53 protein-coding genes (1 of these 53 running past the window's edge) are annotated in these 56,393 nt (G+C 73.6%); 7 read left to right on the top strand and 46 right to left on the bottom strand.

What is annotated here, in order from left to right; all coding sequences use genetic code 11:
* Positions 1-148 precede the first annotated feature (148 nt).
* Positions 149-2,089 (bottom strand): DNA primase, encoded by a 1,941-nt coding sequence (dnaG, locus tag BDZ31_RS21915; protein WP_183345177.1) that lies wholly within the window; start codon positions 2,087-2,089, stop codon positions 149-151.
* Complete coding sequence (locus tag BDZ31_RS21920; RefSeq protein ID WP_183345179.1) at positions 2,086-3,135, bottom strand: deoxyguanosinetriphosphate triphosphohydrolase; 1,050 nt, start codon at positions 3,133-3,135, stop codon at positions 2,086-2,088. Before BDZ31_RS21920 ends, dnaG begins: the two co-directional genes overlap by 4 nt.
* On the opposite strand from BDZ31_RS21920, the gene BDZ31_RS21925 reads away from it, so the two are divergent.
* On the top strand, positions 3,122-3,862 hold the full coding sequence (locus BDZ31_RS21925) for a hypothetical protein (RefSeq protein ID WP_183345182.1): 741 nt from the start codon (positions 3,122-3,124) through the stop codon (positions 3,860-3,862). The two genes, BDZ31_RS21920 and BDZ31_RS21925, sit on opposite strands and share 14 nt — an antisense overlap.
* A gap of 67 nt (positions 3,863-3,929) precedes the next feature.
* Here the strand turns inward: BDZ31_RS21925 and ppdK are convergent, their stop codons facing one another.
* Both ppdK and recO read right to left on the bottom strand, forming a co-directional pair.
* A complete protein-coding gene (gene ppdK / locus BDZ31_RS21930) occupies positions 3,930-6,638 on the bottom strand; it encodes a pyruvate, phosphate dikinase (RefSeq protein ID WP_183345184.1) in 2,709 nt (902 codons plus the stop codon).
* Entirely contained in the window at positions 6,635-7,399 is a 765-nt protein-coding gene (gene recO, locus BDZ31_RS21935; protein WP_183345185.1) for a DNA repair protein RecO, read from the bottom strand. Before recO ends, ppdK begins: the two co-directional genes overlap by 4 nt.
* A 108-nt stretch (positions 7,400-7,507) precedes the next feature.
* On the opposite strand from recO, the gene grxC reads away from it, so the two are divergent.
* Positions 7,508-7,762, top strand: coding sequence for a glutaredoxin 3 (gene grxC, locus BDZ31_RS21940; protein WP_183345187.1), 255 nt, complete (start codon positions 7,508-7,510; stop codon positions 7,760-7,762).
* 27 nt (positions 7,763-7,789) lie between these two features.
* Here the strand turns inward: grxC and BDZ31_RS21945 are convergent, their stop codons facing one another.
* The 21 genes from BDZ31_RS21945 to BDZ31_RS22045 form a co-directional block, all read right to left on the bottom strand.
* Entirely contained in the window at positions 7,790-8,539 is a 750-nt protein-coding gene (locus tag BDZ31_RS21945; protein ID WP_343075669.1) for an amino acid ABC transporter ATP-binding protein, read from the bottom strand.
* On the bottom strand, positions 8,536-9,396 hold the full coding sequence (locus tag BDZ31_RS21950; protein ID WP_183345189.1) for an amino acid ABC transporter permease: 861 nt from the start codon (positions 9,394-9,396) through the stop codon (positions 8,536-8,538). The genes BDZ31_RS21945 and BDZ31_RS21950 overlap by 4 nt, the downstream gene beginning before the upstream one ends.
* Positions 9,397-9,441: 45 nt before the next feature.
* On the bottom strand, positions 9,442-10,329 hold the full coding sequence (locus BDZ31_RS21955) for an ABC transporter substrate-binding protein (protein ID WP_183345191.1): 888 nt from the start codon (positions 10,327-10,329) through the stop codon (positions 9,442-9,444).
* Positions 10,330-10,412: 83 nt separating this feature from the next.
* On the bottom strand, positions 10,413-10,979 hold the full coding sequence (locus BDZ31_RS21960) for a methylated-DNA--[protein]-cysteine S-methyltransferase (RefSeq protein ID WP_183345193.1): 567 nt from the start codon (positions 10,977-10,979) through the stop codon (positions 10,413-10,415).
* Between the two features lie 111 nt (positions 10,980-11,090).
* Positions 11,091-11,945 (bottom strand): bifunctional DNA-formamidopyrimidine glycosylase/DNA-(apurinic or apyrimidinic site) lyase, encoded by an 855-nt coding sequence (gene mutM, locus BDZ31_RS21965; RefSeq protein ID WP_183345194.1) that lies wholly within the window; start codon positions 11,943-11,945, stop codon positions 11,091-11,093.
* 70 nt (positions 11,946-12,015) lie between these two features.
* Positions 12,016-12,513 (bottom strand): hypothetical protein, encoded by a 498-nt coding sequence (locus BDZ31_RS21970; protein WP_183345196.1) that lies wholly within the window; start codon positions 12,511-12,513, stop codon positions 12,016-12,018.
* Positions 12,514-12,552: 39 nt separating this feature from the next.
* Positions 12,553-13,254 (bottom strand): hypothetical protein, encoded by a 702-nt coding sequence (locus tag BDZ31_RS21975; protein ID WP_183345198.1) that lies wholly within the window; start codon positions 13,252-13,254, stop codon positions 12,553-12,555.
* Positions 13,255-13,304: 50 nt separating this feature from the next.
* On the bottom strand, positions 13,305-13,619 hold the full coding sequence (locus tag BDZ31_RS21980) for a hypothetical protein (protein ID WP_183345200.1): 315 nt from the start codon (positions 13,617-13,619) through the stop codon (positions 13,305-13,307).
* Between the two features lie 9 nt (positions 13,620-13,628).
* Positions 13,629-13,787 carry a hypothetical protein gene (locus tag BDZ31_RS21985; RefSeq protein WP_183345202.1) on the bottom strand — a complete coding sequence of 53 codons (159 nt, stop codon included), beginning with the start codon at positions 13,785-13,787 and terminating at the stop codon, positions 13,629-13,631.
* A gap of 86 nt (positions 13,788-13,873) precedes the next feature.
* Positions 13,874-15,043 (bottom strand): phosphopentomutase, encoded by a 1,170-nt coding sequence (locus BDZ31_RS21990; protein WP_183345204.1) that lies wholly within the window; start codon positions 15,041-15,043, stop codon positions 13,874-13,876.
* On the bottom strand, positions 15,040-16,002 hold the full coding sequence (gene xerD, locus BDZ31_RS21995) for a site-specific tyrosine recombinase XerD (protein ID WP_183345206.1): 963 nt from the start codon (positions 16,000-16,002) through the stop codon (positions 15,040-15,042). The genes BDZ31_RS21990 and xerD overlap by 4 nt, the downstream gene beginning before the upstream one ends.
* Before the next feature lie 90 nt (positions 16,003-16,092).
* Positions 16,093-16,629, bottom strand: a complete 537-nt coding sequence (locus BDZ31_RS22000) for an NUDIX hydrolase (protein WP_183345208.1) — start codon at positions 16,627-16,629, stop codon at positions 16,093-16,095.
* The gene (locus BDZ31_RS22005) at positions 16,626-17,657 is read right to left on the bottom strand and encodes a DUF3866 family protein (protein WP_183345210.1); all 1,032 of its coding nucleotides are present in this window, start codon (positions 17,655-17,657) and stop codon (positions 16,626-16,628) included. The genes BDZ31_RS22000 and BDZ31_RS22005 overlap by 4 nt, the downstream gene beginning before the upstream one ends.
* Positions 17,651-18,805 carry a M20/M25/M40 family metallo-hydrolase gene (locus BDZ31_RS22010; RefSeq protein ID WP_183345213.1) on the bottom strand — a complete coding sequence of 385 codons (1,155 nt, stop codon included), beginning with the start codon at positions 18,803-18,805 and terminating at the stop codon, positions 17,651-17,653. The genes BDZ31_RS22005 and BDZ31_RS22010 overlap by 7 nt, the downstream gene beginning before the upstream one ends.
* Positions 18,802-20,523: a CTP synthase gene (gene pyrG / locus BDZ31_RS22015; RefSeq protein ID WP_246345789.1), complete on the bottom strand. Its 1,722-nt coding sequence runs from the start codon at positions 20,521-20,523 to the stop codon at positions 18,802-18,804. The genes BDZ31_RS22010 and pyrG overlap by 4 nt, the downstream gene beginning before the upstream one ends.
* Positions 20,516-21,346, bottom strand: a complete 831-nt coding sequence (locus tag BDZ31_RS22020) for a hypothetical protein (RefSeq protein WP_183345214.1) — start codon at positions 21,344-21,346, stop codon at positions 20,516-20,518. Before BDZ31_RS22020 ends, pyrG begins: the two co-directional genes overlap by 8 nt.
* Before the next feature lie 50 nt (positions 21,347-21,396).
* Positions 21,397-22,254 carry a copper transporter gene (locus BDZ31_RS22025; RefSeq protein ID WP_183345216.1) on the bottom strand — a complete coding sequence of 286 codons (858 nt, stop codon included), beginning with the start codon at positions 22,252-22,254 and terminating at the stop codon, positions 21,397-21,399.
* 62 nt (positions 22,255-22,316) lie between these two features.
* A complete protein-coding gene (steA, locus tag BDZ31_RS22030) occupies positions 22,317-23,489 on the bottom strand; it encodes a putative cytokinetic ring protein SteA (RefSeq protein WP_343075670.1) in 1,173 nt (390 codons plus the stop codon).
* Positions 23,490-23,584: 95 nt separating this feature from the next.
* Positions 23,585-25,255, bottom strand: a complete 1,671-nt coding sequence (gene recN / locus BDZ31_RS22035; protein WP_183345218.1) for a DNA repair protein RecN — start codon at positions 25,253-25,255, stop codon at positions 23,585-23,587.
* 57 nt (positions 25,256-25,312) lie between these two features.
* Positions 25,313-26,176: an NAD(+)/NADH kinase gene (locus BDZ31_RS22040; RefSeq protein WP_183345220.1), complete on the bottom strand. Its 864-nt coding sequence runs from the start codon at positions 26,174-26,176 to the stop codon at positions 25,313-25,315.
* Positions 26,173-26,967: a TlyA family RNA methyltransferase gene (locus tag BDZ31_RS22045; RefSeq protein ID WP_343075671.1), complete on the bottom strand. Its 795-nt coding sequence runs from the start codon at positions 26,965-26,967 to the stop codon at positions 26,173-26,175. The genes BDZ31_RS22040 and BDZ31_RS22045 overlap by 4 nt, the downstream gene beginning before the upstream one ends.
* A gap of 181 nt (positions 26,968-27,148) precedes the next feature.
* On the opposite strand from BDZ31_RS22045, the gene BDZ31_RS22050 reads away from it, so the two are divergent.
* The 3 genes from BDZ31_RS22050 (at position 27,149) to BDZ31_RS22060 (ending at position 30,690) form a co-directional block, all read left to right on the top strand.
* A complete protein-coding gene (locus BDZ31_RS22050) occupies positions 27,149-27,490 on the top strand; it encodes a hypothetical protein (RefSeq protein ID WP_183345222.1) in 342 nt (113 codons plus the stop codon).
* 197 nt (positions 27,491-27,687) lie between these two features.
* A complete protein-coding gene (locus BDZ31_RS22055; RefSeq protein WP_183345224.1) occupies positions 27,688-29,103 on the top strand; it encodes a glycoside hydrolase family 6 protein in 1,416 nt (471 codons plus the stop codon).
* 195 nt (positions 29,104-29,298) lie between these two features.
* Positions 29,299-30,690, top strand: a complete 1,392-nt coding sequence (locus BDZ31_RS22060; protein ID WP_183345226.1) for a glycoside hydrolase family 6 protein — start codon at positions 29,299-29,301, stop codon at positions 30,688-30,690.
* 100 nt (positions 30,691-30,790) lie between these two features.
* Here the strand turns inward: BDZ31_RS22060 and BDZ31_RS22065 are convergent, their stop codons facing one another.
* From BDZ31_RS22065 to efp, 6 genes are all read right to left on the bottom strand, one after another.
* Complete coding sequence (locus BDZ31_RS22065) at positions 30,791-33,949, bottom strand: DUF11 domain-containing protein (protein ID WP_183345228.1); 3,159 nt, start codon at positions 33,947-33,949, stop codon at positions 30,791-30,793.
* Between the two features lie 258 nt (positions 33,950-34,207).
* Complete coding sequence (gene dxs, locus BDZ31_RS22070) at positions 34,208-36,163, bottom strand: 1-deoxy-D-xylulose-5-phosphate synthase (RefSeq protein ID WP_183345230.1); 1,956 nt, start codon at positions 36,161-36,163, stop codon at positions 34,208-34,210.
* A complete protein-coding gene (locus BDZ31_RS22075; protein WP_246345791.1) occupies positions 36,160-37,083 on the bottom strand; it encodes a polyprenyl synthetase family protein in 924 nt (307 codons plus the stop codon). Before BDZ31_RS22075 ends, dxs begins: the two co-directional genes overlap by 4 nt.
* A 14-nt stretch (positions 37,084-37,097) precedes the next feature.
* The gene (locus BDZ31_RS22080) at positions 37,098-37,316 is read right to left on the bottom strand and encodes a hypothetical protein (protein ID WP_183345232.1); all 219 of its coding nucleotides are present in this window, start codon (positions 37,314-37,316) and stop codon (positions 37,098-37,100) included.
* On the bottom strand, positions 37,313-37,771 hold the full coding sequence (gene nusB / locus BDZ31_RS22085) for a transcription antitermination factor NusB (RefSeq protein WP_183345234.1): 459 nt from the start codon (positions 37,769-37,771) through the stop codon (positions 37,313-37,315). The genes BDZ31_RS22080 and nusB overlap by 4 nt, the downstream gene beginning before the upstream one ends.
* A 9-nt stretch (positions 37,772-37,780) precedes the next feature.
* The gene (gene efp / locus BDZ31_RS22090) at positions 37,781-38,341 is read right to left on the bottom strand and encodes an elongation factor P (protein WP_183345236.1); all 561 of its coding nucleotides are present in this window, start codon (positions 38,339-38,341) and stop codon (positions 37,781-37,783) included.
* A gap of 161 nt (positions 38,342-38,502) precedes the next feature.
* Here efp and BDZ31_RS22095 point away from each other — a divergent pair, with 161 nt between their 5' ends.
* Positions 38,503-39,396 carry a phosphatase PAP2 family protein gene (locus BDZ31_RS22095; protein WP_183345237.1) on the top strand — a complete coding sequence of 298 codons (894 nt, stop codon included), beginning with the start codon at positions 38,503-38,505 and terminating at the stop codon, positions 39,394-39,396.
* A gap of 65 nt (positions 39,397-39,461) precedes the next feature.
* Positions 39,462-40,736, top strand: coding sequence for an MFS transporter (locus BDZ31_RS22100; protein ID WP_183345238.1), 1,275 nt, complete (start codon positions 39,462-39,464; stop codon positions 40,734-40,736).
* On the opposite strand, the gene BDZ31_RS22105 is transcribed toward BDZ31_RS22100, so the two are convergent.
* The 15 genes from BDZ31_RS22105 to BDZ31_RS22175 form a co-directional block, all read right to left on the bottom strand.
* Entirely contained in the window at positions 40,726-41,817 is a 1,092-nt protein-coding gene (locus BDZ31_RS22105) for a M24 family metallopeptidase (RefSeq protein ID WP_183345239.1), read from the bottom strand. The genes BDZ31_RS22100 and BDZ31_RS22105 overlap by 11 nt on opposite strands.
* Entirely contained in the window at positions 41,814-42,284 is a 471-nt protein-coding gene (locus BDZ31_RS22110) for a type II 3-dehydroquinate dehydratase (protein WP_183345240.1), read from the bottom strand. Before BDZ31_RS22110 ends, BDZ31_RS22105 begins: the two co-directional genes overlap by 4 nt.
* Positions 42,281-43,858 carry a bifunctional shikimate kinase/3-dehydroquinate synthase gene (locus BDZ31_RS22115; protein WP_343075672.1) on the bottom strand — a complete coding sequence of 526 codons (1,578 nt, stop codon included), beginning with the start codon at positions 43,856-43,858 and terminating at the stop codon, positions 42,281-42,283. The genes BDZ31_RS22110 and BDZ31_RS22115 overlap by 4 nt, the downstream gene beginning before the upstream one ends.
* Complete coding sequence (gene aroC / locus BDZ31_RS22120) at positions 43,855-45,021, bottom strand: chorismate synthase (RefSeq protein ID WP_183345241.1); 1,167 nt, start codon at positions 45,019-45,021, stop codon at positions 43,855-43,857. The genes BDZ31_RS22115 and aroC overlap by 4 nt, the downstream gene beginning before the upstream one ends.
* Positions 45,022-45,076: 55 nt before the next feature.
* Entirely contained in the window at positions 45,077-46,465 is a 1,389-nt protein-coding gene (locus BDZ31_RS22125) for an FAD-binding oxidoreductase (RefSeq protein ID WP_183345243.1), read from the bottom strand.
* The gene (locus BDZ31_RS22130; RefSeq protein WP_183345245.1) at positions 46,462-47,334 is read right to left on the bottom strand and encodes a FadR/GntR family transcriptional regulator; all 873 of its coding nucleotides are present in this window, start codon (positions 47,332-47,334) and stop codon (positions 46,462-46,464) included. Before BDZ31_RS22130 ends, BDZ31_RS22125 begins: the two co-directional genes overlap by 4 nt.
* Before the next feature lie 112 nt (positions 47,335-47,446).
* Positions 47,447-48,034 (bottom strand): prepilin peptidase, encoded by a 588-nt coding sequence (locus tag BDZ31_RS22135; protein ID WP_183345247.1) that lies wholly within the window; start codon positions 48,032-48,034, stop codon positions 47,447-47,449.
* Positions 48,035-48,198: 164 nt separating this feature from the next.
* The gene (locus BDZ31_RS22140) at positions 48,199-49,503 is read right to left on the bottom strand and encodes a Glu/Leu/Phe/Val dehydrogenase dimerization domain-containing protein (protein ID WP_221243264.1); all 1,305 of its coding nucleotides are present in this window, start codon (positions 49,501-49,503) and stop codon (positions 48,199-48,201) included.
* Positions 49,500-50,333 (bottom strand): sugar phosphate isomerase/epimerase family protein, encoded by an 834-nt coding sequence (locus tag BDZ31_RS22145; RefSeq protein WP_183345249.1) that lies wholly within the window; start codon positions 50,331-50,333, stop codon positions 49,500-49,502. Before BDZ31_RS22145 ends, BDZ31_RS22140 begins: the two co-directional genes overlap by 4 nt.
* On the bottom strand, positions 50,323-51,435 hold the full coding sequence (locus tag BDZ31_RS26135; protein WP_183345251.1) for a Gfo/Idh/MocA family oxidoreductase: 1,113 nt from the start codon (positions 51,433-51,435) through the stop codon (positions 50,323-50,325). The genes BDZ31_RS22145 and BDZ31_RS26135 overlap by 11 nt, the downstream gene beginning before the upstream one ends.
* Positions 51,432-52,958 (bottom strand): hypothetical protein, encoded by a 1,527-nt coding sequence (locus tag BDZ31_RS22155; protein ID WP_183345253.1) that lies wholly within the window; start codon positions 52,956-52,958, stop codon positions 51,432-51,434. The genes BDZ31_RS26135 and BDZ31_RS22155 overlap by 4 nt, the downstream gene beginning before the upstream one ends.
* Positions 52,955-53,731 (bottom strand): ATP-binding cassette domain-containing protein, encoded by a 777-nt coding sequence (locus BDZ31_RS22160; protein ID WP_183345256.1) that lies wholly within the window; start codon positions 53,729-53,731, stop codon positions 52,955-52,957. Before BDZ31_RS22160 ends, BDZ31_RS22155 begins: the two co-directional genes overlap by 4 nt.
* Positions 53,728-54,738 (bottom strand): ABC transporter permease, encoded by a 1,011-nt coding sequence (locus BDZ31_RS22165; RefSeq protein ID WP_183345258.1) that lies wholly within the window; start codon positions 54,736-54,738, stop codon positions 53,728-53,730. The genes BDZ31_RS22160 and BDZ31_RS22165 overlap by 4 nt, the downstream gene beginning before the upstream one ends.
* A 24-nt stretch (positions 54,739-54,762) precedes the next feature.
* Entirely contained in the window at positions 54,763-55,908 is a 1,146-nt protein-coding gene (locus BDZ31_RS22170; RefSeq protein ID WP_183345260.1) for a sugar ABC transporter substrate-binding protein, read from the bottom strand.
* Between the two features lie 53 nt (positions 55,909-55,961).
* Positions 55,962-56,393, bottom strand: partial view of an enolase C-terminal domain-like protein gene (locus BDZ31_RS22175; protein ID WP_183345262.1) — the 3' end only. Its footprint extends 780 nt past the window's final position; only the last 432 of its 1,212 coding nucleotides appear in the window; its start codon lies off the right edge, out of view — the gene reads right to left on this strand; it ends in the stop codon at positions 55,962-55,964.

The following is a 56,393-nucleotide window of genomic DNA, read 5'->3' on the forward strand; positions in this document are numbered from 1 at the left end:
CTTGTCCTGGCCCGCTGGCCCCGCCGCCGACCACGAGAACCTCACAAATAGAAAGCCCCGCCCGAGGCCGCCGCGCACTTTGCGCGACAGCCTCGCTTGCGGGCCTTTCGTCGTTCCGGGAGGCCGCCGGGGCGGGCGACGGCGGCGCTCAGCCGCTGGCCTGGATCTGCTCGCTGAGCGCGGCGAGCTGCCTGCGCACGTCGCCCTCGGCCCGCTTCAGCTCGGTGATCCCGCCGGTCCCCTCGGCGCGCGCGACGGCGACGGCGCGGGCGAGCCGTCCCAGCTCGAGCACGAGCCGCGCGTGTTCGAGGCTCGGCGAGGTCGCGCCGCTGTCGTTCGCCTCCTTCACCAGCTCGAAGACGAACTGCTCGACGTCGCCGTCGGGGACGTCGTCCATCGGCGCCTCCAGCCGCCCGGGGGCGCGCAGGTGCTCGGCGCAGCGGCGGGCTATCGCGCTGGTGAGGTGCTGCTCGGGGTCGATCCATGCGAGCGCCTGCGCCCCCTCGCGCGGCAGCGCGACGCAGAGCGCGAGAAAGTCCCGCTCGGCCCGCGCGCTGGCGGCCGGCGCGCTCGCGACCGAGGTCGCCGTCGGCGCCGGCGCGCCGCGCTCGGGTCCCGGGTCGGCATCGGCGAGCGAGGCCCAGTAGGCGCTCTCGTCGTCGGCGCCCGGGCCCTCCCACGACGGCTCGTGCCGGCCGGACTCGCCGGACCAGCGGTCGTCCCAGCCGCCGTCGCCCGCGGCTGGCGCCGAGGCCGTACGCGCGGGGGCCGCGGCGGCCGGCGCGGCCTGCTGCTCCAGCAGGGTCGCGGCGAGCTGGTCGGAGAGGCCGAGGCGCGCGGCGATGCGGGCGATCAGCTCCTCGCGCAGCACGCTCGGCGGCACCGGCGCGATCACCGGGCGCAGCTCGGCGAGCGCGCGGTCCTTGCCCTCGGCGTCACCGAGGTCGGCGCTGGCGAGCACCTTGTCGACGTGGAAGGAGACGAACGGGACCGACCTGCCGACCCGCTCTCGGACCGCCTCCGCCCCGTCGCGCTGGATCAGGTCGGCCGGGTCCATCCCCTGCGGCAGCGAGACGACGCGCAGCTCCAGTCTGCGCCCGGCCGCGATCCGCGACGCGCGCACCATCGCCTCCTGGCCGGCGCCGTCGGCGTCGAGCGCGAGCACGAGCGTTCTGGCGGTCCGCTCCAGCTCGCGCGCCTGCTCGTCGGTCAGCGAGGTGCCCATCACGCCGACGGCGTTCTCGATGCCGGCCTGGTGGAGCGCGAGGACGTCGGTGTAGCCCTCCGCCAGGACGATCGACCCGGCGCGCGAGGCGGGGCGCCGCGCGATGTCGATGCCGAACAGCTGGCTGCCCTTGTGGAAGACCTCGCCCTCGCTCGTGTTGAGGTACTTCGGCGGCTGGTTGTCGCGCATCGCGCGGGCGCCGAAGCCGACGACGCGGCCGCGCGAGTCGGCGAGCGGGAACATGATCCGCTCGCGGAAGCGGTCGTAGAGCGATCCGCGGCGCTGCCTCGAGCGCTGCGCCAGCCCGGTCGCCAGCAGCTCGTCCTCGCTGAAGCCGGCCTGGCGCGAGCCGAGCAGCATCTTGTCCCACGCGCTCGGCGCGTAGCCGACGCGGAACGTTCTCAGCGTGCTCTCGTTCAGCCCGCGCGCGGCGAGGTAGTCGCGCGCCCGCGCCGCCTCGTTCGACTCCCACAGGTAGCGGGCGTAGTAGGCGGCGGCGCGGTCGAGCAGCGAGTGGAGCCGCTCGCGGCGCTCCCGGCGCGCTCGCGCCTGCGGATCCTCGTCCTCCAGCTCGAGCGCGACGCCGAACCGCTGCGCGAGCGACTCCAGCGCGCCTCTGAAGTCGAGCCCCTCGGTCTGCATCACGAAGTCGAACGGGTCTCCCGACTCCTGGCAGCCGAAGCAGTGGTAGTGCTTCTCCTCCGGGCGGACGTGGAAGGAGCCGGTGCGCTCGTCGTGGAACGGGCAGCGGCCGAAGTACGAGTTGTGCCCGGCCCGGCGCAGCTCGGTGCGCGTCGAGACGAGCGCGATCATGTCGACGGCGTCGCGGACGCGGTCCTTGGAGTCGGCGGTGTAGCGGCTCACGGGTCGAAGGCGTTCGGGACCGCGAGCGACTGGAACTGGCGGATGCAGTAGCGGTCGGTCATCCCCGCGAGGTAGTCGGTGACGCGCGCGGCGAGGTCGTCGTCGTGCTCGGGCAGCAGCGACGGCAGCTGCTCGGGATGGGCCGTGTAGTGGTCGAAGAGGGAGCGCAGCACGAGCTCTATCTTCCCGTGTTCGGCGCGCGCGGCCGGTCCGAGGTAGACGCGCTCGAACATGAAGCTGCGCAGCGCCGCCATCGCCGCCCCGGCCTCCTCGCCCTGCGCGATGTCGCCGGCGCGGGCCGACTGCTCGACGACGTCGTGGACGAGCGCGTCGATCCGCTTCGGCCCGGTCGCGCCGAGCACGGCGATCGGCTCGCGCGGGAGGTCGGCCTCGGCGAGCACGCCGGCGCGGACGGCGTCGTCGATGTCGTGGTTGATGTAGGCGACCCGGTCGAGCAGGCGGACGATCCTCCCCTCGGGGGTCGCGGGCATCGGCGCGCGTCCGGAGTGGCCGGCGATCCCGTCGCGGACCTGCTCGGTGAGGTTGAGGCCGGCGCCGTCGCGCTCCAGCCGCTCGACGATCCGCAGCGAGTGCTCGTGGTGGCGGAAGCGCCTCCCGAAGCGCTGCTTGACGCAGCGGTCGATCACGTCCTCGCCGATGTGGCCGAACGGCGGGTGGCCGAGGTCGTGGCCGAGCCCGATCGCCTCGGTCAGGTCCTCGTTGAGCCCGAGCGCGCGGGCGACGGTCCGCGAGACCTGGGTCACCTCCAGCGTGTGCGTGAGCCGGGTGCGGTAGTGGTCGCCCTCCGGCGCCACGAACACCTGCGTCTTGTGCTTCAGCCGCCGGAACGCCTTGCTGTGGACGATCCGGTCGCGGTCGCGCTGGAACGGCGTCCTCAGCCCGCACGTCTCCTCCTGCCGCTCGCGCAGCGCCGGGTACGAGCGGGTCGCCTGCGGCGCCAGCGTCGCCTCCTCGATCTCGCGGACGCGCGCCTCGAACGCGTCCGCGACGGGGCCGGTCGGGTGAGTGCGCGTGAGCGACGACATCGCACCACTGATTCTGGCACTGCGCGAGGCGTCGAGCCGACGCGTTCGGCTGCGCGGTACACGCCTGTTTGCAGTTGCGCGCCGATACGCCACTTTCCCTTACAGTGCCCGCCACCCAAACCAGGAGGGAACATCGATGAAGCGATTCGTGCGCATCGGGGTCATCGCGGGACTCGTGCTCGCCGTCGCGCTCGCCGGCTCCGCGACCGCCGCGAAGCTGATCACCGGCAAGGACATCAAGGACGGGTCGATCGGCCTCGCCGACCTCAGCAAGTCGGCGAAGAAGGGGCTCAGAGGCAAGGCCGGCAAGCGGGGCCCTGCGGGGCAGGCCGGGCCCGCCGGCGCGCCCGGACCGGCCGGGCCGGCGGGGCCGGCCGGACCTGCCGGACCGCCCGGGGCGCAGTCGATCGCGACGGTCGTGAGAGCAGTGACGGTCACGGCGCCGCCGGATGACGCCGCCCGGGGCGAGGCCAGGTGCCCCGCCGGAATGGTCGCGGTCGGCGGCAGTGTCAACCACTGGGCGATGTATCCGGGCGTCGACGAGCCGAGCGCGGACGGGACCGGCTGGGTTGGCGTCGTCTACAACCCGGCTTCGACGGCGGAGACGTTCGACGTGACGGTCATCTGCGCGACCGGTACCGCGACCGTGCCGGCGGCGGCTGCGGCCGGCCTGGCGAGCCCGCGTGCGGCGAAGGCGGCGCTGCGCGAGCGCTTCGCGGGCCGCTGAGGGTCCGATGTGAGCGGAGCGGCGGCGGATGGGGCATTCGCCGCCGCTCGCGTGTCGTCTGGCGGCCTTACGCTCGCGCCGCCACCCGCTCGGCCGCCGCCGCGCGCGCCGCGGCGACGCGGGCGATCGGGACGCGGAACGGGGAGCAGGAGACGTAGTCGATGCCCGAGTGGTGGAAGAAGTCGATCGAGTCGGGGTCGCCGCCGTGCTCGCCGCAGACGCCGAGCTTCAGCGCGTGCTTCGTCTTGCGGCCCAGCCAGGCGGCCATCCGGACCATCTGGCCGACGCCGGGGGTGTCGAGCGTCTCGAACGGGGAGCGGTCGATGATCTTGCGCTCCAGGTAGACGCCCATGAACTTCGACTCGACGTCGTCGCGCGAGAAGCCGAGCGCGGTCTGGGTCAGGTCGTTGGTGCCGAAGGAGAAGAAGTCGGCGTGCTCGGCGATGCTGTCGGCGAGGAAGCAGGCGCGCGGCAGCTCGATCATCGTGCCGACGAGGAAGTCCTCGCCGACCTCGAGGCCGCGCTCGTGCGCCGCGTCGCAGACCAGCCGGCGCAGCGTCTCCAGCTCGATCTCGTAGTCGACCAGCGGGATCATCACCTCCAGCAGCGGCGCTCTGCCGGTCCGCTCGCGCACCGCCGCGGCGGCCGCGAAGATCGCAACCGCCTGCATCTCGTAGATCTCCGGGTAGAGGATCCCCAGCCGGCAGCCGCGCGTGCCGAGCATCGGGTTGACCTCCTCCAGCGCCTTCACGCGCACGAGCGTCCGCTCCAGCTCGGCGACCTTGCCGCCGCCCGCGCCGCCGAGCGCCGCGCCCTCGTCGCGCAGGCGCTCCAGCTCGTGCTCGATCTCGTGGCGCTGCGGCAGGAACTCGTGCAGTGGCGGGTCGAGCAGGCGGATGCAGACCGGCGCGCCGGCCATCGCGTCGAAGAGGCCCTCGAAGTCGGCCTGCTGCAGCGGCAGCAGCTCGGCCAGCGCGGCCCGGCGCCGCTCCTCGTCCTCGGCCATGATCATCGCCTGCATCTTCGGCTGGCGGTCGGCGGCCATGAACATGTGCTCGGTGCGGCAGAGGCCGATCCCCTCGGCGCCGAATCTGCGCGCCCGCTGGGCGTCCTGGGGCGTGTCGGCGTTGGCGCGCACGCCGAGCGTGCGCAGCTCGTCGCTCCACTCCAGCACCTGCTCGAACTGCGGGCTCCACTCGGCGGCGACGAGCGGGACGTCGTCGGTGGTGATCAGGCCGGTCGAGCCGTTGATCGCGATCTGCTCGCCGGCGCGGACCACGACGCCGCCCGGCGCCCGTATCTCGCCGCCGTCGACGTCGATCTCCAGCGAGGAGGCGCCGCAGACGCACGGCCGCCCCATCCCGCGCGCGACCAGCGCCGCGTGCGAGGCCTTGCCGCCCTCGCTCGTCAAGATCCCTCTGGCGGCGTGGAAGCCGGCGACGTCGTCGGCCTCGGTGAACGGCCGCACGAGGATCACCGCTCTCCCCTCCTCCGCGGCGGCGACGGCGTCGTCGGCGGTGAAGACGACCGCGCCCTTCGCCGCGCCCGGCGAGGCGGCGACGCCGCGCGCTATCGCACGGACCTCGGCGTTCGGGTCGAAGGTCGGATGCAGGAGCGCGTCGAGCTTGGCGACGTCGACCGTCAGCAGCGCCTGCTCCTTGCTGAGCAGCCCCTCCTCGACCGCGTCGACGGCGAAGCGCACGGCGGCCTGCGCCGGCCGCTTCGCGTTGCGCGTCTGGAGCATGTAGAGATGCCCCTCCTCGATCGTGAACTCGACGTCCTGCATGTCGCCGTAGTGCGACTCGAGCGTTCTGAGGATCTCCATCAGCTCGGCATGGGCGTCGGGCATGATCTCGGCCAGCTCGGCGATCTCGCGCGTGTTGCGGACGCCCGAGACGACGTCCTCGCCCTGGGCGTTCTGGAGGAAGTCGCCGGAGGGCTCGGGCGCGCCGGTCACCTCGTCGCGGCTGAAGGCGACGCCCGAGCCGGACGTGTCGCCCTTGTTGCCGAAGACCATCTGCTGGACGTTGACCGCCGTCCCCCAGTCGTCGGGGATGCGGTTGATGCGGCGGTAGTGGATCGCGCGCTCGCCCATCCACGAGTCGAAGACGGCGCGGATCGCCTGGCGCAGCTGCTCGCCCGGGTCCTGCGGGAAGCGCTCGCCGGTCTGCTCCTCGAACAGCGCCTTGAAGCGCCCGGTCAGCTCGCGCAGCGCGTCGACGTCGAGCTCGGTGTCGAGCTTCACGCCGCGCTCGCCCTTCAGCTCCCTGATCGTCGCCTCCAGCCGCTCGCCCGGGACGCCGCGGACGACGTTGCCGAACATCTGCACGAAGCGGCGGTAGGAGTCCCACGCGAAGCGCGGGTTGCCGGTCTTCGCCGCGAGCCCCTCGACCGAGACGTCGTTGAGGCCGAGGTTGAGGACGGTGTCCATCATCCCCGGCATCGACTCGCGCGCGCCGGAGCGGACCGAGACCAGCAGCGGGTCCTCGCCGTCGCCGAGCCGCTTGCCGACGAGCGCCTCGAGCCGCTCCAGCGCCGCGGCGACCTGGCCGGCGAGCCCGTCCGGCTCGCTGCGGTCGGCGCGCATGTACTCGACGCACGCCTCGGTCGTGATCGTGAAGCCGGCGGGCACCCGCTCGGCGCCGAGCAGGCGCGTCATCTCCGCGACGTTGGCGCCCTTGCCCCCGAGCAGGTCGCGCATCTCGCGCGACCCCTCCGAGAAGTCGTAGACGTAGGTGTCGCGCCGGGTTTCAGTGGCGGTCTGGGTCTCGGTCATCCGGGCACTCTAATGGTCGGACCACTTTGATGGCGCCGGACGCGCGCCAGCGGGCGCAGATGGACGTGCGCGTGGTGCTCGGCGGTCTCGGCGATCGCGCGCTCGGCCTGGCGCAGCGCGCGATCGCCGGCGTCCGGCGCCTCGGCCAGCGGGCGGCCGAGCGCGGCGACGAGGAAGCCGTGCGCCTCCTCGCTCAGCGGGAAGGCCGACGCCTCGCAGGCGGTGCAGACGACGCCGCCGGCGGCGCCGGAGAAGCCGCTCAGGTGGTCGCTCTCGCCGCAGGAGGCGCACGACGCCAGCTGCGGCGTGAAGCCGCCGGCGACGAGCAGCTTGAGGCGGAAGGCGAGCTGGGCCGCCGGGCGCGCGTGGACGGGGTCGCCGTCGAGCAGGCGCAGCTCGTTGGCGAGCAGGTGGAAGACCGCGGGGCTCGGGTCGTCGGTCTCGAACAGGCGCGCGACGGCATCGCAGGCGCGGGCGGCGGCGTCGAGCGTGTCGGCCCGCTCGCGCAGCCTGCCGTGCGCGGCCAGCGTGTCGGCGCTCGTGACGGTGTGGAGGTCGCCGCGGCTGAGGTGGAGGTTGACGCTGAGGTGGAAGAACGGCTCCAGCCGCGCGCCGAAGCGGCTGCGCGTTCTGCGGGCGCCCTTCGCGATCGCGCCGACGCGCCCGTGCTCGGGCGTGTACAGGTGGAGGATCCGGTCGGCCTCGCCGTAGCGGATCGAGCGCAGCACGATCGCCTCGGTGCGCAGCGAGCGGCGGCTCATCGGCCGGCCCTCCCTGCCCCGCGCGCCGGCGGCCGCGCGGCACCCGAGACGCGATCGTCTCGGAGATCGTCGGACATTTCGACCGAGGTCGCTATATTCAATGAAGTAATGGCCAAGATCACGCTCTACACGACAGATTTCTGCCCCTACTGCGTCCGCGCGAAGCAGCTGCTGGAGAAGCGGGAGCTGGCGTTCGAGGAGGTCAATCTCGCACGCGACCCCGACGGACGCGCGAAGCTCGTCGAGCTGACCGGGATGATGACCTTCCCCCAGATCGTCATCGGCGAGCAGCCGATCGGCGGCTTCGACCAGCTCGCCGCCGCCGACCGCAGCGGCAAGCTCGTCGAGCTGCTCGCGGCGTAGCCGCGGCCTCCCGCCCGCGCCCCTCTCCTAGATCCGCTTCGCCTCCAGCAGACGCCGCAGGAAGCGGCGGGTCTCGGGGTGCTCGGGCTCGGTGAAGATCCGCTCAGGATCGCCGCGCTCGACGATCAGCCCCTCGTGCAGGAAGCAGACCTCGTCGGCGACCTCGCGCGCGAACCCCATCTCGTGGGTGGTGATCAGCATCGTGATCCCCTCCGCCTTCAGCTCCCGGACCGCCTCCAGGACCTCCCCGACCAGCTCGGGGTCGAGCGCGCTGGTGACCTCGTCGAGCAGCAGCGCCCGCGGGCTCGGCGCCAGCGCGCGCACGATCGCGACGCGCTGCTGCTGGCCGCCCGACAGCCGGTCGGGATAGGCCTCCTCGCGGCCGGCGAGGCCGAAGCGCGCGAGCAGCTCGCGCGCCCGCGTCTCCGCCTCCGCCTTCGGCACGCCGTGGGCGCGCCGCGGCGCGAGCGTGACGTTGTCGAGCACGGTCAGGTGCGGGAAGAGGTTGAACGCCTGGAAGACCATCCCGAGCCGCTTGCGGACGCCGTGCGGCTGGACCGCGGGGTCGGTGATCACCTCGCCGTCGACGAGCACGTCGCCGTCGTCGATCTCGTCGAGCAGATCGATGCACCGCAGCAGCGTCGACTTGCCCGAGCCCGACGCGCCGATCAGCGCGACCGCCTCGTGCTCGCGCACCTCAAGGTCGATCCCGCGCAGGACCGGCAGCTCGCCGTAGGCCTTCGTGACGCCGCGGACCTCGATCACCGGTCTGCTCACGCCGTCACCGCCTCGGCCGACTGCGCCTTGCGTCTGCGCGCCTGCATCCGGTCGACGAACCGCGCGAGCGGGACGGTGACGCAGATGTAGAGCATCGCCGCGGCGATCAGCGGCGTGTAGTTGAAGTTCGACGAGGCCTCGATCTGGGCGACGCGGAACGCCTCCAGCGGGCCGAGCACCGAGATCAGCGCGACATCCTTCTGCAGCGAGATGAAGTCGTTCAGCAACGGCGGGACGACCCGTCTGACGGCCTGGGGCAGGATCACGAACCGCAGCGACTGGACGCGGTTGAGGCCGACGGCGAGCGCCGCCGCCCGCTGGCTCGGGTGGACCGACTCCAGACCGGCGCGGTAGACCTCCGCGACGTAGGCCGAGTAGGCGAGCGCGAGCGCCGCGCCGCCGAGCACGACCGGGTCGCTCGGGAGCCCGTCGAGCGCCAGCGCCGGGATGCCGAAGCCGATCAGGTAGACGAGCAGGATCGTCGGCACGCCGCGCATCACGTCGGTGTAGACCGACAGCAGCAGCCGCACCGGGAACAGCGCCGGCGAGCGCGTCGTGCGGCCGAGCGCGATCGCGAGGCCGAGCACCAGCACGATCGCCTCGACGATCAGGAACAGCTTGACGTCGAGCCAGAAGCCTCTGAGGACGTCCGGGAAGCTGGTCCGGAACGCCTCCCACGAGAAGAACGTCTCGCGCACGTCCGGCCAGCCGGGGCTGGTCAGGATCAGCAGCGCGAGGCCGCCGATCACGACGACCGAGGAGCCGGCGGCGATGAGGAAGCCGCGCCGCTCGCGCCGCCGTCTGGCGGCGGCGCGGACGGCACGGCGATCGCTGGGGCTCTGGTCGATGGCGGACAACGCCGTCGTCGTGCTGGCGGTCGGGCGGTGCGGCGGTCGGTCGGGCTAGCGCAGCTCGGGCGCGCCGGCGGCCTCGCCCATCCACTGCTGCTCGAGTCTCGCGAGCGTGCCGTTGTCTCTCAGCTCGTCGACCGCGTTGGAGACGCACTCGGTCAGCGACGAGCCTCTCTGCAGCAGCGCGCCCCACGAGTCGCCGCCCGGCGCCTCGAACTGGCCGACGATCGTCGCCTCCGGCACCTGCGCGGCGGTCAGGTAGAAGGCCGACGGCAGGTCGACGACGACGGCGTCGACCTGGCCCTGCTTGAGCGCGCGGACGACGTCGTTGGAGTCGTTGAAGACCTTCGGCTGCTTCGACGGCTCGATGTTCTCGGTGACCGCGTCGAGGCTGGTCGTGCCGATCTGGACGCCGATCTGGACGTCCTTCAGGTCTTCGAGGCTGGCGACTCTGGCGGCGTCGCCCTCTCTCAGCGCGACGACCGCCTGCGGCGCCGTGTAGTACGGCGAGGAGAAGTCGACCGCTCTCTCGCGCTGCGGCGTGATCGAGATCTGGTTGACGTCGAAGTCGAACCGCTTCGGGCCGGGCGCGTAGGAGGAGTTGAACGGCTCGACGACCCATCTGACCTCGTCCTCGGAGAAGCCGAGCTGCTTGGCGATCGCGTAGGCGACGGCGCTCTCGAAGCCTCTGCCGTTGGTCGGGTCGTCGTCCTCGAAGTACGGCGGGTAGGCCGGTCTGTCGGTCGCGACCGTCAGCTGGCCGTCGTTGACGAGTGTGAGGTTGCCCTTCTCGCAGGCCTGCGCGGCCGTGGTCGCGGCGCCTCCGGCCGTGGTCGAGGCGGTCGTGTCCGACTCGTCGTCGGACCCGCAGGCGGCGATCGTCAGCGGCAGCGCGGCCGCCGCGAGCAGCGCGACGGCGTGACGGCGTGTGGGACGCATGAAAGGAGCTTCGCTTCCTCGTGAGGGGTCGGAGAGGTTATCCCGATAGCCGGTCGGGCTTTGCGGGATTACAGGATCGTAACTCAGAACAGCGTCGGATCGCCGCCGGCATGCGCGCGCTCGACGTCGAGGATGCGCAGCTTGGTGGCGACGCCGCCCGGAGCGGAGAAGCCGCCGGTTCTCCCGCCGGCGGCCGTGATCCGGTGGCAGGGGACGACGATCGGCCACGGGTTGGCGCCGAGCGCCTGCCCGACCGCGCGGGCGGCGCCGCGGTCGGCGCCGAGCCGGTCGGCGAGCGCGCCGTAGGTCGTCGTCTCGCCCGGACGGATCTGCCGCGCCGCCGCGTAGACGCGGGCGTGGAACGGCGCGAGCCCGTCGTCGTCGAGCGGGATGTCGGCGAGGTCGTCGTCGGCGCCGGCGAGCAGCGCGACGATGCCGGCGCGGGCGCGGGCGGCGAACGGCGGGAGCGGCGTGCCGGCTGGTCGTCCGGGCGCGGCGCCGTGTTCGACCGCGCCGGGTGTGCGCCGCAGCAGGTGGGTGCGCAGCTGCGCGTCGCTCGGCCCGGGCAGCGCGACCGCCGTCAGCCCGCGCTCGCTCCAGGCGATCCCGCAGCGGCCGATCGCGGTGTCGAAGAGCAGGAATCCGGCCATCGTCGCGACCGTACCACCGCCCCGGGACGACGCGGACGCCTGGAACTCCGGTCGTTTGCACCCCTCAGCGGGGTGCAGACGACCGGAGTTCCGGGGTGAGCGGCGGTCGGCCTAGCGGGTCATGGGGACGATTCTGGCTCCGCGCGGGCGGGGCTGGCAGCGCTCGCAGACGTAGGTGCCGCGGCCGGCGGCGAGGATCTTGCGGATCGGGCCGCCGCACTCGAGGCAGCCCTCGTCGGCGCGGCGGTGGATCAGGAAGCGGTCCTGGAAGGATCCACGCGCGCCGTCGAGGTCGCGGAAGTCGTCGATCGAGGCGCCTCTCGCGTCGATCCCGGCGCGCAGCGAGTCGAGGATCGCGTCGCGCAGCAGGCGCCACTGCTCGGTCGTCACTCTGCCGGCCGGGCGCAGCGGGTGGACCTTCGCGCGGAAGAGCGCCTCGTCGGCGTAGATGTTGCCGACGCCGGCGATCCGTCTCTGGTCGAGCAGGAACGCCTTGATCGGCGCCCGCGACCCTCTCGCCAGCGCTCTGAGGTGCTCGGCGGTGAAGGCGTCGGAGAACGGCTCGACGCCGAGGCGGGCGTCGAGGTAGGCGTCGAGCTCGGGCTCGCCGGCGAGCAGCCAGCCGGTGCCGAAGCGGCGCGGGTCGACGAAGCGCAGGTCGTGGCCGTCGTCGAAGCCGAAGTGGGCGCGCGTGTACGGGGTCCCCTCCGGCGCGTCGTAGAGCAGGTTCCCGGTCATGCGCAGGTGGATGAGCAGGTACAGCTCCTCCTCCGCCTCCCAGATCAGGTACTTGCCGCGACGGCGGAAGGCGACGATCTCGCGTCCGAGCAGCGGGGCGACGACCTCGTTGGGCGCGCGCGGCGCCGTCCAGCGCTCGTCGCGCACGGCGTAGGCGACGAGCGTGCGCCCGACGAGGCGCGGCTCCAGCTGGCGGCGGACCGTCTCGACCTCGGGCAGCTCGGGCATACGGGCGACGAGGGTAGCTGGTCGACCGCGTCTGCCGGCGCGCGGCCGGCGCGGCGGCCCGGCCCCGCGTTCAGTGCCCGACGAGCGACTTGAGCGCGACGAGCAGCAGGCCGACGCAGGTCAGGGCGACGCCGGCGACCAGGCTGCGCCCGACGCCGACCCCGGCGCTGCGGTAGGCGGCGAAGGCGTAGAGGCCGAGCACCCCGACGCCGAACCACTTCGCGGCCGTGAACGCCGTCTCCAGCTCCATCCAGTCGAGCGCGGCGAGCACGAAGAAGACGATCGGCGCGAGCGCCGCGAGCCCGTGGACGGCGATCCCGGCGAGGATCTCGCGGCGGTCTCTCCCCCGCAGCGGCCGGTGGAGCTGGATCATCTCCTGCAGGAACTCGGCGTACGCCTCCGCGACCGCGACGACGAAGACCGCGCCGACGATCGAGACGATCGCCGTCCCGGCGGAGGCGCGCTCGTGGTCGAGCACGAGCACCAGCGCCAGCACGACGATCGAGCCGTAGACGACGTTGCCGGCGTGGCCGGCGATGACGTGGTGGCGCAGCCAGGGCCAGAGCACGGTCTGGAGTATCGCGGCTGCGGTCGAGCGCCGTTGCCGTCAGCGCGAGCGCCGGACCGGCAGATACGGGCGCAGCTCGTCGCTTGCCCAGTACGGAACGCCCGGCAAGCCATCGGCGACGGCTCGCAGAACGCTGGGCAGGTCGCCAGCCGTCTTCCAGACCGTGCGACTGCGTCTCGGATCGTCGTCGCTCCAGACCGAGTCGATGACGGCCGCGAGGCCGCCGTCTGTCGAGCGCTCCGCGAAGACGAGGTTGCTGTCCTCGCGTTCCTCGAGCCGCGCGATCAGACGCGACTCGCCGATCTCGAGCTCTGCCACCGGCGGCTCGGAGCCCGGCGGCGGGATCGCCGATCCGTCGAGATCCCAGAACGACGCCATCGAGCCGTTGGTCTCGATCCAGCGCTCCCGTTCGGGTGCGTTGAGACACATGCCGGAGCATTCGCGGTCGTGGAGGAAGCCGAGCGCGGCGTCGAGCAGCTCGAGATAGCGGGGCTCGCGGCAATCGAGGCCGCAGGTCTCCTCGATCAGCTTGTGGCCGGCATAGAGCGCCCATCCACCCTGAGCGAAGGCGGCGTCGACGATCTCTCCGATGGCGCGCTGCCGGTCGATCCGCATCGCTTCGTAGGTCGGCGCGACTCGATCCGCGTAGATCGAGAAGGTCGAATCGCGCGGCCGGAACAGCTCCCGCCCGTCGTAGGTGATCAGGCTGGCGGTGATCGTGTCCGCGAGACCGTCGAGCACCGCCGCGGGGACGAGCGTGCGCGAGCGACCGGTCAGCCGCCGGAGGAGGCTCACGTCCGCTCCTGAGCGAGGCGGCTCGCCTCCTCAGCTGAGATCCGGCGGATCCGGTACGAGTCACCTCCTCGGGAGCGGAAGACGGCCCAGCGCGAAGCGGGCTGCCCGAGCGCGAGCCAGACGGCGAGGACGACCGGCCAGGCGAACATCTTCGCGAGCGTGGCGCCGAGCCACGGCAGATTGGTGACGTACGCCTCGAAGTCGCTCCCGAAGGCATGGTTCCACCCGAGCCCCGCGCGCGACGCGCACACCGGCCACGCGACCAACCAGCCCGCGACGTACGTCAAGGAGACGACGAGACCGAACTCCATTCCCAGGCCTCAGTAGTTCTTGCCGTGGCGAGGGCAGAGCCATCCGTGACGTCCGCAGGTGTTGCACTGCGTCGTCATGCTGCCCCCGTTGCCCTTGCAGATCTCGCAGCGCTCCATGCGCACGCGCTTGCCGCACTTGCGGCACTGGCGGTCCTGGTAGACGGCCATCTCAACCTCCCCGGTCGACGTGCCTCGAGGTGCGAGGCGAGCGGCAGCCTACTGCTTACCGGTTACGTGATGCTCCACCAGACGGATCAGGCCACGAACGGCCGGCCGGGCAGCGCCGGCGCGTCGCGGGCGGCGAGCCAGCGCAGGACGCTGGCGCCGACGTCGGCGAGCGGGCCGTCGTGGCGGCGGCCGCCGTGGCCGTCGAAGCGCGCCAGCAGCGGCGCGTGCTCGCGCGTGTGGTCGGTGCCGGGATGGGCCGGGTCGACGCCGTGGTCGGCGGTCAGCACGAGCAGGTCGCCGGGGCCCAGCAGCGCCTCCCAGCGCGCGACGGCGGCGTCGATCTCGCGCAGCGCGCCGTGGAAGCCCGCGACGTCCTTGCGGTGCCCGTAGACCTGGTCGGTCTCGATCAGGTTGACGAACAGGAAGCCGTCGCCGACCGTCTCCAGCAGCTCGGTCGTCGCGGCGATCGCCTCGGCGTTGGTCGCGCCGGGATGCAGCTCGTCGAAGCTTCCGGGGCCGAACAGCTGGCCGACCTTGCCGACCGCGCGGGTCGGGACGCCGGCCTCGCGCAGCTCGTCGAGGTGGCTGCGGCTGGTCGGCGGCAGCGCGAAGTCTCTGCGCTCGCGCGTGCGCTCGAAGGCGCCGGGCGGGCCGCCGAAGGGACGGGCGATCACGCGCGCGACGGCGTGCTCGCCGACCATCACGCGGCGGACCTGGGCGCACAGCCGGTGGAGCTCCTCGACCGGCGTCGCGTCGACGTGCGCGGCGATCTGCAGCACGGAGTCCTGGGAGGTGTAGACGATCAGCGCGCCGTCGCGCAGTGCCGCCTCGCCGTGGTCGTCGATCGCGGTGAGGCCGTCGCTGGGGGCGTTGCAGACGACGCGACGGCCGCTGGCGCGCTCGATCGTCGCGACGATCTCGGGCGGGAAGCCGTCGGGGTAGGTCGGCCGCGGCGCTCTCGCGACGACGCCCATCAGCTCCCAGTGGCCGGTCGTCGAGTCCTTGCCGGGGCCGAGCGCGTGGAGCCGGCCGTGGAGGACCGGGCTCGCCGCCGGCGGCACGCCGTCGAGCGGCAGGATCGAGCCGAGCCCGAGCCGCTGCAGGTTGGGCAGGTCGAGCCCGCCCGCCAGCTCGGCGAGATGGGCCAGCGTGTTGGTGCCGGCGTCGCCGTAGTCGGCGGCGTCGGGCAGCGCTCCGGCGCCGACCGCGTCGAGCACGACGACGACGGCGCGCCGCGCGCTCCGTGGCTCGCTCACAGGTCGTCGCGACCGAGCTGCGCCCGCGGGTGCGCGTCGAAGTAGACGTCGCGCAGACGCTCGGCCGAGAGGTGCGTGTAGATCTGCGTCGTCGCGATGTCGGCGTGTCCGAGCATCTCCTGCAACGATCGCAGGTCGCAGCCACCGGCGAGCAGATGGGTCGCGAAGGTGTGGCGGAGCGTGTGGGGGCTCATCTTGTCGCCGAGCCCGGCCGCTCTCGCGTGGCGCTGGACGATCTTGTAGAGGCCCTGGCGCGTCAGCCCGTGGCCGCGCTGGTTGACGAAGACCCTGCGCTCGTCGCGGTCGCCGACGAGCAGCGGCCGGCCGCGCTGGAGGTAGTGGCGCAGCGCCTCGAGCGCCTTGGAGCCGATCGGGACGAGCCGCTCCTTGCTGCCCTTGCCGTTGGCGCGCAGGACGCCGTCCTCGACGTCGAGCTCGTCGAGCGTCATGTCGACCGCCTCGGAGGCGCGCAGCCCGCAGGCGTACATCAGCTCCAGCAGCGCGCGGTCGCGCAGCGCCGCCGGGGTCGTCCCGCGCGGCTGGGCGAGCAGGTGCTGGACCTCGTCGCGCGTGAGGACCTTCGGCAGCCTCTTGCCGCGCGGCGGCCCCTTCAGCTCCGCGGTCGGGTCGACGTGGAGGATCTCCTCGCGGCGCAGGTGGCGGTAGAAGGAGCGCAGGCAGGCGACCTTGCGCTGCACGGTCGTCGCCGCGGCGGGCGCGCGGTCGGGCCCGCCGGCGGTCAGGTCGGCGACGAACGCCGCGAGGTCGCCGTGCTCGACGCGCAGCGCGTCTCTGCCGTGGCGGGCGAGGAAGGCGCCGTACTGCAGCAGGTCGGAGCGATACGCCTCCAGCGTGTTGCGGCTGAGCCCGCGCTCCAGCTCCAGGTAGGCGATGAAGTCGAGCACCAGGTCCTCGAACGATCCGGTGCGCAGGGGGGCGATCGTCGGCGTCGTCTGCATGGTCGCGCCTAGCTTCTCCCCCGTCTCGCGCGGTCCTGCTCGCCGGGCGGCGGCTTGCAGGCGCCGGTGCCGGCCGCGTGGCGGAGCGCGCTACCGCGCGAGGCGCTGCTTCAGCAGCAGCAGGCCGACGAGCGACTTCGCGTCCTCGCACTGGGCGATCGCCTCGTCGATTCTCGCCAGCGGCCACGGGACGACGTCGATCCGCTCGTCCTCCTCGACCTCGGGGCGCGGGACGTCGCTGAGGCCGGTCGCGAGGTAGAGGTGGAGCTTCTCGTCGCTGAAGCCGCAGCTGGTGAAGAAGCTCTTCAGCGGCTCCCAGGTCGTCGCGGCCTTGCCGATCTCCTCGGCCAGCTCGCGCCTCGCGGTCTCCTCGGGCGGCTCGCCGTCGACGTCGAGCTTGCCGGCCGGGACCTCGAGCAGGTCGGGGACGCCGCAGATCTCGCGCGGCTGGCGCACGAGCCAGACGTGCTCGTCGTCGTGGGCGACGATCCCGACCGCGCCCGGGTGGTGCATGTTGTCGCGGTCGACGACGCTGCCGTCGGCGTGGCGGAAGTGCTCGACGCGCACCTCGACGACGTGGCCTCTCCAGATCGTCTCGCTCTTGACCTTGACGAACTCGCTGCTCATGCGGTCTCCACCATCCCTGCCAATGTCGTGCCGGCCGCGAGCGCGGCCGCGAAGAACGGCTCGTCCTCCTCCAGCTCCCGCCCCATCGTCCGCGCCGGCAGGCCGCTGGCGCGGTAGCCGGCGAGATCGGCGCGCGCCTCGTGGACGACGTGGCCGCGCCGGCGCGCGTCGGCGAACGCCGGGTCGGCGGCGCCGAGCGGGACCGGCAGCGTCACCGGTCCCAGCAGCAGCTCGAGCACCGTGCGCGTGTGATGCGAGAGGCCCTGGTGGCGCGGGCGCGGGTCGCCGGAGGACATCCGCGCGACGAGCACCGTCGGGCAGCCGAGCGCCAGCGCCGCGTGGGCAGTGTCGAGCGCGACGATCCCGCCGTGGCCGAGCGCCGAGCCGGAGCCAAGGATCCCCGGGCCCGGGCCGGCGAGCGCGATCTCCCAGCCGCGCTCGGCGAGGCCGTCGTGGAGCGCGCCGGCGGTCGTGATCGCCTCGCCGTCGGCACCGCCGAATGAGGGCCCGGCGGTGACGTGCTCGACCAGCAGCCCGCGCGCTCTCAGCTCCCGCACCGTCGCCGACATCGCGCCGGGCAGCGCGCCGCCGGCCGTCTGCACGTAGCCGACGCGGGTGCCCGGCCGCAGCTGCGCGATCGCCCACGCGACCGGCGCCAGGTGGCCGTGGAGCGGGAAGGCGGCGACCGGGCGGCCGAGCGGGAGCTTCAGCGTCTCGCCCTCGACCGGCAGGACGGCGTGCTGGAGGCTCGTGTAGTTGAGCTTCATCACGTGCGCGCCGGGCAGGCCCTCGCCGTCGAGCCCGCTCGTGAGGTTGACGTGGACGACGTCGAAGCCGCCCGAGCCGAGCGCGAGATCGCGCGCCTCGACGTTCACGACGACCTCGTCGCCGAAGGCGCAGGCGCCGACCAGCGCGACGTCGGCGACCGCCGGCCGCCGCTCGCCGGCGAGGTCGACCGTCAGCTGCTGCCACGGCCCGTCGGCCGGGTCGTCGGCGATCACGACCGTTCCGCGCCGCAGCTTCAGCACAGGACCACGGCGCTCTCGTCGACCAGCGCCAGCGCGACGTCGAGCATCCCCTCCAGCGCGGCGACGGAGACGCGTTCGTCGACCTGGTGGGCGCGCTCGGTGCCGTTGGCGAGGTTGAGGCACGGGAAGCCGGCGGCGATGAAGGCGTTGGCGTCCGAGCCGCCGCCGGAGGCGATCCGGCGCGGCACGTAGCCGCACGCCTGCAGCGCCGCCTCGGCCGCCGCCAGCTGCGGCGACGACGGTCTGACGCGGTAGCCGCGGAACAGCGCCTCGACGGTGACGTCGACGTCGCATTCGGCGGCGTTGGCGCCGTCGTGGAGGTGATCGACGATCTCGGCGACCGTCGTCTCGACCTTCGCGTCGTCGATCGAGCGCGCCTCGGCCTCGATCCGGCAGCGGTCGGGGACGACGTTGACGCCCGATCCGCCGGAGATCACGCCGACGTTGGCGGTCGTCTCCTCGTCGATGCGGCCGAGCGGCATCGCGGCGATCGCGCGCGCCGCGGCGGCGATCGCGCTGCGCCCGAGCTCCGGCTCGATGCCGGCGTGGGCGGCGAGCCCGCGGAAGTCGGCGACGACGCGGTGGTAGGTCGGCGAGGCGACGATCACCTCGCCGATCGGCGTCGCGTGGTCGAAGACGAAGCCGAAGGCGCTGCGCAGCCGCGCGACGTCGAACGCCTTCGCGCCGGCGAGCGCGTTCTCCTCGCAGACGGTGAACAGCAGCTCGATCGCGACCGGCGGCGGCTCGGCGACGGCGCGGCGGGCGACGGCGAGCATCACCGCGAGCGCCGCCTTGTTGTCGGCGCCAAGGATCGCCTCGTGGCGGTTCTCCCAGCCGTCGTCGACGAGCACCGGCTCGACCGGCCCGGTCAGCGGCACGGTGTCGAGGTGGGCGCAGAGCAGGATGCCGGGGACCGCGGGCGCTCCGGCGCGCTCGTCGCGCGACGGGATCCGCGCGAAGAGGTTGCCGGCGTCGGAGCCGACGAGGGAGCCGGCGCCGTCCTCCTCGACCTCCAGGCCGAGCGAGCGCAGCTCCGCGGCGACGCGGTCGGCGCAGGCGCGCTCGCGCCCGAACGGGCTCTCGATCGCGCACAGCTCGGCGAACAGCTCGTTCAGCTGCCGCCGCTCCCCCTCGTCGGCGCGTCTCACGCCGTCGCGCTGCTCGCGCCGCCCTGGACGGCGACCTCGGCGGGCGCGGCCGGCTGCGCGGCCTCGCCGCCGGCCGTGCCGCGCGCGACGGCGCGGTCGAGCGCGGCGCGCACGAACCCTCTGAAGAGCGGCGCGGCGCGCTGCGGGCGCGACTTGAACTCCGGGTGGTACTGCGAGGCGACGAAGAACGGGTGCTCGGACTCGGGCAGCTCGACCGCCTCGACGAGCTGGTCGTCGGGCGAGGTGCCCGAGCAGATCAGGCCGGCCGACTCGAGCCTGCGGCGGAGGTGGTTGTTGACCTCGTAGCGATGGCGGTGGCGCTCGTAGATGACCGGCTCGCCGTACAGCTCGCGGACGCGCGTGCCGTCGTGCAGCTTGACCGGGTCGGCGCCGAGCCGCATCGTGCCGCCGAGGTCGGAGATCTCCTTCTGCTCCGGCAGCAGGTCGATCACCGGGTAGGGCGTCTCGGGGTCGAACTCGGTCGAGTTGGCGCCGGGCATGCCGGCGACGTGGCGCGCGAACTCGGCGACGGCGACCTGCATGCCGAGGCAGATGCCGAGGTACGGCAGGCTCTGCTCGCGCGCGACCCTCGCCGCGGCGATCTTGCCCTCGATCCCGCGGCCGCCGAAGCCGCCGGGGACGAGCACGCCGTCGGCCTCGCCGAGCCGCGCGAGCGCGTCCTCGGTCTCGAGCTGTTCGGAGTCGATCCAGTCGACCTCGATCTGGGTCCCGTGCTCGATGCCGGCGTGCTTGAGCGACTCGACGACCGACAGGTAGGCGTCCTCGAGCTTGATGTACTTGCCGACCAGCGCGATTCTGACCCGCTGTCTGGCGCCGACCGCGCGCGCGGTCAGCTCCTCCCAGCCGGTCAGGTCGGGCGCGGGCGCGTCGGCGATGCGGAAGTGGTCGAGCACGAAGTCGTCGATCCCCTGCTCGCGGTAGACGAGCGGGACGCGGTAGATGTGGTCGACGTCGACCGCGGAGCCGACCGCCTCGACCGGCAGGCCGGCGAACAGCGCGATCTTCTTGCGGATGTCCTTCGTCAGCAGCGACTCCGAGCGGCACAGCAGCATGTCGGCGCCGATGCCGATGCGGCGCAGCTCGTTGACCGAGTGCTGCGTCGGCTTCGTCTTCAGCTCGCCCGCGTGGCCGATGTAGGGCACGAGGGTGAGGTGGATGTACATGCAGTTGCGGCGGCCGACGTCGGACTGGAACTGGCGGATCGCCTCCAGGAACGGCAGCGACTCGATGTCGCCGACGGTGCCGCCGATCTCGGTGATGACGAAGTCGACGTCGGCGGCGTCGGCCATCAGCTTGATCCGCTGCTTGATCTCGTCGGTGATGTGCGGGATCACCTGGACGGTGCCGCCAAGGTAGTCGCCGCGGCGCTCCCTGCGGATCACCGAGTTGTAGATGCCGCCCGCCGTCACGTTGCTGCCGCGGCGGGCGTTGACGTCGGTGAAGCGCTCGTAGTGGCCGAGGTCGAGGTCGGTCTCGGCGCCGTCCTCGGTCACGAACACCTCGCCGTGCTGGTACGGCGACATCGTGCCGGGGTCGACGTTGATGTACGGGTCGAGCTTCTGCAGCTGGACCGTGAACCCGCGCGCGACCAGCAGGCGCCCGATCGATGCCGCCGCGATCCCCTTGCCGAGCGAGGAGACGACGCCCCCGGTGACGAAGATGAAGCGGGTCGTGCCGCTGGACGGGGCGTCAGGCATGCGGGGTCCTTCCGATCGAGTCTAGATGACGCAGGATGGGGGTCCGCTCGATCAACGCCGAAAGCGAGCGGAACTCCCCGTAGACGGTGAGGGCGAGGACGACCGCGAGCGCGATCGCCTGGCCGGTCGTCCCAAGGGTCAGAATCAACCACAGGCCGGCGAGGCCGCCGATCAGGTTCGCGCCGGTGTCGCCCAACATGGCGCGCTCGCGCAGGTCGTAGAGGCCGGCGACGAGCACCGGCGCCGCGAACAGGCCGAGCGCCCACAGCGGGCCGGTCTCCCACGCGCCGAGCGTCAGCGCCGCCGCCAGCAGCAGGAACGCCTTCGCCGAGCGGCCGGGACGCAGGTCGAGCAGGTTGAAGAGGTTGGTGGTGAGCACGAGCAGCGCGACGGCGAGCAGGTACTGGCCGTCGTCGTACCCCTGTCCGGCGAGCACGAACAGCGCGAGGCCGAGCGAACCGAGCGCCTTCAGCGCGCCGGTGCTGAAGCCGCCGCCGAGCACCGCCGCGCCGTGGCCGCGCCAGCCGCGCGGTCTGCCGGCGAGCAGGTCGTCGACGAGGCCGAGCAGCGCGACGCCGAGCGCGTAGGTCGCGACGAGGCCGAGCTCGGGCGCGAACAGGTCGGCGTCGGCGAGCTGCTGCAGCGCCGCCAGCGGCGCGAGCGCGACGACGGCGGCCGCGACGATCGCGACCCCGCCGGGGAACGGCAGCCTGGCGCCGCGGTAGTTCTCGCGGGTCAGCCCTTCCGCTGCGAGGTGTCGCAGGATCGCCGGCGTCATGAGGATCGCCGCCGCGAGCGCGACGAGGGTCGGAAGGGATTCCACGTGGAAGGAAGGTAGCGGGCGAGGCGGACGGCGGCGGCGCCGCGAGGCTGCTACAGCACCGGCGGCAGTCTGCCGCCGTCGGCGCTCGGCTTGACGCCGAAGTGGCCGCGCTCGCCGGCGAGCACGAAGACCAGCGCGGCGCGGCCGAGCGGGTCGTCGAGGTCGTCGACGCTGGAGAGGTCGTGATCCTTGAACCACGGGATCTGGGACGGCTCCGCGTCGGTCGTCTCGACGCCGACGACCGGGATGCCGTCGACCTGCAGGCCGCGCATCAGCCCGCGCTCGAACTCCTCGACCGCCTCCGCCTCCTCCGGATCGTCGATCTCGTGATCGTCGCGGACGATCACGACGGCGTCGGCGCCCTCCAGCGTGCCGCTGCCCTGGTCGAGCAGCGTCCCCTTCACCCTTCTCAGCAGCTCGCCGCCCTGCGCGAACTGGATCCCGAGGCGGGTCGCGAACGGCGACAGCAGCGACGGGTCCTCGGCCAGCCGCTCGTAGCGGGTCCCCTTCGACGCCTTCGCGAGCGCCTCGACGTCGAGCGGCAGCCGGATCGCGGAGACCGACGCGAGACGGCCGCCGGAGCCCTGGAGCGCGTCGCGCGTCAGGTTCCACATCTTGTCGGAGGTTCCGCCGAGCTCGACCAGCGCGATTCTCATCCCGTCGAGGCGGCCCGCGACCATCGCCGGGTAGGCGTCCTGCTCGAAGTCGCGCCGCTCCTCCAGCTCCTCGCGCGCCTCGTCGCGCTCGCTCTGCGCCTGGCGGACGTCCTCGCGCAGGGAGGCGCGGATGTCTCTCTCGGCGCTGGAGACGAGCCCCTGGTCGCCGACCGCGACGCCGAGCAGCAGCCCGATCACGAGCGCGAGGAAGACGGCGACGAGCGAGAGGGCGTGGTAGCGGAAGCTGAGCATGCGGGGGTTTCGGCGGTTCTTCTGGTCGGGGACGTGTCGGGGCGTGCGGCGGGGCGCGGCGGTCAGGCGTCGATGCCGAGCAGCACCTGCAGCTTCAGCCACAGGAGGTCGGCGACGTCGTGCAGCGCCGGGGTGAGGAGGATGACGACGATCAGCGCGACGAGGCCGGTCGCGGCCAGCAGCAGCACCGGCGCGACGCCCGGCTGCGGTCTGTAGAGCCGGCTCACGCCCTTGGCGTCGACGAGGATCTCGCCGACGCGCAGGCGCGTGAGGAAGGTCGACGCCATCCCCTTGCGGTTCTTGTCGAGGAACTCGACGAGGTTGAAGTGCGATCCGACCGAGACGATCAGCTCGGCGCCCTTCTCGGCGGCGATCAGCATCGCGATGTCCTGGCTGGTGCCGGGCGCGGGGACGAGCTTGTAGTCCAGCCCGAGCGACTCGAGGTAGTTGCGGCCCGGCGCGCGGCCGTCGGGGTAGGCGTGGACGACCAGCTCGGCGCCGCTGCGCAGCGTCGGCTCGGTCGCCGAGTCCATGTCGCCGACGATCATGTCGGGCTTGAAGCCCTCGTCGATGATCGCGTCGGCGCCGCCGTCGACGCCGACGAGCACCGGCTTGACGTCGCGGATGTAGGCGCGCAGCGCCTTCAGATCGCGCTTGTGGTCGACGCCGCGGACGACGATCAGCACCGGCCGGTCGCGGAACTCGGTCTCGAAGCGCGGCAGCTCCAGCTTGCCGGAGAGCAGGTCGCGCTCCTCGATCATGTACTGGACGGTGTTGGCGGCGAACGCCTCCAGCGCGTCTCCGATCTCGCGCCGGCGCTTCGCGGTCGCGGCCTGGACCTGCTCGGGCTCGTGGCGCTCGCCCTCCGCCATCAGCTGCTCGCGGCGCCACACCTGGCCGCCTCTGAGCACGATCGGGTCGCCGTCCTTGAGCGTCTCCATCAGGTCCGAGCCGGGGGCGTCGACGAGCGCGATGCCGGCCTGGACGACGAGCAGCGGCCCCATGTTCGGGTAGCGGCCGCTGGAGGAGGGCGAGCAGTTGACGACGCCGGCGATCCCGCAGGCGACGAGGTCCTCGCCCGAGACGCGGTCGAGATCCTTGTGGTCGATGATCGCGATGTCGCCGGGGCGCAGTCTCTTGACGAGGTGCTTGGTCCGCCGACCGATCCGGGCGATGCCGGAGACCTCGGGCGGTGCCGCGTCCGACCTGGACGCGGTGGGGCTGAAGACGGCCACGAACGCAACATTCTACGGGCCGGCCCCGACGTCGAGTCGGCCGGAAAGCGGTGCGAGGTCCCCAAGGACGCCGCGAGCGGCGGCGAGCCGACGCCTCAGGCCGCTTTGAGGAGCTCGCGCGCGTGCTTGCGGGCTGCTCTGTCGCTCTCGTCGGCGCCCATCATCCGCACCAGCTCGCCGAGCACGCCCGTTCTGCCGAGGTCGGTGACGGTCGTCGTCGCCGTCTCGCCGGAGCCGTCCTTCTCGATGCGGAAGTGGCACTCGGCATGCGCGGCGACCTGCGGCAGGTGGGTGATGCAGAGCACCTGCCGACCGGCGGCGAGCGCCCGCAGCTGCGAGCCGACGGCGCGGGCGGTGTGGCCGCCGATGCCGGCGTCGATCTCGTCGAAGACGAGCAGGCCGGCGCCCTCCTCGACGTCGGCGTTGGCGACGCCGAGCAGCGCCAGCATCACGCGCGAGGTCTCGCCGCCGGAGGCGACGTCGCGCAGCGGGCCGGCCGGCACGCCCGGGTTGGCGGCGATCAGCAGCTCGACGGTGTCGCCGCCGGTCGCGTTCGGCTCGTCGCGCTCGCCGAGCGAGACCTCGAAGCTCGCGCCGGCCATCGCCAGCTCGGCGAGCCGCTCGCGGACCGCCTCGGCGAGCCCGGGCGCCGCCGCCTCGCGCGCCATGCGCAGCTCGCGCGCGACCGCCAGCAGCCGCTCCCGCGCGGCCTCCAGCTCCGCGCGGGTCTCCTCCAGCGCCGCCTCGGCGCCGGTCAGCTCGTCGCGCCGCGCGCGGCACTCCTCGGCATGCGCCAGCACCGCCGCGATCGTGCCGCCGTGCTTGCGCTCCAGACGGGCGAAGGCGGTCAGCCGCTCCTCGACGACGTCGAGCCGGCCCGGCTCGCCCTCGATCGCCTGCTCGTAGCCGCGCAGCTCGGTCGCGAGGTCGTCGGCCTCGAGCACGAGCGCCCGGTAGCGGGCGATCAGCGGGTCGAGCTCGCCGTCGACGCCCTCCATCCCGTCGAGCGCGGAGAGCGCGGCGGCGAGACGCGTCGAGGCGCCCTCCTCCCCGCTCTCCGGCGCGATCGCCTCCGCGCCGGCGAGCGCGGCGCCGCGCAGCCCCTCGAGATGGCGCAGCCGCTCCCGCTCGGCGGCCAGCTCGTGCTGCTCGGCCTCGCTCGGGTCGACCTCCTCGATCTCGCGCAGCTCGTACTCGAGCAGGTCGAGCTCGCGCTCGCGCGCGCCGCCGATCGCCCCCAGCTCCTCGGCCCGTCTCACGAGCGCCCGCAGCTCGGCGTGCGCCGCGGCGGCCCGCGCGCGCCGCTCGCGCTGCTCGGGCCCGCAGAAGCCGTCGAGGATCTCCAGCTGCGCGGAGGCGAGCGTCAGCCGGCGGTGCTCGTGCTGGCCGTAGAACGCCAGCAGCTCCCCGCCCAGCTCGCGCAGGTCGCCGACCGTCGCCGAGCGGCCGTTGAGGTAGGCGCGCGTGCGGCCGTCGGGCCAGACGCGGCGGGCGAGCACCAGCTCCTCCGCGTCCGCGGGCAGGCGGTCGCCGAGCGCCTCCCGCAGCCGCTGCGGGAAGTCGAAGACGCCCTCGACGTACGCCTCGGCCGCCCCCGGGCGCACGATCCCGTTGCGGGCCTTGCCGCCGAGCAGCAGGTCGAGCGCGTGCGCCAGCATCGTCTTGCCGGCGCCGGTCTCGCCCGTCAGGACGTTGAGCCCCGGGCCGAGGCGCAGCTCGGCCCGCTCGATCAGCAGCAGGTTCTCGACACGCAGCTCGTGAAGCATGCGCGGCAGTCCATCACGGGCGCCGGACGGAACGATGCGAACAGACGTTCGCGCCCGCTAGGCCCCGCTCGCCAGCCGTCCGAACTTCTCGCGCAGGCGGTGGTAGAAGCTGGCGCCGTGGGACTGGGCGAGGGTGCCGATCTCGTCTCTGAAGCGGGCCGACAGCGCGCCGCCGGGCTGCAGCTCGCAGACCGGGCGGCCGTCGATCGAGACGTCGACCGGCTCCTCTCTGGAGCGGTTGCGGATCGTGATCGGGTCGGCCGGGGCGACGACGAGCGTGCGCGCCGTCAGCGAGTGCGGGGCGATGTAGGAGACGGCCAGCCCCTCGACGCCCCACGCCATCACCGGGCCGCCGTTGGCGAGGTTGTAGCCGGTCGAGCCGGCCGGGGTGGCGACGACGAGGCCGTCGCAGCGGACGCGGGCGACCTCCTCCTCGCCGACCTCGACCGACAGGTCGGCGACGCGCAGGCCCTGCTGGCGGTGGAAGGAGACGTCGTTCATCGCCAGCCACACGCCGCCGCCGCTCTGCGCCTCGATCCCCGGCAGCGTCAGCGTCTCGAACTCGCCGCGGAAGGCGTGGCGCAGGCCGCCGGCGACGTCGTCGGGGTCGACCGTCGCGAGGAAGCCGACCTCGCCGAAGTTGACGCCGAAGACCGGCACGCCGGTGCGCGCGTAGATCCGCAGCGCGTGGAGGATCGTCCCGTCGCCGCCGAGCACGACGCAGAGGTCGACGTCGGGTGAGGGCGTCGCGTCGACCTCGATCCCCGGCTCGGCGCGCAGGTCGTGCTTGACGGTCTCCTCCGGCGAGAAGCGCAGCGTGAAGCCGGCGGCGCGCGCGGCGGCGACCAGCTCGCCGAGCGCGGCGCTCGTCTCGATCGGGCGACGGTGCGTGAAGACCGTCGCGACCCTGCGCTCGCTCATCCCTCGACCTCCCGGGCCGCCGCTTCCAGATCGTCCACCGCGCCCGCGCGGCCGCCCTCGGCGAGCCGCACGAACGTCTCCTTGTTGCCCTTCGGTCCCGGCAGGCCCGACGAGACGTAGCCGAGCACCGCGGCGCCGTGCTCGCGCGCCGTCGCGCCGACCGCGACGAGCGCGGCGCGCCGGTCGGCGGCGTCGCGCACGACGCCGCCCTTGCCGACCTTCTCGCGGCCGACCTCGAACTGCGGCTTGACCATCGCGAGGCCGTCGAAGCGCTCGGCCATGGTCGCCAGCACCGCCGGCAGCACCTTCGTCAGCGAGATGAAGGAGACGTCGGCGACGAGCAGGTCGGGCGCGTACGGCAGCTCGTCGCGCTCCAGCCGGCGGGCGTTGCTGCGCTCCAGCACCGTCACCCGCTCGTCGGAGCGGATCCGCCAGTCGAGCTCGCCGTAGGCGACGTCGAGCGCGACGACGTGCGCGGCGCCGCGCTGCAGCAGGCAGTCGGTGAAGCCGCCGGTCGAGGCGCCGACGTCGAGCGCCCGCCGTCCGCTGACGTCGAGCCCGGTCGCGTCGAGCGCGTTGGCGAGCTTCGTGCCGCCGCGCGAGACGAACGCCGGCTGCGCCGTCACGTCGACCTCGACGTCGGCCGGCACGAGCTGGCCGGGCTTCTCCGCCCGCCGGCGCTCCCGGCCGAGCAGCACCTCCCCGGCGAGCACCGAGGCGGCGGCGCGCGAACGGGACGTGAAGATGCCCCGCTCGGCGAGCAGCGTGTCGAGTCGCATCTTCGTCGTCACCGCGCGACACGCTACCGGCACCGGCACCCGAAGCTCACACCACCCTGCGCGAGCGCACGCGATCGCCCGTCCCGCAGGCGATCGCGCGATATGTGGCGAACGCCACGACGACGTCGAACGCGACCGTTCAGCTGTGCCGAAGCTCACACACCTTCCCGGTGCGCAGGCCCACGATGGAGCCATGCTGACGGCGCTTCGCCCACTCTCCCTCCCCACCCACGGCGCGGTCGAGCTGCTGCTCGGCGTGCTCGCCCTCGCCGCCCCGTTCGCGCTCGGCTTCGGCCCGGCCGGCGTGCTCCTGTCAGGCCTGATCGGCGTGCTCGCGATCGGCCTCGCGCTCGACGCGACCCAGCCGCGGGCCGTCGCCGCGCACCAGGGCTTCGACTACGGCCTCGCCTTCGGCGCGGTCGCCGTCGCGCTCCCGCTCGCGCTCGCGGGCGAGGGCACGGCGGCGCTCTTCGTCGCCCTGATCGGCGCCGCGCAGCTCGCGCTCAACGCCGGCACCCGCTACAGCGGCCGCTGACCCGGCCGCCGCCGCGACCACCGACGCATCTCCCTCCGGAACGGCCCGCCTCGGCGGGCCGTTCCGCGTCGCGGAGCCCTCCGACGTCGGCGATTCGTCCGCTCGCCGACCGCTTCGCTCCAGCGCACGGCGGCGCGGCCGACTGACAGGGATGCACTGACGCGGTGCGCGCGTCCCCGTCCCCAGTCCCCACCTCCATGTCCCGAACCATCCCCCGCCTCGCCGCCGTCGCGGCGGCGTCGCTCCTGACGCTCGTCGCCGTCCCCGCCGCCTCGGCCGACGGCACCGTCCGCCTCGCCTCCGAGTCCTACACGGTCACCGAGGGCGACGGCTCCGCCGCGATCAAGGTCGTCCGCACCGACGCCCGCCAGGCCGGCAGAGTCCGCTTCGGCGTCTGGTACGACCGCAGCGCGACCGCCCACCAGGACTACCAGCCGGTCAGCGGGCGCGTCGACTTCGCGCCCGGGCAGACCGAGGCGTTCTTCCACGTCCCGATCGTCGACGACGCGATCGTCGAAGGGCCCGAGACGGTCAAGGTCGGCCTCTACGGCCCGTACCCGATGAAGCTCGGGACCCCAAACCGCGGCAAGCTGACGATCCTCGACAACGACGCCGTCAAGACCGAGCGCGACCCCCTCAACCCGCTGATGCTCGACGTCGCGCCGACCAACGGCAACCCGCTCCAGGGCGCGCGCTTCTTCGTCGACGAGGAGTGGGGACTCGCGCAGGTCGCGATCAGAAAGCACAAGCGCCGCCACCCGAAGGCCGCCGAGCAGCTGCGCGTGATCGCCGAGCAGCCCGAGACCAAGCGGTTCGGCACCTGGACCAAGCGGCCGCGGTTCGAGATCTCGACCTACCTCCAGCGCGTCCAGCAGACCGACCCGGGCTCGGTCCCGCTCGTCGCCACCTACCGGCTCAAGCATCTGCAGTGCGGTGGGGTCAGCGACTCGCGCAAGGACGTCGCCTCCTACAAGCGCTGGTACGACGAGTTCGCCGCCGGGATCGGCAACCAGCGGATCGTCCTCTTCTACGAGATCGACGCGCTGATCACGATGAAGTGCCTCTCGGCCAAGGGCCGCGCCGCGCGGATCGAGGAGCTCCGCTACGCGATCGACGTACTCTCGAAGCTGCCGCACGCGGTCGTCTACGTCGACGCCGGCTCCGGGCTCGCCCACGGCGCGCCCTACATCGCGGCGAAGCTGCGCCAGGTCGGGGTCCGCAAGATCCAGGGCTTCTTCACCAACGCGACCCACCAGAACTGGACGAGCAAGGAGATCAGGTACGCACAGCAGCTGCGGCGGCTGACCGGTGGCAAGGCCCGCTTCGTCGTCAACACCTCCGGCAACGGCCGCGGCCCCGACGTGCCGAAGGACCGCGTCAAGCACGGCAACTCGTTCCGCTGCAACTCGCCGCAGAACGGCCTCGGCCCCAGACCGACCTCCGACGTGCCGGCGAGATACACCGGCCTCGACGCGCTCGTGTGGATCGGCAACCCCGGCCGCTCGGCCGGCAGATGCGCGCTGAAGCTGTACAGACGCGTGCCGCCGACCGGCAGCTTCTGGCTCGAGTACGCGCTCAAGCTGATCGAGAACGCCAACCACGCGATCCGCTAGGCGCCAACAACCGGCGCCTGCGGACGCCGCGCTCCGGTCGCTCCCCGCGATCCGGAATCCCTGCAAGGCAAACATTTCCCAAACCGTCCCATCGCTGCCTGAGCGGTGGGACGGTGTCCGTGTACGGACGTGTGCACGAGGAGGGCACGGGTAACTTCCCGGCGGATTTCCCGACGACTGGGAGGCCGTCGAGCCATGTCCCTCCGCAAGCTGCTCATCCTGCCGTGCCTGGCGCTGCCCGCGCTCGCCGTCGCCCCGGCCGTCGCCGGGGCGGCCGTCCGCCTCACCTCGACGACGTTCACCGTCGAGGAGGGCGCCGGCGCCGCGACGATCACCTTCACCCGCGACGACCCGTCGCGGCGCGGCGAGGTCCGCTACGGCGCCTGGCACAGAAGCGCCCAGCCGCACCACGACTACAAGCCGGTGAAGGGACGGGTCGACCTCGCCCCCGGCCAGCGCGAGGGCTCCTTCCAGGTCCCGATCGTCGACGACCCGCTCGTCGAGCCGAAGGAGACGATCGCGGTCGGCATCTTCGGCACCTACCCGGAGAGAGTCGGCAGACCGTCGCGGGCGCTGCTGACGATCGTCGACGACGACGCGATCTCGACCGAGCGCGACCCGGTCAACCCGCTCGGGCTGAACCCGCCCCCGCCCGGCGGCAACCCGCTGCACGGCGCCCGCTTCTACACCAACCCGCCCGCGACGCTGGCCGGCACGGTCGCGCGCAGAATCCGGCGCAAGCGGCCGGCCGCGGCGAGAGCGCTGTCGGTGATCGCCGAGCAGCCGGAGGCGAAGCGGTTCGGCAGCTGGAACAGGAAGCCCGGCCACGCCGTCGCGCAGTGGCTGTCGGCTGCCCACCACCACGATCCCGACGAGGTCCCGCTGCTGGCGACCTACCGGCTGCGCCACCGCAGCTGCGGCGGCGTCGGCGACAGCCGGCGCGAGGCGGCCCGCTACAAGGAGTGGTACCGCAAGTTCGCCCAGGGGGTCGGCAACCAGCGGGTGGTGATCTTCTACGAGATCGACGCGCTGATCACCGTCAAGTGCCTCTCCCGCCGCGGCCTGCGCACCCGCATCGACGAGATGCGCTCGGCGATCGCGACGCTGGCGGCGCTGCCGCGCGCGGTCGTCTACGTCGACGCCGGCGCCAGCGACGCCCGTCCGCCCCAGAACATGGCCAAGCTGCTGCGCAAGGTCGGCGTCGGGCGGATCCAAGGCTTCTACACCAACGCCACCCACCAGAACAAGACGCTGCGCGAGATCAAGTACGCGAACAAGATCTCGGCGCGCATCGGCGGCAAGCACTACGTGATCAACACGGCGACCAACGGCAAGGGCGCGCTGCGGCCGAGAAACCGCGTCCGCTACGGCAACTCGATCCGCTGCAACGCCCCCGACCGCGGCCTCGGGCCGAAGCCGACGTGGAACGTGCCGGCCCGCTTCGGCCGCCTCGACGGGGTCTTCTGGATCGGCAACCCCGGCCGCTCGGCCGGCAGCTGCGGCAGACTCGACGCGCCGGCCGGCAGCTTCGCGCTCAGCTACGCGCTCGAGCTGATCAAGAACGCCAACTTCCGCCTGCCGCGCTGAGCCGGCGGCGCTGCCCGGCCGCTCGGCGGCAGCGGCCCGCCGGCTGCCCGCCGGCGGGCGGCCGGGGCGCTGACCCCGGCCACCCGCACGAAGCGGTCGGTCAGCCGGTCACGCCGCCGGCCTTGACCTGGCCGGCCGCGACCGTCACCGCGCGCTTGGCGCGGACGATCGCCGCGCCGGGCGCCGTCGCGGTCGCCGTGTTGACCTTGCGCCCGGCGGCGCCTCTCAGCACGCGGGCGGCGAAGGTGATCCGCTTCGTCGCCCCGGCGCCGAGGCGCTGGATCGTCCAGCAGTGGGCGCCGCGCCGCAGCGTCGCTCTCGGCGCGGAGCGGACCAGCGCGATGCCGGACGGCAGGCGGTCGCAGACGCGCACGCCGCGCAGCGCGAAGCCGCTGGCGTTGGTGACGCGCAGCGTGTAGCGCAGCTGGCCGCCGGCGCGCACGACCTGGCGATCGGCGCTCTTGCGCAGGCGCAGCAGCCCGCGGACCTTCGTCGTCGCGCGGCCGAGGTTGTCGCCGGCGTTCGGGTCGGGCTCGTTCCCGGTCACGCTCGCGGCGTTGCGCAGCGTGCCCGCCGCGCGCGGCTGGACGACGATCGCGATCCGCGCCTCGGCGCCCGGCGCCAGCGTGCCGAGCTGGCAGCGGATCGGCACCGTGCGGGTGCAGCTCCCCGTCGTCGGCCGGACCGAACGGACCTTCACGGGGAGGCTCGGCGTGTCGAGCACCTCGACCCCGGTCGCGGTCCCCGGGCCCTTGTTGGTGACGACCAGCGTGTACCTGATCGCTCTCGCCCCGACGACGCGGCCGCGGTCGGCCCGCTTGACGATCGCGAGGTCGGCCTCCTGCGGGATCGCCGGCGGCGCCTCAGGCGTCGGCGGCACCGGCGGCTCGACGCTCGGGACTCTCGTCGTCGTTCTGTTGTTCGGCGTTCTCGGATCCTCCTGGTCGCCCTCGACCTCGGCGCCGTTGACGAGCTCGCCGGGGGCGTCGGCGCGGGCCGAGACGAGCACCTGCGCCGTCCCGCCGGAGGCCACTCTGCCGATCGCGCAGGTGACGGTCGCGCCCTGCAGGGTGCAGCGGCCCTGGCTCGCCTCCGCCGACAGCAGCGTCAGGCCGCTGCCGGCGGTGTCGGTCACCGTCACGCCGGTGGCGTCGCTGGGGCCGGCGTTGCGGACGACCAGCGTGTAGAACAGCTGCTGCCCGACGAGCACGCGCTCGACCGACGGCTGCTTGACGATCGACAGGTCGGCGCGCGGCTCCAGCGGCACTCTGCGGGTGCTTCTGTTGTTGCCCGGGTCGGGATCTCTCGTGTCGCTGGTGACCGTGGCGGTGTTGTCGATCCGTCTGTCGACGGAGCTGGCGACTCTGACGACGATTCTGAAGCTGGTCGTCGCGCCGGCGGCCAGCGTGTCGACCGTGCAGGTGACGGTGCCGCGGGCCAGTCTGCACGCTCTGTCGGACGAGACATGGCTCACGCCGGCCGGCAGCGGATCGCTGACGACGACGTTTCTCGCCGTGCTCGGGCCGTGGTTGGCGACCTCGAGCGTGTAGGTGATCCGCTCGCCGGGGATCGCTCTCGCCCGGTTGGCTCTCTTCACGATCGAGAGGTCGGCGAGCTCCTCGATCGGGGTCGGGGGCGTCGAGCGGTTGTTGCCGGGGTCGGGATCGGGCGTTCTGCCCGTCACCGTCGCCTCGTTGACGATCGTGCCGGTCGCCGAGGCGGCGACGGTCGTGCCGATCTGGATGGTCTGGACCGCGCCCGGCGCCAGCGCGCCGAGCGCGCAGCTGACGACCTGGCCGCTCGCGGTGCAGCCGGCCGGCACGCTCGTGACCGTCAGCTGGGACGGCAGGGTGTCGGCGACGACGACGTCGCGGGCGGTGCTGGGGCCGTCGTTGCGGACGGTCAGCGTGTAGTCGAGCGGCTGACCGGGATGGGCCGGGCTGGCGCTCGGCACCTTGACGATCGAGAGGTCGGCGGAGCAGACGACCCGCGCGAGCGTCTCGTCGCCGGGGTCGACGGTCGTCGGATCGTCGGAGTCGACCGTGATCGGCGGGAGCGCCCCGACGGTCAGCGTGCCCTGCGCCTGGTTGGCGGCGTTCACGTCGCAGCCGTGATCGGGGCTGACCCGGACGCGCGCGGTGATCGTGACCGTCTCGCCCGGCATGATCGGACCGCTGACGGTGAGCGTGTCGCTGTCGGCGTAGCTGCTCGGCGTGCCGAAGGCGGTCGGGTCGACCGTGACGCCGCCCGGCACGTAGCTCATGCCGGCCGGGAGCACGTCGGAGAATCTGAGCGTGCCGGCCTGCAGCGCGCGGCTGGTCGCGCGGTAGGTGTAGACCAGCTCGCCACCGGCCGTCACGGTGCGCGGGCTGACGTCCTTGGTCAGCGCCAGGCCGTTGGCGCAGGAGGCGGCGTCGACGTTGCTGGCCGCCGGCGCGGGGCCGAGCGCGTCGATCGTCTGGCCGGCGATGTCGATCGCGAAGATCGCCTGCGGCACGGTCGCGGTGTTGTTGTACGCGAGCAGCGTGCCGTCGGGCAGGAACCACTGGCCGCCGGCGATGTGGCCCGGCGCGACGATCGGGCCGGCGGTCACCGTGCCGGTCGCGAGGTCGACGATCAGCTCGTGGGTGCCGGCGCCCTTCGTCGTGTAGAGCTTGCCGTCGATCGGGCTGACGGCGACGTCGGCGCCGACGACCGAGGCGTCGGCGGCCGAGAGGGTTCTGACGACTCTCGGCGTCGGGCCGGAGATGTCGTAGATCGCGCCGGTGGTCGTCGCGTTGCCCCAGACGAAGAAGGTCCCGTCGGCGAGGATCGCGCCGACGATCATCGCGTGGGTCGGCGCGCCCACGGGCTGCCCGATGTCGGTGAACAGCGGTCTGCCGGAGCCGTCATTCTCGATGCGGACGAGGCTTCTGCTGGTGTTGTCGACGGCGTACATGAAGCCGTCGTGCGGGCGGAAGGCGAGCGCGTTGATGTGCGTGCCGGTCGTCTGCCCCAGCGTCGTCAGCGCATACGAGCCGTCCGGCTGTCTGTCGGCGCGCTGGAAGAGCGTGTTGCCGCCGGTGCCTCTCGTGTCGAACTGCGTCACGTACCCGGCCGCGTCGCAGCTCCAGGGCGCCGCGCTCGCCGCGGGCGCCGCGGCCCCGGCGGCGACCGTCATCAGCGCGGCAGCGAGCGCGGCGCGGCGGACGCGCCGTCTGCGGCCACGCGGCACCGTGGGCGCGGCCCCTCCCGCGCCTCTCCGCAAGATCCTTGCCATCGTGTCTCCCGTCGTCGCGGGCCGACGGCATCCAGCCTCGGCCCATGTCGAAACACGGCCCCGCCGCTGCGACCGCGAGGCCCACCAGCGGCCATCATAGTGACAAGGAGTCGAAGCGGTAATCGAGCGCGCACCTGACAGTGAACGCAATCGTTCACTGACATGTTCGGCTCCGCGATTATCTACATAAGCGGTGGAGGATTGGTGAGCTCTGGCGAATTATGGGCGCGCGCGAGCCGCCGCCGCAGAGCGCGCCCGCTAGGCGGTCGCGGGCGCTCTGCTGCCGACGGCGGCCAGCACGCGGTCGGCGATCGCCTGGCCGGTGAAGCCGACCTCCTCGTGCAGCAGCGGCGGGGCGCCGTGGGTGACGAAGCGGTCGGGCAGGCCGACGCGCAGGATCCGCGAGGCGATGCCGCTGTCGGAGAGCGTCTCCCAGACGCCGGTGCCGAAGCCGCCGGTCAGCACGCCCTCCTCGATCGTCACGAGCAGGTCGTGCTCGGCCTGCAGCTGGGCGACGAGGCCGGCGTCGATCGGCTTCGCGAAGCGGGCGTCGGCGACGGTCGCGCGGATGCCGTGGTCGGCCAGCAGCGCGGCCGCGTCCAGCGCCTTGCCGACGCCGCTGCCGTAGCCGAGCAGGGCGACCTTGCCGTCGCCCTCGCGCAGGATCTCGCCGGTGCCGATCGGGATCGCCCGCGGCGCCGCCGGCAGCGGCGTGCCGACCGCCTCGCCGCGCGGGTAGCGCAGGGCGATCGGGCCGTCGTCGTAGAGGAGCGCCGTGTGCAGCATGTGGACCAGCTCGGCCTCGTCGCGCGGCGCCATCAGCACCATGTTCGGCAGCGCGCGCAGGTAGGCGATGTCGAAGACGCCGTGGTGGGTCGGTCCGTCGTCGCCGACCAGTCCGGCGCGGTCCATCGCGAAGACGACGTTCAGTCTCTGCAGGGCGACGTCGTGGACGATCTGGTCGTAGGCGCGCTGGAGGAAGGTCGAGTAGATCGCGGCGACCGGCTTGCAGCCCTGCAGCGCCAGGCCGGACGCGAACAGGATCGCCTGCTGCTCGGCGATGCCGACGTCGAAGTAGCGCTCCGGCAGCTCCTTCTGGAGGATGTTGAGGCCGGTGCCGGAGTTCATCGCGGCCGTTATCCCGACGACCCGCTCGTCGCGGCGGCACTCCTCCACCAGCGCGTTGCCGAAGACCTGGGTGTACTGCGGCGGCTTCGCCGGCGCCGCCGCGCCGGCGGTCGGCTTCGCGGCGGGCGCGGACGGCGCGGGCGCGCCGTTGGCGATCGACTTCGGCTTGGCGGCATGCCACTTCTCCATGCCCTCCAGGCCGCCCTCCTCGGACGGCGCGAAGCCCTTGCCCTTGACCGTCGAGATGTGGACGACGACCGGGCGCTCGGCCGCGATCGCCTCGCTCAGCGCCTCGCGCAGCGCGTGGACGTCATGGCCGTCGATCACGCCCATGTAGGCCCAGTCGAGCTCCTCCCACAGCATCCCCGGCGCCCAGAAGGCCTTGATCGACTCCTTCAGCTGCGGGCCAAGGTGGGCGAAGCGGTCGCCGATCCCGGCCGGCAGCTTCGTCAGGAACTCCTCGCCGCCCTCGCGCGCCTTCCACAGCTTCGGGTTGAGCCGCACGCGGTTGAAGTAGCGCGACAGCGCGCCGACGTTCGGCGAGATCGACATGCCGTTGTCGTTCAGCACGACGACCATCGGCGTGCCGAGGCCGCCGGCCTGGTGGATCGCCTCGAAGGCGACGCCACCGGTCATCGCGCCGTCGCCGATGACGGCGACGACCGCGCCGTCCTCGCCCTGTCCCCGGCGCATCGCCTCCTTGAGGCCGACGCCGTAGCCGATCGAGGTCGAGGCGTGGCCGGCGCCCATGATGTCGTGCTCGGACTCCTCGATCGCGCAGAACGGCGTCAGGCCGCCGTACTTGCGGATCGTCGCGAGCTGGTCGCGGCGGCCGGTGAGGACCTTGTGGGGATAAGCCTGGTGGCCGACGTCCCAGAGGATCTTGTCGCGCGGCGACTCGAGCACCGAGTGGAGCGCGACCGCCAGCTCGCAGGTGCCGAGGTTGGCGCCGAAGTGGCCGCCGATCTCGCCGACCGTCTCGATGATGTGCTCGCGCACCTCCTGCGCGAGCTGCTGCAGCTGCTCGTCGGAGAGGCCCTTGAGGTCCTCAGGCCCTTCGACGCGCGGGAGGATCGGTTCGCTCATGACGTTCGCGTGTAGATGAAGTCGGTGATCTGGGCCAGCTCGGCCGCGCCGCCGGGAGCGGCCTTCGCGAGCGCCGCGCGGGCGCCGCGATGCGACTCGGCCGCCAGCTCGCGCGCCCGCTCGAGGCCGAACTCGCTGACGTACGTGCGCTTGCCGAGGCGCTCGTCGCTGCCGTGGGTCTTGCCGAGTGCGTCGTCGTCTCCGACGACGTCGAGGATGTCGTCGACGATCTGGAAGAGCACGCCAAGCTCGTTCGCGAAGCTGCGGAAGGCGTCGATTGTCGCAGGTCCCCGCGTCGGGTCGAGCAGCAGCGGGCACATGATCGAGGCGCCGATCAGGCGGCCGGTCTTGAGCGCGTGCAGATGGCGCAGCCCGTCGGCCCCCTCCGGCGCCGCGTGCGCGACGTCGAGGTACTGCCCGCCGACCATCCCGTTGATCCCGGTCGCCGACGCCAGCTCGCGCACCGCCGCCAGGATCGCCGCCGGCTCGCCGCGCTGCTGCTCCAGCACGTGCCGGAACGCCTCCGCGTAGAGGCCGTCGCCGGCGAGGATCGCGACGTTCTCGCCGAAGGCGCGATGGCAGGTCGGCCTGCCGCGGCGCAGGTCGTCGTCGTCCATCGCCGGCAGGTCGTCGTGGATCAGCGAGTAGGTGTGGATCAGCTCGAGCGCCGCTGCGATCGGCAGCACCTCGGCCGCGTCGCGCCCGAGCGCCCGCGCCGTCGCGAGCGCCAGCACCGGGCGGATCCGCTTGCCGCCGGCCAGCAGCGAGTAGCGCATCGCCTCCTCCAGCCCGGCGACGCCGGTGGTCGCCGCGTCGGCGAAGGTCAGCCGCTCGAGGTAGCGCTCGACCTCGCGGCGGAGGTCGTCGGGGTAGGCGTCGCCGCTCATCGGGGCGGTCTCGGCGGGGGCGTCGGTGCTCATGGCGTTCTCTCGCGTCAGCTGGTCTGCGTCGGAAGGGTCGTCTGACCTGGCGCCGGCGGGTCGGCGGCGGCGCGCACGCGCCGGTCGAGCTCGTTCGCGGCGTCGCCGGCGACGCGCGCGCACTCCTCCACCAGGCGCGCCGCCTGCTCGGGCTCCAGCTCGCCGCCGCGCAGCCGCGCGGCAGCCTCCTCGAGCTGGCGGGTGAAGTACTCGAGCTGGTCGACGCTCGTCATCGCGGGACGCCCCCCTTGGGCCGCCGGTCGGCGCCGTTGCCGTTGCCGCCAGCGGGCGCCGGCCGCTGCTCGCGCAGGATCGCGGCGAGCACGCCGTTGACGAATCTCGGCGCCTCGGCGCCGCAGTAGGCCTTCGCCGTCTCGACCGCCTCGTCGATCGCGCCCTCGGGCGGGATCGGCCGCTCGGCCGGGACGTCGGAGGGATGGAGCATCTCCAGCAGGCCGACGCGCATGATCGAGCGCTCCAGCGGGGCGATCCGCTGCAGCGTCCAGCCCTCGGCATGGCGGCTGATCAGCCCGTCGAACTCCGCCTGGCGGGCGAGCGCGGCCTCGGCGAGCGCGCGCGTGAACGGCGCGGCCTCGCGCGAGAGCGTCTCGTCGAGCGGACGCCCCGTCAGGTCGTGCTGGTAGAGCGCGAAGACCGCCTCGCGTCGCTGATCGCTTCGACGAGCCACGGCGGCGCGCTACGCGCGGGACACGTAGTCGCCGGAGCGCGTGTCGACCCGCACCTTGTCGCCGATGTTGACGAACAGCGGCACCTGGATGCGCGCGCCCGTCTCCAGCGTCGCCGGCTTCGTGCCGCCGCCCGACGCGGTGTCGCCGCGCAGGCCCGGCTCCGTCTCGGTGACCTCGAGATCGACGGCGCTCGGCAGCTGGATGTCGGCGGGAACCCCGTCGATCGACAGGAGGTCGACCGTGTCGCTCGGGCGCGTCCACTGCAGCGCGTCGCCCAGCGCGGCGACCGGTATCGCCGTCTGCTCGAAGCTCTCGGCGTCCATGAAGTGGGCGTCGGTCTCGTCGGCGTAGAGGAACTGCATCTTGCGGACCTCGGTGCGGACGGCACGGAACTTCTCGCCGGCGCGGAAGGTCTTGTCGAGCATCGCGCCGTCGCTGGAGCGACGCAGCTTCGTGCGCACGAACGCGGGACCCTTGCCCGGCTTGACGTGCTGGAACTCGACCACCTTGTAGATCGTCCCGTCGACCTCGACGTGGTTGCCGTTCTTGAGCTGGTTCGTAGAAATCATCCGACCGGGGATTGTAGGCGTGTCGGCCGGCGGATCGCGCCCGGTCGTCAGCGGGCCTGCGAGCGCGGCCGCGCCGCGTGGCGGCGCCGGACGCGTCAGGCCCACGGCAGAGGCGACCGCCGCGTGGGGCCGGCGCTCCCCGGACGGGTAGCCTCGCGTCGGTGCGACCGGCCCGTCCGCTCCCGCTGCTGGCACTCGCGCTCGCCTGCGCGGCGGGCGTCGCGGCGGCGTACACGCTGCTGGTGCGGACCTACCACGGGCAGCGGCTCGACCAGGGCGCCTTCGACGGCCGCTCGCTCGCGACGCCGGGCGCCCACGACGCCGCCCAGCAGCTGCTGACGACGATCAGCATCGGCACGCTCGCGCTCGCGACCGCGGCGCTGATGGTCCAGGCGGTCGTCCGCCGCCGGATCGAGCTGGCGCTCGTCGCCGGGACCGTGATCGGCGGCTCGGTCGTCACGACCGAGGCGCTGAAGCGGCTGCTGCCGCGCCCCGACCTGCTGATCGACGGGCGGATCTGGGAGAACAGCTTCCCCAGCGGCCACGCGACGGTCGCCTTCGCGGTCGCGGTCGCGGCGACGCTCGTCGCGCCGCGGCCGGTGCGGCGGGCGGTCGCGCTCGTCGCCGTCCTCTACGGCGCCGCGATCGGGATCGCCGTCCTCGCGGCCGGTTGGCACCGTCCGAGCGACGTCGCCGGCGCCTACTTCGTCGTCGTGCTCTGGGCCGCCGCGGTCGCGCTCGTCGACAGCCGTGCCGCGCGCCACGCGCGCGACGCCTCGCGCGCGCCGCGGCCGGCGATCGCGCGCCGCTACGTCGTGATCGGCGGGCTGCTGCTGCTCGCCGGCTACCTCGCCACGCTCGGGATCGTCGCCGCCGGGCGCGCCGGCGCCGTCGACTGGTCGGCGGTCGACGGGGCCTTCGCCGGCGCCTGCGTCACGATCGCCGGCCTCGCCGCGATCCTGATGGCGGCGCTGCTGGCCGCGATGCGTGCGGCGCTGCCCGAGCGGCGCGACGAGCCCGAACGCCGTTCGTCCAGAACCTTCGCCGGCCGCTGACGGGTCGGTTACGGTGGCCGCGGCGCGGCGCTGCCGAGCCCTCCCCCGACATACGCTCCGCCGCGATGCACCGCTTTTCGACGCTCTGGGCGCACAAGGACTTCCGCTGGCTGTTCCTGAGCCAGACGATCTCGACGACCGGCGACCGGATCGTGCTCGTCGCGCTCGCGCTGCTGGTCGCCGAGCGGACCGGCTCGACCGCCGACCTCGGGCTCGTGCTCGGCGCCTACACCGCGGCGCAGATCGGCTTCCTGCTGCTCGGCGGCGTCTGGGCCGACCGCCTCCCCCGCCACCGGATCATGCTGTCGACCGACCTGATCCGCGGCTCGCTGCACGTGCTGCTGGCGCTGCTGATCCTCGCCGACGCGATCGAGATCTGGCAGCTCGTCGCGATCGAGGCGCTGTTCGGCGCCGCCGAGGCGTTCTTCCGGCCGGCCTTCAGCGGACTCGTCCCGCAGACCGTCCCGGAGGAGCTGATCCAGGAGGCGAACGCGCTCAACCACCTGACGCAGACGCTCGCCGAGTTCGCCGGGCCGGCGCTGGCGACCGCGCTGGTGCTGACCGTCGGCACCGGCGCTGCCTTCGCGGTCGACGCGGCGACCTTCTTCCTCAGCGCCGCGCTGCTCGCGTTCGTGCGGCCGCGCGAGCGTGGCGAGCCGGCCCGGCGCACCTCGCTGCGGCGGGAGCTGCTCGACGGCTTCCGCGAGGTCCGCTCGCGCACGTGGGTGTGGGTGACGATCGCCGTCTTCTCCTTCCAGCTGGTCGGCGCCTACGCGCCGTACGTCGTGCTCGGCCCGACCGTCGCCGGCGAGCACTACGGCGATCCGGCGCGCTTCGGCTGGCTGGCCGCGAGCGTCGGCCTCGGCACCGCCGTCGGCTCGCTGCTGGCGCTGCGCTGGCGGGCCGGCCGGCCGCTCGTCGCCGGCATCCTGCTCGTGCTGCCGTTCTGCCTGATGCTCGTCGTCTTCGCCGCCGGCCTGCCGTTCGCCGCGCTGCTGCCGGTCGGGGCCGCGACCGGCGTCGGCGTCGCGCTGTTCGGCGTCTGGTGGCAGACGACGCTCGCGGAGCGGATCCCGCCGCGGGCGCTGTCGCGCGTCACCTCCTACGACTGGATGGGATCGCTGGCGCTGCTGCCGGTCGGCTACCTGCTCGTCGGCGTGCTCGCCGACGAGCTCGGGCCGACCGAGGTGATGGCGGCCGGCGGCCTGCTCGCGACCGCCGTGCTGCTGCTCGGGCTGCTGCCGCGCGAGACGCGCGCGCTCGGCCGCGACGCGCCGCCCGGCGCGCAGACGACCGCGGAGGGCCCCGGCGGGGAGGCCGCCGAGCCGCTCAGCCGATGACCGTCAGCTCCTTCGACAGCGTGCTGAGGACCTCGCGGCCGTCGTCGGTCACGAGCACGAGATCCTCGATCCGGACCCCGAGCGCGCCCGGGAGGTAGATCCCCGGCTCGACCGTCACGACGTTGCCGGCGGCGAGCGTCGCCGTCGACGCTCTCGACAGCCGCGGCGCCTCGTGGACCTCCATCCCGACGCCGTGGCCGAGGCCGTGGCCGAACCGCTCGCCGTGGCCGCCGACGGCGATCAGGTCGCGCGCGACGGCGTCGGCCGCTCTCGCGCTCAGGCCCGGGCCGACCGCGGCCAGCCCGGCGAGCTGCGCTCTCAGCACCAGCTCGTAGACGTCGCGCGTCTGCTGGTCGACCGTCCCGGTCGCGTAGGTGCGGGTGCAGTCGGAGCAGTAGCCGTCGAGCTCGGCGCCCCAGTCGATCACGACGAGCGTGCCGGCCGGGATCTCGACGTCGCGCGGCGTCGCGTGCGGCAGCGCGCCGTGGCCGCCGGCGGCGACGATCGTGTCGAAGCTCGCGGCGCGCGCGCCGAGCCGCTGCATCTCGTGCTCGAGCGCCAGCGCGACCGCGCGCTCGGTGCGGCCGACGAGGCCCTCCTCCAGCACCCGCTCCAGCGCGGCGTCGGCGAGCTGCGCCGCGGCGCGGATCCGCTCGACCTCCTGCGCGTCCTTGACCAGCCGCAGCTGCTCGACCAGCCCGCCGGCGGGGACCAGCTCGACGCGCTCGGGCAGCAGCTCGCGCAGCCGCGCGTGCGTCTTGACCGACACCTGCGCGTCGTCGAAGCCGAGCTTCACCGGCCCGTCGGGCAGGCCGGGCGCCACCTGCTCGAGCAGGTCGGTCTCCCCGATCACGCGCTCGTAGCCGTGGACCTGCTCCTCGGCCTGCGTCACGTAGCGGAAGTCGGTGACGAAGCGGCGCAGCCCGTCCGCGCCGACGACCGTGATCCCGTTGGAGCCGGTGTAGCCGGTCAGGTAGCGGACGTTGACGAGCCGCGTGACGAGCAGCGCGTCCAGCTCGCGCTCGGCCGCGAGTGCGGCGAGGCGGTCGGCGCGGGTCGCGGTCTGGCTGGCGGTGCTCATGCGGCGGCATCCCCTCTCGGCTCCGGGTCCAACGCCTCTCGTACCCGTTCGAGCGCGTCGCGGTACCCGTCGGCGCCCTTGCCGGCGACCGTCGCGACGCAGAGGTCGCGGATCACCGACAGCTGGCGCCACTCCTCACGCGCGTGCACGTCGGAGAGGTGGACCTCGACGCTCGGCAGCTGGGTGATCTCCAGCGCGTCGCGGATCGCCCACGAGTAGTGGGTCCACGCCCCCGGGTTGAGGATCAGCCCGTCGGCCAGCTCCGAGGCGCGGTGGAGGTACTCGACGAACTCGCCCTCGTGGTTGGTCTGGAAGAACTGCACCTTGAGGCCCAGCTCCTCGGCGAAGCCGGAGATCTTCCGCTCCAGCTGGTCGAGCGTGAGCGCGCCGTAGTGGTCGGGGTCGCGGCGGCCGAGCTGGTCGAGATTGACCCCGTGCAGGACGGCGACGCGATCCCGGCGGCTCACGACGCCCCGCCCCCGGTCTGCGCCAGCTCGCCGACGGCGGCGCGCAGCTCCTCGTCGCCGACCTGGCAGCCGGGGCGGGCGGCGCCGGGGCCGTCGAGCAGCACGAACGGGACCGGCTGGCCGGTGCGCCGCTTCTTGTCGCGCGCGGTCGCGGCGACGACGGCGTCGAGATCGACCTCGGCCGGGTCGATCCAGACCGGCAGCCCCCTGGCGGCCAGCAGCGCGGCGACCTCGTCGCGCAGCTCGTCCTGGCCGGAGAGGCGCAGCGCGGCGAGCAGGCCGAGGCCGACCGCCTCGCCGTGGCGGTAGCGGGCGTAGCCGGTCACCGTCTCGATCGCGTGGCCGACGGTGTGGCCGAGGTTGAGCACCTGCCGCACGCCGCCGTCGCGCTCGTCCATCGCGACGACCGCGAGCTTCGTGCGGGCGCACTCGAAGATCGTGTCGGCGTCGGGGTCGGCGCCGGTGCGGACCCGCTCCCACAGGTGGCCGCCGGCGATCAGCGCCGTCTTGACGACCTCCGCGTAGCCGGCCGCCGCCTCCTCGCGCGGGAGCGTCGAGAGCGTGTCGACGTCGACGACGACCGCGCTCGGCTGGTGGTAGGCCCCGACGTAGTTCTTCGCGCTCGGGAGGTCGACGCCGGTCTTGCCGCCGTAGGCCGAGTCGACCTGGGCGACGAGCGTCGTCGGGATCTGGACGACCGGGACGCCGCGCTGGTAGGTCGCCGCGACGAAGCCGGCGAGGTCGCCGACGACGCCGCCGCCGAGCGCGACGAGGTGGTCGCTCTGCGTCATGCCGTGCTCGCCGAGCGCGATCCACACCTGCTCGGCGGTCTGCAACGACTTGTTCGTCTCGCCGGCCGGGATCTCGATCGTCGCGGCCAGCTCGCGGCCGAGGCGGTCGGCGTAGCGCGGGCCGACCTGGTCGTCGGTCACGAGAAAGCCGTTGCCGCCCACCGGCGAGAGCGTCGCGCCGAGCAGGCCGCGGCCGACGAAGACGGGATAGTCGCCCGAGGCGCTCGTCGCCCACAGCAGGCGCGTGCCCGCCGGCGCGTCGGCGAGCGCGAGGATCGACGGCAGCGCCGCGTCGATGCGGTCCCTGCGGTCGGCCGGCAGGACGACGTCGGCGGCGGCCATGTACATCGGCCGGCGGCGCAGGTAGAGCTCGCGGAACTCCTGCGGGTCGCGCGCGAGCGGGCGGCCGCGGCCGGCGGCCCGCTCCCACGCGACGTTGACGTCGACGTCGAGCAGGATCGTCGTGTGGCCTCTCAGCGCGTTGCGGATCCGCTCCGAGTGGAGCGCGCCGCCGCCGAGCGAGAAGACGCCGCCGCGGGCGGTCTCGAGCAGCTCGCCGACCAGCTCCTCCTCCAACGCGCGGAAGGCGGCCTCGCCCTGCTCGGCGAAGCAGCGGTCGATCGGCATGCCGAGCCGCTCGGAGATGCGCGCGTCGGCGTCGACGACCTCGACGCCGAACCGTCTCGCGAGGCGGCGCGCGGCGGTCGTCTTGCCGGCGCCCATGAAGCCGACGAAGACGAGCGCCCGGTCGTCCGGGAGCACCGGCTTCGCGGCGTCGCTCACCGCGTCCACCCGATCCGCTGCTCGTAGGCGGCGACGGCCTCGCGCACGTCGTCGATGTGGTCGCCGCCGAACTTCCTGCGGTAGGCGTCGGCGAGCACGTGCGCGAGCATCGCCTCGCCGACGACGCCGGCCGCCGGGACGGTGCAGGAGTCGGTCCGCTCGCGCAGCGCCTGCGCCGGCTCCTTCGTGTCGATGTCGACCGAGCGCAGCGGCTTGGTCAGCGTCGGGATCGGCTTCATCGCGACCTTCACGACGACCGGCTCGCCGGTCGTCATGCCGCCCTCCAGGCCGCCGGCGCGGTTGGTCTCGCGGTAGTAGCCGCGCTGCTCGTCGAAGAAGATCTCGTCGTGGGCCTGGGAGCCGGGGACGGCGGCGACGTCGAAGCCGTCGCCGATGCCGACGCCCTTCATCGCCTGGATCGACATCATCGCCATCGCGATGCGGCCGTCGAGCCGCTCCTCCCACGAGACGTGCGAGCCGAGGCCCGGGTGGACGCCGAAGGCGATCACCTCGAAGATCCCGCCGAGCGACTCGTTGTTCTTGCGCAGGACGGTGATCTCCCTGACCATCGCTCTGGACGTTTCGTCGTCGAGGCAGCGGACCGGGCTGTCGTCGACGCCCTCGAAGTCCTCGACGGTGAGGGGCTTGTCGCGCGCGGGCGCCGTGATCGACGTGATGCGGGTGACGTGCGAGCGGATCTCGACGCCGACCGCTCTCAGGAACGCCTTCGCGAGCGCGCCGCCGGCGACGCGGGCGGCCGTCTCCCGCGCGGAGGCGCGCTCGAGGATGTCGCGCACGTCGCCGGTGCGGTACTTCCAGGTGCCAACGAGGTCGGCGTGGCCGGGGCGCGGGAGATGGACCTCGGGGATCTCTCTCTCGACCGGCCAGGGGTTCATCCGCTCCTCCCAGTTGCCGTAGTCCCTGTTGGGGACCTGGAGGGCGACGGGGCCGCCGAGCGTGCGGCCGTGGCGGACGCCGGCGGTGACGTCGGCGCGGTCTCTCTCGATCTTCATGCGGCCGCCGCGGCCGAAGCCGAGCTGGCGGCGCGCCATGTCGCGGTTGATCGCGTCCTGCTCCAGCTCGAGGCCGGCGGGAAGCCCTTCGACGATGCAAGTGAGGCCGGGACCGTGCGACTCGCCGGCGGTGATGAGACGGAGACCCATAGGGCGTGAAGGTTAGATGGCTGACCGTGGCGGAGGCTTCGCCGCGAACCGCGGGTCAGATCCCCTTGCCGGGGTTGAAGAGGCCGTGCGGGTCGAGCGCCCGCTTGACGGCGTGGTTCAGCTCGGCCGCCTCCCCCAGCTCGCCGTCGAGGAAGCCGCGCTTCAGGAGGCCGACGCCGTGCTCGCCGGTGACCGTGCCGCCGAGGTCGAGCGCCAGCCTGACGAGCGCGGCGAAGGCCGCTCTGGCGCGGGCGACCGAGTCGGGGTCGCGGTGGTCGAAGACGATCGTCGGGTGCATGTTGCCGTCGCCGGCGTGGCCGAAGGTGCCGATCGTGACGCCGTGCTCGCCGGCGATCCGCTCGATCCCGTCGAGCAGCGCGGGAATCTGGCCGAGCGGGACGCCGACGTCGTCGAGCAGCGTCGCGCCCTGGTGCTCGAGCGCCGGGTAGGCGAGCCGGCGGGCGGCCATCAGCATCCGCCCCTCGGCCTCCTCGTCGGTCGTCAGCGCGAGCGTCGCGCCGGCCTCCTCGCACCATCTCGCCATCTCGTCGACCGCTCTCAGCGCGGCGGCGCCGCCGAGGTCGGAGCGGGCGAACAACAGCGCGGCGACGGTGTCGTCGAGCTCCTGCGGCGCCATCCGCTCGACGGCCTGGATCGTGGTGCGGTCCATCAGCTCCAGCACCGACGGGGTCGCGTTGCGGCTGATCTTCGCGATCGCCGCGCCGGCGGAGCCGAGCGTCGGGAAGCTGGCGGCGAGGGTGGCGGAGGAGCGCGGCGGCGGGATCAGCCGCACCGTCGCCTGCGTCACGATCCCGAGCGTCCCCTCCGAGCCGCAGAAGAGCGACGCGAGGTCGTAGCCGGCGACGCCCTTGCGGGCGCGGCGGCCGACGCGAACGGCGCGCCCGTCGGCGAGCACGACCTCCAGGCCGAGCAGCGCGTCGCGCGTGACGCCGTACTTGACGCAGCAGAGGCCGCCGGCGTTGGTGGCGATGTTGCCGCCGATCGTGGAGAACTCGTAGCTGGCGGGATCGGGGGCGTAGAAGAGGCCCTCGCGCTCGGCCGCCTCGCGCAGGTTCAGGTTGACCAGGCCCGGCTGGACGGTCGCCAGCAGCGATGCGCCGTCGAGCTCGACGACGTCGGTCATCCGCTCCAGCGAGACGACGAGGCAGCCGTCGATCGCGTTGGCGCCGCCGGAGAGCCCCGAGCCGGCGCCGCGCGGGACGACCGGCACCTGATGGCGGGCGGCGGCGCGGACCGCCGCCTGGACCTCCTCCGTCGTGCGCGGCCGGACGACCGCGGCCGGCATCCCGGCCGGCACGAGCGCCGGCGCCGCCTGGTCGCGCCGGTAGGAGGCCAGCACCTCCGGATCGGTCACGAGGTCGCCCGCGGGCGGTCCGCTCGCGAGGTCGTCGAGCAGGCGGTCGGCGGCGGTGGCGGCGGTCATGCGTTCCTCTCTCCTGCGGGCGCCGCCTGCCCGGCGGCGGCGTCGGTCGTGTCGTGGGGCGCGGCGGGGGTGGTGGCGTGCGGCGCGGCGGCGGCCGGGCGGGCGGCGGCGGCCGGGCGGGCGGCGGCGGCCGGGCGGGCGGCGGCGGCCGGGCGGGCGGCGGCGCGGTAGAAGCCCATCACGTGGTCGCGCACGAGCAGCTCGGCGTCGCGGGCGTCGCCGGCCTCGACGGCGGCGAGGATCGCCTCGTGCTGGCGGACCAGCCTCGCGGCGGCACGCGCGGGCGCCGGCTGCGCGGCGAGCGCGTCGCGCAGGTGCGACGAGATCGAGTCGCGGACGGCGAGCATCACGAGCTGCAGCGCCTCGTTGCCCGAGGCGGCGACGAGCGCGACGTGGAAGCGCACGTCGGCCTGCTCGAAGGCGGTGGCGTCGCCGACCGCGGCGCGCATCTGCTCGATCGCCTCGCGGGCGTCGGCGAGGTGGCCGGCGGGGCGTGTGCGCGTCGCGGCGGCGGCGACGGCGGCGGACTCGAGCGCGCAGCGCAGCTCGACGAGGTCGCCGAGCGGGACGCGGCCGAGCCGCAGCAGGTGGACGAGGCTCTCGCGCACCGGGCCGGTGCCGAGCTGCTCGGCCGCCGGGACCCGCAGCGGCGCGGTCGGGGCGGTCGCCACGGCGAGCCCCTGCGCCTGCAGCGCGCGCAGCGCTTCTCGGACGGTCGTGCGGCTGACGCCGAACTGGGCGCAGAGCTCGCGCTCGGTCGGCAGCTCGTCGCCCGGCCGCAGCCTCCCGTCCAGGATCGCGTCGCGCAGCTGCTGCGCGACCTGCTCATACGCGGGATTGCGCACGACCGTCGTCGCCTGGAATGCCATGGCCGCACCCTACCTGGTGGACTGCTGGTCTGACAAGCAGGCAAGGGAATGTGGCCGCTCGCTGCGCGGCACGCGTCAGCGGTGCCGGCTTCGCACGACCAGGGACCTGCGGCTAGCCGAGGTACCAGTCGAGCACCGGCTGGCCGGCGAGCAGGGCGGCGACGGCGCCGACGGCGAGGAAGGGACCGAACGGGAAGGTCGTGCGCCGGCCGGCGGCGAGGCCGTCGCGGGCGATCACGGCGACGCCGAACAGCGCGGCCGCGACGAACGCCAGCAGGAGCGCGACGGCGACGGTCGGGCCGAGGCAGAGGCCGATCAGCCCGGCCAGCTTCACATCCCCCATCCCCATGCCGTCGGGACGGGCGACCGCGGCGAGCAGCAGGAGCCCGCCGGCCGCGGCGCCGGCGGCGAGCTGCGCCGGGAGCGCGGCGGGATCGGTCGCGAGGCCGATCGCGACGGCGGCGATCGCACCGGGGCCGGTCAGCCGGTTGGGGATGACGCGGCGCTCGACGTCGATCAGCGCGATCGGCACCAGGAGCGCGACGAGCAGGACCCCGAGCAGCGCGCTGCGCAGATCGTCGGCGAACAGCGGCGACAGCGCCGCCGCGGCGACGCCGCCGAGCAGCGCGCCGGCCGCGAGCCGGGCGGGGCCGCGGCGAGACGGGGGACGAAGCCGGCCTGAAGAGCGACGATGCGCCATCGCCCGGCTGATCGGCCGCAGCCGCGCGCAATTGAGCCCCACGCAGCGGTGTCGCTGCGCCGCGTGCTGCGCGCCGCTCCGGCGGCGCTCGGCTTCGAGCCTGCGCGATCGCGAGCCTGGGCGGGCTCCCGAGCCTGAACCTCCGAACGCGGCGACCGCTGTCGCTACGGGTGCAACCCGCGGCTGAGGCCGGCTCGCGCGACGTGCTCGACGGCGGAGGCGACCGCAGCCGTGCGCAGGTCGCAGCACAGCCGCTCGGCTGCGGCGATCACCTCCGCGGTCGCCGTTCGCAGCTGCTCGCGCAGACGACGCCGCAGCTCGTCGGGATCCCACGAGTAGTGCTGCTGGCCCATCACCCACTCGAAGTAGCTCGCCGCCACGCCGCCCGCGTTGGCGAGCACGTCGGGGACGACCTCGATGCCGCGCTCGGCGAGAATCGCGTCGGCCTCGGCCGTGGTCGGCCCGTTCGCCGCCTCGACCACGATCCGACACGCAAGCCGCTCCGCGTTGCCGGCGACGATCTGGCGCTCGACCGCCGCCGGCACGAGCACGTCGCACGGCAACTCGAGCACCGCGTCGCGAGCGACGGGATCGGCGTGCGGGAAGCCGTCGACGCCGCCGTGCGCAGCCTTCCAACGGAGCACCGCGCGGACGTCGATCCCCGTGGCGCGCGCGAGGCCGCCGTCGACGTCGCTGACGCCGACGACGAGCGCGCCCAGCTCGGCGAGCCGCTGCGCCGCGACCGCGCCGACGTTCCCCAGCCCCTGGACGACGACGCGACAGCCGCTGAGCGGCTCGCCGCGCCGCTCCAGCAGCGCATCGATCACGTCGACGACGCCGAGGCCCGTCGCGGCGTGACGCGCCGCGGTCCCGCCCAGCTCGACCGGCTTGCCGGTCACGACCGACGGCACCGGGCGCCCCAGCCGCTGGGAGATCGTGTCCATGAACCACCCCATCTCGCGCGCGCCGGTGCCGACGTCGGGCGCCGGCACGTCGGTGTCCGGGCCGACCAGCGGCGCCAGCTCGGTGGCGTAGCGGCGCGTCACGCGCTCCAGCTCGGCGACCGAGAGCGCGCTCGGATCGCAACGGACGCCGCCCTTCGCGCCGCCGTACGGCAGCCGCAGCAGCGCGCACTTCCACGTCATCGACATCGCCAGCGCCGCGCACTCGCCGAGCGAGACGTGCGGCGCATAGCGGAAGCCGCCCTTCGTCGGCCCCATCGTGAGCGTGTGCTGGACGCGGTAGCCGGTGAACGAGCGGACGATGCCGTCGTCCATCCGCACGCCGAAGTTGACCGTCAGCGACCGCCGCGGCTCCCGCAGCCGGACCCGGCTCTCGTCGTCGAGGCCCAGCGCGTCGGCGGCGCGGCCGAACTGCTGCAGCGCGTCGGCGTAGAGCGGCGAGCGCCACTCGCCGCCCTCGGCCACCAGCTCCGCGCCGGCGTCACGACCCGCCGTCGCCGTCGTCACCCCAGCTCCCCGGAGAGAAGCGCGGCGCGCGTCGCGGCGGTTGCGCCAAGGATGTCCATGCGGTCGCAGTTCCACTTCGCCATCGGCACGTACTCGACGCACAGCGGCCCCTCGTACCCGGCCGCCTCCAGCGCCGCGAGCAGCCCGGCGAGGTCGCCCTCGTCGCGCTCCCAGGCGACCTGCAGGTCGCCCGGACGAGACGCGCGCAGGTGGACGTGCCCGGCGAGCGGCGCCAGCGGCGTGATCCGCTGCGGCGCGATCGCCTGCATCGTGAAGTGGGTCGGGTCGAGCGACAGCGCCAGCCCCGGCACCTCGGCGACGATCCGCGCGGCCAGCTCCGGCGTCGAGACCAGCGAGCCGATGTGCGCCTCGATCCGCGTCTGAACGCCCTCCGCGCGGGCGGCGTCGACCCGCCACCGCAGCTCCTCGACCGCTCGCTCCCAGCCGGCGGCCGGATCGGCGTGGTCGGGGACGCCCGGCAGAACCGTCAAGCCCGGCGCGCCCAGCTCGCGCGCCGCTCGCGCGGCGCCCGCGAAGGCGACGCGATGGGCCGCCCGCAGTGCGGCATCGACGTGGTTGATCGCGCTCGCCGCGAAGTCGTCGCCGCCGACGACGAAGAAGAGGTCGGCGACGCGCAGGTTCGACGCGGAGACCGCCGCGCGCATCCGCGCGACCACCGCGTCCTCCGGCGCCGCGGGCGGGAGCGGCACGACCAGCTCCAGGTCGACCTGCGCGAAGCCGAGCAGCCGGATCAGCTCCAGCCGTCCCTCCAGTTCCAGCGCCGGGAAAGCGAAGTCCGGGCAGGAGAGCCGTCTTGCGTCAACCGGCATGAGCGGCCTCCCGCGCCGGCACCGTCACCGGCGCGCCGCTGCGCGCCGACTCCGCCGCCGCCTCCATCACCGCGACGCAGCGGACGCCCAGCTCGGCCGGTGCGCGGTCGCGCACGTCGCGTCCGAGGCAGAGGTCGATCAGCCGGCGCGTCGGCCCGACGTTGTCGTAGGCGCCGGCGCCGGGGCGCAGGTCGAGCGCCAGCGGCAGCCAGGTGCCGGCGCCGGGGACGACGGCGACGCGGTCGGGCGCGACGGCGACGTCGGCCCGCTCGCGCTCGAAGTCGATCGTCAGCGCGCCGTGCTCGCCGGCGAGCCGCACCTCCATCGCCTTGCGCCTCCCCCACGGCAGCCGCCCGTGCCCGGCGAACGAGCCGACGACCCCGTCGGCGAACCGCACCGACAGCGACACGTCGAGGTCGGCGCCGTTGGGCAGCCTGACCATCCGCGCGAACACCTCCTCTGGCTCGCTGCGCACGAGCGACAGCGCGAGCGCCAGCCCGTGCGACAGCTGGCCGTAGAGATAGCCGCCGCCGGAGGCCGGGTCGGTCCAGGTGCGCGGGTCGGCCTCGAAGCGGTGGCCGCCGTGCTCGACGGTCCCGTAGCCCGACCGCCCGGCGAACAGCTCGGTCAGCGTCGAGGCCATGAACAGGTCGACCGATGCCAGTCGGCCGAGCAGGCCGGTCGCGACGACGTCGGCGGCCCACGTCGCGATCGGGTTGTCGTTCCAGCCGTGCGCGAGCGTCAGCGTGCGGTCGCAGTCGCGCGCGACCGCCGCCAGCGCTCGCGCGTCGTGGAGCGTCACCGTCATCGGCTTCTCGACCAGCACGTGCGCGCCCGCGCGCAGGGCGGCCTCGGCGTGCTCGCGGTGGAGCGCGTTCGGCGAAGCGACGACGATCCCGTCGCAGCCGGCCGCCAACAGATCCGCGACCCGCTCGCTCGCGACGGCGAGCTCGAAGGCGCGCCGCAGCGCGTCCAGCTCGCGGCGCCCGCGCCGCACGACGCCGACCAGCTCGACGTCGGGCTGGTCGCGCAGGAACGGCAGGTAGAACTCGGCCGCCCAGTAGCCGGCGCCGACGATCCCGATCCGCGCCCGCCGGCTCACCGCGCCACGCTCCCCTCGGCCGCGGCGGGCGCGCCCTCCCCGCCGCCGGAGTCGATGCGGCTGCCGGCCCCCAGCTGATCCGCGCCGCGCCCGCGGCGCGACAGCTCCAGCGCGGCCTCGACCAGCAGCGCCGCCGCCTCCGGCGCGAACGGCGCCGCCTGGTCGTAGTGGCGCTGCGCAAGCGTCGGCTCATAGCCGCCGAACGGGTGCTCGCGCGCCGTCGCGACGTAGCCGACGACGTCGTTGGTGTAGCCGAGCGCGAAGGTGAAGTCGGCCTGCGAGCGCTCCTTCAGCTCCAGCCCCAGCTCGCAGAACGGCTCGCATGGCAGGCCGATCAGCTCGATCCCGCCGATCGCGATCCGCTGGACGGCGGTCGTCACCTCCTCGCCCGCGCTGCTGGCGTCGATCCGCGCGACCATCGCACGTGCCCAGTCGGCGTGGAACAGCGATGGGTTCCACTCCTCGCGCGGGCGCCCCTCGGCCCGCAGCCGCTCCACTCTCGCCTCCAGCTCGGCTGCGAGCGCCGCCATCTCCTCGCGGCTCGGCGGCTGCTTCAGCGGCAGGCGCACCTCCAGCTCGGCCGCCGCCAGCCGCGGCGCGGTCGGCGCCCCCTCCTGCACGGAGACCGGCTGCCGGCGCCACAGCGCGAACGGCACCGCCGACATGAACGGCACCTGCCGCGGAGCCGTCGGCACCGCCTCGGCCCGCTCGCGCGCCTCCAGCGCCGCGAGCGCGATCCCCTCGCCGAAGCGCCGCTCGGGACCCGTGCGGTCGAAGAGCGCTTCCAGCGGCATCACGTTGCCGGCGCAGCCCTGCAGGAAGAGGCACTCGCCGCCGGTCCACGCCCGCACCCGCTCGCGCAGCGGTCCGACGAAGTCCGAGGATGCCTCCTGCACCTTGGGCCCGACGACCACCGGATGGGCGGCGTAGGCAACGACGGTCGCCAGCGCACGCCTGTCGGCGGCGTCGACGCGCAGCACGTCGACGTCGTGGTCGCAGGCCTCCTCCGGGTTCCAGCCGATGATCGTCGTGCCGCCGCTGCGCTGCCGGCGGTTGACGTTCAGCTCGCAGCGGCCGCGCGCGGCGGCGACCGCCGCCGGCGCCAGCCGCGCCGCCGCCTCGCCCGCGACCGCGGCGACGCGCTCGACCAGGCTCTCCGCGTAGGCGATCTCCTCCGGCCGCTCGGCCAGCTCGCCGCCAGCCTTCCGCAGCCCGGGTGCGAGCGGCATCGCGTGCGTGTGGCTGCTGTTGAGCAGGACTGCCTCGACCGCACAGCCGGCCGCGCGCGCCACCGCGGCGCGCATCCGCCGGCCCCAATCGCCGCGCGTCCAGGTGTAGTCGATGCCGACCAGCGCGACGCGCCGCGCGCCGTCGTCGAGCACGAGCGCCGTCGCCTCGCACGGCTCGCCGACGCCCTCGCTCGGCTGCCACCGCTTCAGGTAGCCCATCAGGTCCATGCCGGGCGGCGGCGCGATCGACGCCGACGCAGCCCCGGCCCGCAGGCCTTCCTCGCCGCCGCTCATGCCGCCTCGCCCTCCTCGTAGCCGGCCATCAGCGCGATCAGCCGGTCCTGTCTCAGCTCGGCCGCCGTCATGTCGGCGACCTTGCGGCCGTGGCGCAGGACGACGACGCGGTCGGCGACCTCCATCACGTGGGGCATGATGTGGGTGATCAGCACGACGCCGACGCCGCTCTGCGCGATCCGTCTGGCGACCTGCAGGACCGCCTCCGACTGTCTGACGCCGAGCGCCGCCGTCGGCTCGTCCATGAACAGCACGTCGGTAGCCCACGACGCGGCGCGCGCGACGGCGACGCCCTGCTGCTGGCCGCCCGACATGCGGCCGACCGGCGTGCCGGTCAGCGCCGGCAGCCGCACGCCGAGTCTGCTCAGCTGGTCGGTCGCGCGGCGCGTCATCTCGCGCCGGTCGAGGATCCCCAACGGCTTCAGCAGCCCGCCGCGGACGATCTCGCGCCCAAGGTAGAGGTTGGCGATCACGTCGCGATTGGGCGCGAGCGCGAGGTCCTGGTAGGTCGTCTCGATCCCGCGCTCGCGCGCGTCGTGGGGGCCGTGGAGCTGGATCGCTCTGCCGCGGTGGACGATCTCGCCGGCGTCCGGGCGGATCGCGCCCGACAGCATCTTCACCAGCGTCGACTTGCCGGCCCCGTTGTCGCCGACCAGCGCCATCACCTCGCCGCGGCGGATCTCCAGGTCCATCCCGGCGGCGGCGACGACCGGCCCGTAGTGCTTTCGCAGGCCGCGGGCCTCCAGCACGACCTCCCCTGCTGCGGTGCTCATCGCGTCTCCTTGCGCTTGCGGCGGACCTCGTCGAAGACGACGGCGATCAGCAGCGCCGTGCCCTGCACGATCATCTGCCAGTAGGAGGGCGCCGACAGCAGCGTCAGGCCGTTGTTGATGACGCCGAGCAGCAGCACGCCCAGCAGCGTCCCGACGACGGTGCCGCGGCCGCCCATCAGCGCGGTGCCCCCAAGGATCACGGCGGCCAGCACGGTCAGCTCGATCCCTTGGCCGGCGATCGGGATCGCCGCGCCGGAGATGCCGATCAGCAGGACGCCGGCGACCGCCGCCGACAGCGCCGACAGGACGTAGACCAGGATCCGCGTGCGGTCGACGCGGACGCCCGCGAGCCGGGCCGCCGCGAGGTTGCCGCCGATCGCGTAGACGTTGGAGCCGAAGCGCGTGAAGCGCAGCAGGCAGAAGGCGAGCAGGAACATCCCCGCGAGCACGTAGACCGGCAGCGGGATCCCGAGCAGTCTGTCGCTGCCGAGCGCGACGATCGTCGGGTCGTCGACCGGCGTCGACTTCGCGCCGCCGCCGCTCCACGCGTAGGTGATGCCGCGGAACGCGAACTGCGTCCCGATCGTGACGATGAACGGGTTGATCCCGACGCCGACGATCAGCAGGCCGTTGACGAGCCCGCAGCCGGCGCCGACGACGAGCGCGAATGCGATCGCGGCGCCGGCGGTGTAGCCGGCGTCGAGCGCGGTCGCCATCGCCCAACCCGCGAGCACCAGCACCGCGCCGAGCGACAGGTCCAGGCCGCCGCCGATCAGCACGATCGTCGTGAACGCGGCCATCACGCCGGAGACCGCGACGGCGGTGCCGATGTTGGCGAAGTTCTCGCCCTGGAGGAAGTACGGGCTCTGCATGCTGATGATCACGCAGGCGACGACGAGCATGCCCGACAGGCCGAGCTGCTCGGGCGCGACGCGTCCGAGCAGTGCTCGGACGCGCCCGCCGTCACGGGTATCCGGAGCGTTGCCCGGATAGGTGGAGGCTTCCATCGGTTTCCCTCAGACCGTCCGTCGCTAGCCGTGGATGACGCCCGGCGCCATGTAGACCTGCTCGGGCACCGGGTTGCCGGCGGCGATGTCGGCCGCCAGCGGGATCAGCAGCTCGCCGCGGCGCTCCGGATACTGCGTCACGTCGCCGACGAAGATCGGGTCGCCCTCCTCGATCAGCTTCAGGTTGGGCGGGTCGGCGTCGATGCCGACGAGCGCCGCGTTCTCCCCCATGCCCTTCGTCTTCAGCGCCGTGTGCATGCCGAGCGCGCGCATGTCGTTGATCGCGTTGCCGACGACGTGCTTGGCCTGCGGGTGCGCGGTCAGCCAGTCGGTCATTCTCTGGCGCGCCTGCTCGGAGCCCTGCTGCGTCTGGCAGTTGAGCATCTCGTAGTTGTCGGCGGGGATCTCCGGGAACTGCGCTCTGATCCCTCTGTGGAAGTAGGCGACGCGGTCGTAGGGCGTGCCGGCGTCGGTGCCGACGTCGGCGTCGGCGCAGGAGACGACCCACGTCTCGGCGAGGTCCCAGCCGCGCTCTCTGATCACGGTGCCCGCGTACTCCGCCGCGACGGTCCCCATGTCACCCTGGCGGACGCCGAAGAAGACGGTGTTCTCCGGCGGCGCGAGGTCGAGCACGACCGTCGGCAGGCAGGCCCCCGAGAACGTCTTCATGATCTGCGGGTAGAGGTTGGCGATCACGTTCATGCTGAGCACCGCGTCGGGCTTCAGCTGCGCGACCGCCTTCGCGACGTTGATCGGCTCGCTCGTGCTCGGGTACTTGTTGTCGAACAGCTTGAGCTCGGCGCCCGTTCTGCCGGCGACCGCCTGCACGCCTCTGTTCTGCTTGACGTCGAACGGCAGCTCGGTCGTCTCGGGGGTGTAGGCGATCGTCACGCCCTGCGCGTCGGCCGCGGCCGACGGGTCCCACTGCTGCGGGTGGTCGGAGGCCGGCTCGAACGAGCAGCTCTCTCTGTTCCAGGCGACCCATCTCTCCGGCGTGCCGGCCAGTCTCGGCGCACCTGACTCACCGGCGCCCTGCTGCTCGGTCGTGACCGCCGGCGTCGTGCCGGCGGCCGCCGTCTCGGGCTCGTCGTCCTTCTTGACCCCGCAAGCTGCCAACGTCATGCACGCCAGCGCGGCAGCGCCCGCGCCGAACAACGTCTCTCGCTTCATCTTCTCTCCGTTCTCTCACAGTGCAGACGCGCAGTGACGGTCTGCGCTCTCACTCAATTGAGTTCGAGCAGCTCCTGCAGCCGGGCGTCGTCGAGCGTCACGCCGAGCCCCGGCCCACGCTTGAGCCGGATCGTCCCGTGGTGGGCCCGCGGCTCGTCGGGAAACAGCATCCACCACACCTGGTCCTCGTCGAATCTGCCGTCGTCCCCCGGCGGCGGCATGTACTCGACCATCGGCGTCGCGAAGCTCGCGGCGGCGACCTGGAGGTTGTGCGCGACCCCGAGGTGCGGGATCACGTCGAGTCCGAACGTCTCCCCCAGCGCCCACACCCGGCGCGCCTCGGTGATCCCGCCGAGGCGGTTGACGTCCGGTTGCAGCACGTCGACCGCGCCCGCGGTCACGAGGTCGCGGAAGCCGAAGCGGGTCGCCTCGTGCTCGCCCGCGGCGATCGGCGTGTCGACCGCCGCGCGCACCCGTGCGAGGCC

It is taken from the genome of Conexibacter arvalis, assembly GCF_014199525.1.
Classification (GTDB): domain Bacteria; phylum Actinomycetota; class Thermoleophilia; order Solirubrobacterales; family Solirubrobacteraceae; genus Conexibacter; species Conexibacter arvalis.

Coding starts and splice junctions, on each gene's coding strand:
- BDZ31_RS21920 (WP_183345179.1), bottom strand. CDS start 3,135: ATGTCGTCGCTCACGCGCACTCACCCGACCGGCCCCGTCGCGGACGCG.
- ppdK (WP_183345184.1), bottom strand. CDS start 6,638: ATGACCGAGACCCAGACCGCCACTGAAACCCGGCGCGACACCTACGTC.
- recO (WP_183345185.1), bottom strand. CDS start 7,399: ATGAGCCGCCGCTCGCTGCGCACCGAGGCGATCGTGCTGCGCTCGATC.
- grxC (WP_183345187.1), top strand. CDS start 7,508: ATGGCCAAGATCACGCTCTACACGACAGATTTCTGCCCCTACTGCGTC.
- BDZ31_RS21955 (WP_183345191.1), bottom strand. CDS start 10,329: ATGCGTCCCACACGCCGTCACGCCGTCGCGCTGCTCGCGGCGGCCGCG.
- BDZ31_RS21960 (WP_183345193.1), bottom strand. CDS start 10,979: ATGGCCGGATTCCTGCTCTTCGACACCGCGATCGGCCGCTGCGGGATC.
- mutM (WP_183345194.1), bottom strand. CDS start 11,945: ATGCCCGAGCTGCCCGAGGTCGAGACGGTCCGCCGCCAGCTGGAGCCG.
- BDZ31_RS21980 (WP_183345200.1), bottom strand. CDS start 13,619: ATGGAGTTCGGTCTCGTCGTCTCCTTGACGTACGTCGCGGGCTGGTTG.
- BDZ31_RS21985 (WP_183345202.1), bottom strand. CDS start 13,787: ATGGCCGTCTACCAGGACCGCCAGTGCCGCAAGTGCGGCAAGCGCGTG.
- xerD (WP_183345206.1), bottom strand. CDS start 16,002: ATGCAGACGACGCCGACGATCGCCCCCCTGCGCACCGGATCGTTCGAG.
- BDZ31_RS22000 (WP_183345208.1), bottom strand. CDS start 16,629: ATGAGCAGCGAGTTCGTCAAGGTCAAGAGCGAGACGATCTGGAGAGGC.
- pyrG (WP_246345789.1), bottom strand. CDS start 20,523: ATGCCTGACGCCCCGTCCAGCGGCACGACCCGCTTCATCTTCGTCACC.
- BDZ31_RS22025 (WP_183345216.1), bottom strand. CDS start 22,254: ATGCTCAGCTTCCGCTACCACGCCCTCTCGCTCGTCGCCGTCTTCCTC.
- recN (WP_183345218.1), bottom strand. CDS start 25,255: ATGCTTCACGAGCTGCGTGTCGAGAACCTGCTGCTGATCGAGCGGGCC.
- BDZ31_RS22040 (WP_183345220.1), bottom strand. CDS start 26,176: ATGAGCGAGCGCAGGGTCGCGACGGTCTTCACGCACCGTCGCCCGATC.
- BDZ31_RS22050 (WP_183345222.1), top strand. CDS start 27,149: ATGCTGACGGCGCTTCGCCCACTCTCCCTCCCCACCCACGGCGCGGTC.
- BDZ31_RS22055 (WP_183345224.1), top strand. CDS start 27,688: ATGTCCCGAACCATCCCCCGCCTCGCCGCCGTCGCGGCGGCGTCGCTC.
- BDZ31_RS22060 (WP_183345226.1), top strand. CDS start 29,299: ATGTCCCTCCGCAAGCTGCTCATCCTGCCGTGCCTGGCGCTGCCCGCG.
- BDZ31_RS22065 (WP_183345228.1), bottom strand. CDS start 33,949: ATGGCAAGGATCTTGCGGAGAGGCGCGGGAGGGGCCGCGCCCACGGTG.
- dxs (WP_183345230.1), bottom strand. CDS start 36,163: ATGAGCGAACCGATCCTCCCGCGCGTCGAAGGGCCTGAGGACCTCAAG.
- BDZ31_RS22075 (WP_246345791.1), bottom strand. CDS start 37,083: ATGAGCACCGACGCCCCCGCCGAGACCGCCCCGATGAGCGGCGACGCC.
- BDZ31_RS22080 (WP_183345232.1), bottom strand. CDS start 37,316: ATGACGAGCGTCGACCAGCTCGAGTACTTCACCCGCCAGCTCGAGGAG.
- efp (WP_183345236.1), bottom strand. CDS start 38,341: ATGATTTCTACGAACCAGCTCAAGAACGGCAACCACGTCGAGGTCGAC.
- BDZ31_RS22100 (WP_183345238.1), top strand. CDS start 39,462: ATGCACCGCTTTTCGACGCTCTGGGCGCACAAGGACTTCCGCTGGCTG.
- BDZ31_RS22105 (WP_183345239.1), bottom strand. CDS start 41,817: ATGAGCACCGCCAGCCAGACCGCGACCCGCGCCGACCGCCTCGCCGCA.
- aroC (WP_183345241.1), bottom strand. CDS start 45,021: ATGGGTCTCCGTCTCATCACCGCCGGCGAGTCGCACGGTCCCGGCCTC.
- BDZ31_RS22125 (WP_183345243.1), bottom strand. CDS start 46,465: ATGACCGCCGCCACCGCCGCCGACCGCCTGCTCGACGACCTCGCGAGC.
- BDZ31_RS22130 (WP_183345245.1), bottom strand. CDS start 47,334: ATGGCATTCCAGGCGACGACGGTCGTGCGCAATCCCGCGTATGAGCAG.
- BDZ31_RS22135 (WP_183345247.1), bottom strand. CDS start 48,034: ATGGCGCATCGTCGCTCTTCAGGCCGGCTTCGTCCCCCGTCTCGCCGC.
- BDZ31_RS22145 (WP_183345249.1), bottom strand. CDS start 50,333: ATGCCGGTTGACGCAAGACGGCTCTCCTGCCCGGACTTCGCTTTCCCG.
- BDZ31_RS22155 (WP_183345253.1), bottom strand. CDS start 52,958: ATGAGCGGCGGCGAGGAAGGCCTGCGGGCCGGGGCTGCGTCGGCGTCG.
- BDZ31_RS22160 (WP_183345256.1), bottom strand. CDS start 53,731: ATGAGCACCGCAGCAGGGGAGGTCGTGCTGGAGGCCCGCGGCCTGCGA.
- BDZ31_RS22165 (WP_183345258.1), bottom strand. CDS start 54,738: ATGGAAGCCTCCACCTATCCGGGCAACGCTCCGGATACCCGTGACGGC.
- BDZ31_RS22170 (WP_183345260.1), bottom strand. CDS start 55,908: ATGAAGCGAGAGACGTTGTTCGGCGCGGGCGCTGCCGCGCTGGCGTGC.